The organism is Agrobacterium sp. 10MFCol1.1 (genome assembly GCF_000381165.1).
Classification (GTDB): Bacteria; Pseudomonadota; Alphaproteobacteria; order Rhizobiales; family Rhizobiaceae; genus Agrobacterium; species Agrobacterium tumefaciens.
Window position 1 is genome coordinate 346,029 of sequence record NZ_KB906073.1, and the last position, 55,934, is coordinate 401,962.

The following is a 55,934-nucleotide window of genomic DNA, read 5'->3' on the forward strand; positions in this document are numbered from 1 at the left end:
TCGAGGTTCCGAAATCGCCGGTGAACACATCGCCGAGATAATAGATGAATTGTTGCCAGAGCGGACGGTCGAAACCGAGCGCATGGTAAACCTGCTCATAGGTTTCGCGGGTCGCGTCCTCGCCGACGATGGCCCGCACGGGATCAGCGGGCATCAGGCGGCCGATGAAAAAGGTCAGCAGCAGCAATCCGAGCAGCGTGACCGCAATACTTCCGATCTGGCCGGACAGGCCATACAGCGAAAGGCGTCTTTTTGGCATGGTTCCTCCCTTGCCAGAAGTCGATTGCACAAAATAACAAAGGCGCAATCCTGTCTGACAACTATTCGCAAGTTGTCACAGGTGTGGAGAGCTGTCAAGCATATGCCGATAAAATTGGTCCTGCGGCAGGCTTGGAAAATGACTGAAGCAGGCAACAACGCTGCCTTTCAAGACCGAGATTTCATCCGAAATCCAGCGGTTCTTTGCTTTGCCGGAGGAAGGAATCACACATATTGCCGCGATGACAAAAGCCTGTATTCTTCGCTTCGAACTGCCTGTGGAGATGCCGGTCCGGCACCGGCACATCTCCTGCTTCAAGGGGGAGGAAGAGATGGCGGAAATGACACTTCTGGCATTTGCGATAGTTGCCTTTATCGGCATTGCCACACCTGGCCCGACGGTTTTGCTGGCGCTTGCGAATGGCTCGCGTTTCGGGGTTCGCCGCGCCTTGACAGGTATGGCTGGTGCGGTGCTGTCAGATTTCGTCCTGATCGGCGCGGTTGCACTGGGATTGGGAGCATTGCTCGCCGCCTCGGAGTTCTGGTTCGGCGTCGTCAAATGGGTCGGCGTTTGTTATCTCGCCTTCCTGGGCGTCATGCTTTTGCGCTCCAGAGGCTCGCTCGATGGCGCTCTTCAATCGGCAGACACTTCCGGGGCCACTTCCGCCCGCTCGATTTTCCTCAAAAGCTTCCTTGTGGCCGTGACCAACCCCAAGGGATATCTGTTCTTTTCGGCTTTTCTGCCGCAATTCATCGATCCGGCAGCACCGCAGATCCAGCAATATGCGGTGCTTGCGCTGGTTTTTGCCGGCATCGATTTCATCGTCATGTTCGCATATGCCCTGCTGGGCTCGCAGGCCGTCAGACTGTTGCGGAAGTCAGGGGCGTTATGGCTCGACCGCATTTGCGGCGGCGCACTTTTGACGCTTGCCGCCTCTCTGGCTTTCTACCGACGGGCGAGCGCTTAACCTGCTGAGAAAGCTGAAATTTCCTAGTTATTCAGCGGCTGTACGGGAGCGCAAAAGCACCTTGTAGCGCTCAAGACTACCGCGCAGATGCGCCGCCATATATTGGCGGGCAGCATCGGCATCGCCTTCGATGATGGCGTCAACGATCTTCGCATGCTCCTCCTGGAGATGAAGATTGTAGTCCTTCGGACGGGAACCGGGCGCCGCCCCCTGTAATTCGCCACGCGGGATGATGCCGGAGCGGATGAGTTGAAGAAACTCGGGGAATCGCCTGTTCTGCGTCGCCTGTGCAATGGCCAGATGGAACTCGAAATCGGCATCCCGCGTCGGCAACCCGGCGGCGAGACAGTCGCCAACGCGCCGATGCGCATCGACAATCGACTCCACCTGCACGGCGGAACGGCGCGATGCCGCAAGCCCGGCGGACTCAACTTCGAAGACGGTGCGCAATTCCAGCAGTTCGATAACCGAGGAGATCCGCCCCACGGCGAGATCATTGAAAGGCACTTCCTTGGCCGGCTTCACCTCAATGGCAAAAACGCCCGCTCCCTTGCGGGCCTCAACGAGACCATCCGCGCGCAGAATGGCGATGGCCTCCCGCACCACGGTGCGGCTGACGGAATATTCGCGTGTCAGCGCGCTCTCACTCGGGAGACGGTCGCCGGGACGGAACACGCCTTCAGACAAATCCCGCCGCAATGCGGAGCTGATTTTCGCCGCGAGCGATATTCCCGGCTTCGTGCTGCTCTCAACGTCCATTCCGGCCCACCTGTTTTAAACTTGTCTGGCATGTTAGCAAACACCCGCCACATTGCAAGGGCCGCGCTTCTCGCACCAACCTCGTTGCGAAGCGGCAATGTCGCAACAGCGGGATTTGCCCTCAGGCGGCCACCATGGCCGAACCGCTGGAAAAGCGGTTTCTGTACTCGCCCGGCGAGAGGCCGAGAATACGGTGAAATACACGACGGAAGGCAGCGGCATCCTCGTATCCCACCGACCAGGCGATCTGGTCTACCGAACGACGGGTGAATTCCAGCAGTTCCCGCGCCTTGCCGACACGAAGATGCTGGACATATTCGATAGGCTTCATACCGGTGGCGGCCTTGAAGCGGCGAAGGAAGGTTCGCTCCTCCAGCCCGGCATGTGCGGCCATATCGGAGACACTGGTCGCCCGCCCGGCGCGCGCCTGCAGCCAGTGCTGCACCTTCAGGATCGGCTCGTCGCCATGCGTCAGCCGCGGCGCAAAACTGCTGTAATGTCGCTGCTCCCGACCGGAGGGGTCGATCAGCAGGAATTTACCGGTCTCGATCATCACCGAAGGCCCAAGCAGCCGGTCAACAATGCGCAGACCAAGATCGGTCCATGCCATCAGCCCACCCGCCGTGATGATATCGCCGTCTTCGATGACGATCTTGTCTATCTCCAGGCGGATATCGGGAAAGCGCTCGCGAAACCGTTCCGCAAACAGCCAGTGGGTAGTGGCCGGCCGGCCGGCGAGAAGACCTGTCGCAGCGATGATGAAGGAACCGCCGCAACTGGCGGCCAGCGTCGCGCCCTGCGCATGCCGGTCCAGCAGCCAGCGGGCATAGGGCGCAGCCTCATCGATTTCGGCTGGCCCGGTCAGCCGGCCGGGTACGACGAAGATATCGGGATGCCCCGGCCTGCCCGGCTCGGTGTCATGACAACGGGAAAACTCACCGCCCTCACCCATGCTCCAGTGGCTGACGCGCAGTTTCGGCCCACCACGATCCTCTGAGAAGACCGACGCGATGGCAAAAAGATCGGTGATGCCGTGCACCATGGCGACCTGACAGTCCCGGTAGAGAACCAGACCGACTTCCAGCGCACTTCCCGCAACACCCGCCATGCCCCACATCCCCGTTTTGTCAGTTTCGGCTCGTTTTCTGTCAGAAGCGCCAATCCAGCCCCGGCTGTCTCCAGAGTATCTCTATTCCCACGGGACGCAAGCAAACCACCCGCAACAGGAGAGAGAGCCATGACAACGATAGTCACCAGAGACGGAACGCACATCTTCTACAAGGACTGGGGTTCGAAAGACGGCCAGCCCATCATCTTTTCCCACGGCTGGCCGCTCAGTGCCGATGCATGGGACGCGCAGATGGTATTCTTTGCCAATAACGGTTTCCGCACCATCGCCCATGATCGCCGCAGCCACGGCCGCTCCGACCAAGTCTGGCACAACAACACCATGGATCAATATGCTGACGATCTGGCCGAGCTGATCGAACAGCTCGATCTTCACGACATCATTCTCGTCGGCCATTCCACCGGCGGCGGCGAGGTAACGCGCTATATTGGCCGCCATGGTACGGCCCGCGTCGCCAGGATCGCCCTCATCGGCGCAGTACCGCCACTGATGCTGAAGACGGAAAGCAATGCCATCGGCCTGCCGATCGATGTTTTCGACGGCATCCGCAAGGGTACCTACGACAATCGCAGCCAGTTCTTCAGGGATCTGACCATGCCTTTCTACGGCTACAACCGTGAAGGTGCTGTGATTTCTGAAGGTATTCGCGACGAGTTCTGGCGGCAGGGCATGATGGGCGGCCTCAAGGGCCAGCTAGACAGCATCCGCGCCTTTTCGGAAAGCGATTTCCATCAGGACCTGAAGGCTTTCGACAAGCCAACGCTCGTACTGCACGGCGACGACGACCAGATCGTGCCGATCGGCGCTTCGGCGCTCTCCACGGTCAAGATCGTCAAACATGCGACCCTCAAGGTGTATGAGGGCGCCGACCATGGACTGACACAGACCCATCAGGACCGGTTCAACGCCGACCTTCTTGCTTTCATCAACGCCTGAAACCACCAGACAAAGGAAACACGGGACATGACACAGAATACGTTTCTCATCACCGGCGCGTCCGATGGCATTGGCGCTGTTTATGCCGAGCGCCTCGCAAAACGCGGCCACGATCTTATCCTCGTGGCGCGACGCGCCGAAAAGCTGAAGGCGCTGGCCGAGCGGCTGGAAAAGGATCACCAGATCGCTGTCGAGGTTCTGGCAGCAGACCTTTCACGGGCGGAAGACCTCGAAAGGGTAGAGGCACGGCTGCGCGAGGACCGACGGATCACCGGTCTCGTCAACAATGCCGGTATTGCCGGAGACGGCGCTATCACGGAACTGGACCCGGCCCATGTCACGACGATGATCAATCTCAATATCCTTGCCGTCACCCGGCTTGCAGCGGCGATCGCACCGCGTCTTGCAGCAGATGGAAAGGGCACGATCATCAATATCACCTCGGTCACTGCCTTGATGCCGGCGGCATTTACCGCCGTTTATCCGGCGACCAAAGCCTTTGTGCTTGCCTTCACCGAGGCGCTGCACGCGCAGCTTTCCCCTTCCGGCGTTCGGGTTCAAGGTGTCCTGCCGGGCATCACCCGCACGGCCATCTGGGAAGAGGAACGTCTCGACGCCATTCCCGCCGCCATGGTCATGGATGCTCACGAGATGGTGGATGCAGCCCTGGCCGGTCTTGATCTGGGCGAGACGCTGACCATTCCTTCCCTGCCGGATACGGCAGACCTTGAAAATTTCCTTGCGGCCCGCGCTGCATTGAGGCCCAATCTATCGCATGCACATGCCGCCAGTCGGTATGGTGCAACCCAAACTGAATAGAGGGAGACGCATCATGATCCTCGGACTGACCATTCCCCAATTCACGACATTGCACGTTGCCTTGAGCCTCATAGGCATCGTAACCGGATTGATCGCCCTGCCCGCTTATGCGGCAGGGCGATGGATGCCGCGCATGATGGCGCTGTTTCTCGTCACCACGCTCGCCACAACGCTCACCGGCTTCCTGTTTCCAATCGGCAACTTCACACCGGCACTCGGCGTCGGCATCATCTCGACCATCATTCTGGCGGTCGCGCTGGTCGCGCTTTACGGATACGGTCTCAATGGCAGGGCGCGAACTGTTTATTCGATCACCGCTACGATGGGCCTTTATCTGAATATGTTCGTGCTGATCGTTCAGTCCTTTCTCAAGGTCGAGGCACTGAACGCACTGGCTCCAAACGGCAACGAACCACCATTCCTTGTCGCTCAACTCGCCCTGCTTGTTGCGGCAATCTGTCTTGGCTGGAAAGCGACGCGCCGCAAGCTTTTAGCCTGAAGCCAGCCCCCGCCCACACTCACCTGCGGGCTTCCCGGAAAAGCACACTTGCTCGATCCCCTTCGGGCAAGCTTGTGATTTCGTCGCGAACACAGGAAATCGCCACCTCTGAAATTTTCTCTTCCGTCTGTTGCCGCCGAACAATATACATTATATGATAACGTATATTAATTTAGAGCTACAGGAGAAGCCGATGAGTGCCGTGAGGATCAACGAACGTCTGACGGTCGCAGGCCAGCCGGATATCTCCGACTTTTCATCGCTTTCCGATCAGGGCTACAAAAGCATCATCAATGCCCGGCCGGATGGCGAAGAGCCCGGCCAGCCGGGCAATGAACATGAAAAAAGCGCCGCCAATGCTGCGGGTCTTGCCTACAGTTTTATTCCGGTCAATGGCCCGACTATTACCGAAGCCGATATTCGTGCCTTTCAGCAGACGATGACCGAGGCAAAAGGCCCCGTATTCGCCCATTGCAAGGGTGGAGCTCGGGCGCTGACGCTTTATGTGCTTGGCGAAGCGCTGGACGGGCGCATGAAACAAAGCGAGATCGCGACTTTCGGCCAACAGCATGGTTTCGATCTTTCCGGTGCCGTCCGCTGGCTGGAGCGGCAGGCTGCGGCAAAGCCGCACGTCAAGGCTTTCTTCGATCCGAGCACATCGAGCGTGCAATATGTCGTTTCCGACCCCGCAACCCGGCGCTGCGCCATCATCGATCCGGTCTACGATTTCGACGAGAAATCGGGGGCGACCGGCACGGTGAATGCCGATGCCATTCTGGCCTATGTCAAGGAGCAAGGCCTGTCGGTGGAATGGGTTCTGGACACGCATCCGCATGCCGACCATTTTTCCGCCGCGCACTATCTCAGCCAAAGAACCGGCGCGAAAACGGCAATCGGCGCCAAGGTCACCGGTGTGCAGCGGCTGTGGCAGGAGAAATATAACTGGCCCTATCTTGAAACAGACGGCTCGCAATGGGACCGGCTGTTTGAAGCGGGAGACCGGTTCAACATCGGCTCGCTGGAAGCTCGCGTGCTGTTTTCACCCGGACATACGCTCGCCTCCGTAACCTACGTGGTGGGCGACGCCGCATTCGTGCATGACACTCTTTTCATGCCTGATTCCGGCACGGCGCGCGCCGATTTTCCAGGCGGCAGCGCCAGAGAACTCTGGGCATCCATTCAGGAGATTCTCGCCCTTCCCGACGAAACGCGGCTTTTCACCGGACACGACTATCAACCCGGTGGCCGCGCGCCCAAATGGGAAAGCACTGTTGGAGAACAGAAACGCGGCAATCCGCATCTGGCTGGCATGACAGAGGAAGGCTTCATCCAGCTGCGCGAGGCGCGGGATCGCACCTTGCCGATGCCGAAGCTTATTCTGCACGCCTTGCAGGTCAATATCCGTGGCGGGCGCCTGCCGGAGCCGGAGGCCAATGGCAAACGTTATCTGAAATTCCCGCTTGACGTGCTGGGGGGCAGCACATGGTAAAGGAAAACATGCGGAAACAGATACCTGATATCACCGAAATCCCGCTTGCCGAGATGGAGGAACGCGCAGTCGAGGTCGCCATACTCTTGAAGACACTTGCCCATCCCGCGCGGCTGATGCTCGCCTGCACGCTGGCGCAGGGGGAGTTTTCCGTTGGCGAGCTGGAAGCCAAGCTGGATATCCGCCAGCCCACACTTTCCCAGCAACTTGGGGTTTTGCGTGAGGCGGGCGTTGTTGAAACGCGGCGCGAGGCCAAACAGATCTTCTACCGGTTAACCGAGGAAAAAGCGGCGCAGCTGATCGAGGCTCTCTATACCATCTTCTGTGCGCCGGAGGAAAACCCGTGACAGCCTATTGGCCCTCTCTCTTCGGCGGTATGCTGCTCGGCCTCGCGAGTATTCTTCTGTTTCTCTTTAACGGCCGCATCGCCGGCATCAGCGGCATCCTGAGCAATGTACTCGGCAAGGAACGGCGCTTGACGGATGTGGCTTTCGTCGCAGGTTTGCTCACAGGCCCCTATCTTTACGCCGCCGCATTCGGCCGCTTTCCCGCGCTCACCATATCTGCACCCTGGCCGCTGATCGTCATTGCTGGGCTGCTGGTGGGGTTCGGTACGCGCATGGGATCCGGCTGCACATCCGGCCATGGCATCATGGGTCTTGCGCGATTTTCCCGGCGCTCCATCACCGCCACTGCCATCTTCCTGATCACCGGTATCCTTGCCGCGACGATAAACGGAGCGCTGTCATGAAAAATCAGGTCATGGCGCGTTTCGTGGTGGCACTTGCGGCCGGGGCACTGTTCGGATTTGGCCTCTCCCTGTCCGGCATGATCGATCCTGCCCGCGTTTCAGGCTTTCTCGACGTGGCAAGCGGCCATTGGGATCCGAGCCTGATGTTCGTTCTCGGCGGTGCGGTTTTGGTCGCCGTGCCGGGCGTTCTGTTGTGCCGTTTCCTTGCCAAACCAGTTCTCAGTGCGGAATTTCACCTTGCCGCCAAAACTCGGGTCGACGCGCCGTTGGTTGTGGGCTCGGCTATTTTCGGCGCAGGCTGGGGGTTTGCCGGTTTCTGCCCCGGCCCGGCGATATCGGCGCTTGCTCTCGGCCTAATGCCGGTCATTCTCTTCGTTTGCGCCATGATCGCCGGCATGCTCGTTCACGACCGAATCTACGCCAAACGGTAGGCATTTCCGCCTTGCCTGGACATGCGCGAGAGCAGCAGGCTCTCGCGCATCATCGCTGGATTACAGGTCGATCAGGCTTTTGCCCGTCATTTCCGCAGGCAGCGGCACATTCATCAATTGCAGCAGCGTGGGAGCGACATCGGCAAGGATACCGTCATGCAGCTTCGCGCCTTCAGGTCCGCCGAACAGGATCACCGGCACCGGATTGGTGGTGTGCGCGGTGTGCGGGCCACCAGTTACCGGGTCAACCATGGTTTCACAATTACCGTGGTCGGCAATCACCAGCATGGCGCCGCCAACCTTTTCCAGAGCGGCAACGACTGCGGCGAGCCCCCGGTCCACGGCTTCGCAAGCCTTGATCGCGGCTTGCAGATCGCCGGTATGGCCCACCATGTCGGGATTGGCGTAATTGGTGACGATGAGATCGTAACCCTTGCCGATCGCCTCGACGAATTTCTCCGTCACCTCAGGCGCGCTCATTTCCGGCTGCAGATCGTAGGTCGCAACCTTGGGAGACTTCGGCATGAAGCGGTCTTCGCCCACTTCAGGTTCTTCCTTGCCACCGTTCAGGAAGAAAGTGACATGCGGATATTTTTCCGTCTCGGCCAGTCGGAACTGCCGCAGACCCTGCTTGGCAACCCAGGCGCCCAACGTATTTTCGATATCGCGCTTAGGGTAAGCCGTCGTCATGAAGGTCGCATGTTTGGTCGAATATTCCACCATGCCAAGCAGCGCCGAAAGCACTGGCTTTTCACGCACGAACCCGTCGAAATCGTCCGCACCGATGGCAAGCAGGATTTCACGAGCGCGGTCGGCACGGAAATTCAGGCAGAAGAGACCGTCGCCGGATTTGAAGCCTTCGTAACCATCGATGACCGTTGGCAGGATGAATTCGTCCGTAACATCATTTTTGTAGCTTGCGGCAACGGCGCTCACCGCGTCCGGCGCATGTTCGCCCCGGCCGAGAACCATGGCGTCATAGGCCTTTTCAACGCGCTCCCAGCGATTATCGCGGTCCATCGCATAATAACGGCCGATCACCGTGCCAATGCTGGCGCCTTGCGGCAGACTTGCCGCAAATGCGGCGACGAAGCCTTCCGCGGACTGCGGCGCGACATCGCGACCATCGGTGATGGCGTGCACGACGACCTTCAAACCCAGATCGGTCAGCAGCTTCACCGCCGCCCGACCGTGGACGATGTGGCCGTGAACGCCGCCATCGGAGACGACGCACATCACATGCGCCACGCCGCCCGCAGCCTTCACCTTGGCGGCGAAATCGAGCATCGCAGCGTTCCTGAAAAAGCTGCCGTCTTCGATAGCCAGATCGATCTGGCCAAGATCCATGGCGACGATGCGACCGGCGCCGATATTGGTGTGTCCAACTTCCGAATTGCCCATTTGCCCGGTGGGTAGGCCGACATTCGGGCCGAAGGTGGTCAGCCGCGCATTCGGGCAGGTGGCGAAAAGCCGATCCATGGTGGGCGTGTTTGCCAGTACCGGTGCATTGCTGGACGTGTCCTCGCTCAGTCCCCAGCCATCGAGAATAGTCAGGACAACGGGTTTGGGAGTGCTCATGAAAGGACCTTCTTCTTCATTCGGTTGCCGATGAACAGCGAAGCGCTGGGCACCGGAGCGCCCCCGTCCGCCACTATGATCATGATGAGAAAACACGCTTCTCGTTCTTTCTCTTCTATACTCGAAGATCGCGAACGCAAGCCTATACCGACACCGAAACAGTTCCGTGAAGCTGAAGTGCTTCACGGAAGAAAATCCTTTTCGAACGAAGCTCAGCCGTCGATGAAGATCAGCGCCGGCTTTTCCAGCAGCGCCTTGATAGCCTGAATGAAGACGGCGGCATCCCAGCCGTCGACGACCCGGTGATCGAAACTGGAGGAGAGGTTCATCATCTTGCGCGGCACGAAACCGCTGCCATCCCAGACCGGTCGCGTCACGATCTTGTTCACGCCGATGATCGCCACCTCCGGGTGATTGATGATGGGCGTCGAAACGATACCGCCAAGGGGGCCAAGCGAGCTGATGGTGATGGTGGACCCCGTCAACTCGTCCCGTTGCGCGGCGCCGGTGCGCGCCGCCTCGGCCACGCGCACAACTTCAGCAGCACACTCCCAAAGGCCGAGCGCTTCCGTGTGGCGAACGACCGGGACCATCAGCCCCGTAGGTGTCTGCGTGGCTATGCCGATATGCACCGCTTCGTAGTGACTGACGACCCCTTTTTCGTCATCGAAGGTGGCATTCATGCCGGGATGATCGGCGACCGTTTTCACAAGTGCGCGCATCAGGAACGGCAGGATCGTCAGTTTCGGCTGTCCTGACCGGCGGTTGCCATTCATGGTCGTGCGCAAATCCTCCAGATCGGTCACGTCGATTTCCTCGACATAGGTGATGTGGGGAATGCGGGAGACGGACAGCGTCATCTTCTCGGCGATCTTGCGCCTCAGCCCTGTCACCTTCACCTCTTCGACAGCGCTATCGCGGGAAGCTATCGGCGCAGCGGGCCGCTCAGATTGCGACCGTGCGGTCAGAAATGTATCGAGATCGGCGTGGGTGATATGCCCGTCCGGCCCTGTTCCCCTCACTTGTCCGAGATCGATATCGAGATCGTCGGCGCGCTGGCGAACGGCTGGCGACGCCAGAGGTTTATGGTGTTCCACCTCAGGGGAAGGCGGCGCATCCTGTATTTCGCGGGCGGGCTGGATTTCAGCCGCTGGCGGCTCTTCCGTCATGTCGGATGGCGCTTCCGGCTCGGTCACATCCGCGGGGGCAGCAGCAACAGCGGAGGCATTGGTTTCGATGCGCACCAGCGGCGCCTTAACCGCCACCGTATCACCCACCTCCGCTGCCAACCATGTGACGACGCCCGCAACCGGCGATGGGATTTCAACCGTCGCCTTGTCGGTCATCACAGCGGCCAGCACCATATCCTCGTGCACGGGATCGCCGGGTTTGACATTCCATTCCACCAGTTCGGCTTCCGCAACACCTTCGCCGACATCAGGCATAGTGATAACAAATTCCGCCATCTTCAGGCCTCCATGACTTCGACGAGAGCGCGCCCGACGCGGGCCGGCCCCGGAAAATAATCCCACTCCTGCGCGTGGGGATAAGGCGTATCCCAACCAGCCACACGGACGACCGGTGCTTCCAGATGATAGAAGCAGTGCTCCTGTACCAGCGACACGACCTCCGCACCGAAGCCTGACGTGAGCGTTGCCTCATGCACCATGACGCAGCGACCGGTCTTGGCAACGGACTTCACAATGGTGTCCAGATCGAGTGGCAAAAGGCTGCGCAGATCGATGATCTCGGCATCCACGCCCGTTTCTTCCGCTGCGGCGAGCGCAACATGCACCATGGTGCCGTAAGCGATGACAGTGACATCCTGCCCGGCGCGGCGGATTTCGGCCTTGCCGATCGGAATGGTGTAATGTCCTTCCGGCACCTCGCCCATCTCGTGCTTCGACCATGGCGTTACCGGCCGGTCGTGATGGCCGTCGAAGGGGCCGTTATAAAGCCGCTTCGGCTCCAGAAACATCACCGGATCCGGGTCTTCGATCGAGGCGATCAGCAACCCCTTGGCGTCGTAAGGATTGGAGGGAACCACCACCTTTAGCCCGCAGACATGGGTAAAAAGCGCCTCCGGGCTCTGACTATGCGTCTGCCCGCCAAAAATGCCGCCGCCGGTCGGCATGCGCAGGACTATGGGGCAGGTGAAATCGCCATTGGAGCGATAACGAATGCGCGCCGCTTCCTGGGTGATCTGGTCATAGGCCGGGTACATGTAATCCGCGAACTGGATTTCGACGCAGGGGCGCAGGCCATAAGCGGCCATGCCGATGGCCGTGCCGACAATGCCGGATTCGCTGATCGGCGCGTCGAAACAGCGTGTCTTGCCATATTTGCCCTGCAAGCCCTGCGTCGCACGAAACACGCCGCCGAAATAGCCAACATCCTCGCCGAATACCACCACATCGTCGCTGCGCTCCATGGACACATCCATGGCGCTGCGGACGGCTTCGATCATCGTCATTCTTGTCATGTCTCACCACCCTGCCTTCTGGCGCTGGCGGGCGAGATGCGGCGGCATCTCGGCGTAAACGCCCTCGAAAATATCCTTCTTTGGCGGCTTGCGGCCCTCATGCAGCGTACCGTGGCTTTCCGCCTCACGCTGCGCCTCAAGCACCTCGTCGGCAATTTCCGCTTCCGCCTGCCGGTGCCGCTCCTCCGACCAGACGCCGCGCAGGATGAGATGTTTCTTCAACCGCAGAACCGGGTCACCCAGTGGCCATGCCTCGGACTCGGTCTTGGGGCGATAAGCGCTCGGATCGTCGGAAGTGGAATGCGCACCGACACGGTAGGTCACATATTCGATCAGCGTCGGTCCGAGATTGCGCCGCGCCCGCTCCACCGCCCAGCGTGCCACGGCATAAACGGCGAGATAGTCGTTGCCGTCGACCCGGAGCGCCGGAATGCCGAAGCCCAGGCCTCTGGCCGCAAAGGTGCCGGAACCGCCGCGCGCGATACCCTGAAAGGTGGAAATGGCCCATTGGTTGTTGACGATGTTGAGGATGACCGGCGCCTTGTAGGTGGAGGCGAAGACCAGCGCAGAGTGGAAATCCGATTCCGCCGTTGAGCCGTCACCGATCCATGCTGCGGCGATCTTCGTATCGCCCTTGATGGCAGATGCCATCGCCCAGCCGACCGCCTGCACATATTGCGTGGCAAGATTGCCCGACACGGTGAAGAAGCCATGCTCCTTCGAGGAGTAAAGAACCGGCAATTGCCGCCCATGCAGCGGGTCCAGTTCGTTGGAATAGATCTGGTTCATCATGGTGACGAGCGGGTAATCGTCGGCGATCAGCAGACCCGCCTGCCGGTAGGTCGGGAAATTCATGTCGCCTTTGGAGAGCGCCTTGCGGAAGGCGCAACTGACCGCTTCCTCACCCAGATGCTGCATGTAAAAGGAGGTCTTGCCCTGCCGCTGTGCCATCAGCATGCGGGCATCAAAAGCCCGCAGCCGCATCATGTTCTTCAGGCCGACGAGCAAATCCTCATCCGAAAGCAGCCCGGCCCACGGGCCGACAGCCTCACCTTGATGATTGAGGACGCGGATGATGGAATAGGCCAGATCGCGCATGTCTTCAGGTGCTGCGTCCACCTCCGGGCGCGGCACGGAGCCGGCCTTGGGTATCTTCACATTGGAGAAATCCGGCTGGTCGCCTGGCCGCACCGCTGGTTCGGGAACATGCAGGCTGAGATGCGTGGTTTCGGTAATATCCATTCTACTCCTCCCATCGCCATCTCCTCCAGACGACGAAACAATTTTCAGAGGTTTCGCGCGATGACCATGCGCTGGACATCGCTGGTTCCCTCGTAAATCTGGCAGATGCGTACATCGCGATAGATCCGCTCCACCGGATAATCTGCCATGTAGCCGTAACCGCCGTGAATCTGGATGGCGTCCGAGCAGACACGCTCCGCCATTTCCGAGGCAAAGAGCTTGGCCATCGAGGCCTCCGAAAGGCAGGGCTCGCCCGCTTCCTTCAGCGCCGCTGCATGCAGCACCAGTTGCCGCGCCGCCGTTATGCGCGTTGCCATATCCGCAAGCCTGAACGCAACGGCCTGATGCTCGATGATGGCTTGCCCGAAGGCCTTGCGCTCGCGGGCATAATCCCGCGCCGCCTCGAAAGCCGCCTGCGCCATGCCAACCGCCTGTGCGGCAATGCCGATACGACCGCCTTCCAGATTGGCGAGCGCGATGCGATACCCCTGCCCCTCTTCACCGAGCCGCAATTCGGCTGGGACCGCCATGTCGGTAAAGGCAATCTGGCAGGTATCCGAAGAATGCAGACCGAGTTTTTCCTCGATCCTGATTACCTCGTAACCGGGCGTATCTGTCGGCACGATGAAGGCCGTGATACCTTTTTTGCCGGCAGCCGGATCGGTGATGGCAAAAACGATGATGACATCGCCGTTCTTGCCCGACGTGATGAACTGTTTTGCGCCGTCGATGATATAGCGGTCGCCATCGCGCCGCGCTTTTGTCTTCAGATTGGAGGCGTCGGAACCGGCCTGCGGTTCGGTCAACGCAAAACCGCCGATCCATTCGCCGGAGGCGAGCTTGGGGAGGAAACGCTGCTTCTGCTCTGCCGTGCCGAATTTCAGGATCGGCACGCAGCCAACCGAATTGTGGACGCTCATGATGGTGGAACAGGCGCCGTCACCGGCAGCGATTTCCTCCAGCGCCAGGGCGTAGGCGACAGCACCGGTTTCCGACCCGCCATAGTCCTCCGAGACCAGCATGCCGAGAAAGCCGAGTTCACCCATTTGTTTCAGCTCGTCTTTCGGGAACCGGCTTTCCCGGTCGCGCGCGGAAGCGCCGGGGGCAAGCCGCTCGCGGGCGAAATCGCGGGCCATTTCCCTGATCTGTTGCTGGGCTTCGTTCAGGATCATCTCCGCCTCCCTTCAGTGCCGCTCGACCGCAAGCGCAGTCGCCTCGCCGCCGCCGATGCAGACGGCGGCAACGCCGCGTTTCAGTCCGTGACGCTGCAAAGCGGCCAACAACGTGACGACGATGCGTGCACCGGAAGCCCCGATGGGATGGCCGAGCGCGCAGGCGCCGCCATGCACATTCACCTTCTCATGTGGCAGATCGAGATCACGCATGGCCGCCATCACCACAACCGCGAAAGCCTCGTTGATTTCGAACAGATCGACATCCTTCGCCGACCAGCCGGTTTTTTCGAACAGCTTTGTCATCGCGCCGATGGGAGCCGTCGGATATCTGGCGGGTGCATCCGCATGGGATGCCTGACCGATAATGGTCGCCAGCGGTGAAAGGCCTCGCCTTTCCGCTTCGGAACGGCGCGTGAGAACGAGAGCGGCTGCACCATCCGAGATAGAACTGGAATTCGCCGCCGTCACCGTTCCGCCGTCGCGAAAAGCAGGCTTCAGCTGCGGTATCTTTTCCGGCTTTGCCTTCCCCGGCAACTCGTCCACGCCATCATCGCCAACAGGCGCGATTTCCGCTTCGAACGCACCTTCCTCTATGGCGCGTCGCGCCCGTTCCAGTGAGGCGAGCGCAAAATCATCCTGCATCGCGCGAGTGAATTGATACTCTTGCGCGCAATCTTCAGCGAAAGTCCCCATCAGCCTGCCCTTGTCATAGGCGTCTTCGAGACCGTCGAGAAACATGTGGTCGGTGAGCTTGCCGTGGCCAAGACGATAGCCGTTGCGGGCGCGGTCCAGCAGATAGGGGGCGTTGCTCATGCTTTCCATGCCACCTGCAAGCACGATGGAAGAGCTTCCCGCCGCAAGCTGGTCATGTGCCAGCATGATCGCTTTCATGCCCGAGCCACACATCTTGTTGATTGTTGTTGCGCCAACCGAGTTGGGAATGGCGGCGGCAATCGCTGCCTGTCTGGCAGGAGCCTGTCCCTGCCCGGCTGAGAGCACGCAGCCCATCAGCACATCGTCAATGTCAGCGGAAGAAATTGCAGCCCGTTCGACGGCCGCGCGGATCGCCGCCGCCCCAAGATCGGACGCCGCCACCGATTTGAATTCGCCCTGGAACCCACCCATAGCAGTACGGGCGGCCCCGACGATAACGACAGGGTCATGCACAGCCAAATTCACCTCCCTTGGTCATCCTCCCACCGAGAGAACGACCGTCATCGCTATCTCCTCCAGACCGCGACTGACGTGAACGCTATCACTATCTCGAATTCATTTCAAAGCTATTTTGATTGACAGTTTTTTGATTGGCGATATCTTTGATCCAACAATTAGTCATATCATAGAGCAAATGATCCATGATTGAGCTCGACAGTTTCGACCAGAAGATTCTCCATGTGCTTGGCGATGACGGGCGTGTGAGCTGGCGCGATCTGGCGGCCCGGATCGGGCTTTCCTTCACCCCGACACTGCGCCGCGTGCGCAAGCTGGAAGAAGAGGGCATCATTCGCGGTTATACCGCCGTGTTCGATGAGAACCGGCTGCTCGGCAATATGGGCGTCTTCATTTCCGTCACGCTGGAACGGCAGATCAAGGAAGCGCTGACGACGTTCGAGCACCATGTCGCCTCCATTCCAGAAGTGGTGGGCGGCTATCAGACGAGCGGCAGTTCCGACTATCTCATTCATGCCATGGTGCGGGATCTACCGCATTATCAGCAGCTTCTGGATTTCCTGACCACAGTTCCCGGTGTGTCGCGCATCCAGTCCAATTTCGCCATCAAGACATTCGTGCGCCGTTCCGCCGCCTTCACCGGAGGTGACGCGCCATAAATGAGAGTTGCCAGCACGGAGGAGGTGCTGGCCGCTGACGAGAGGGACGGAGATAAATGGCCGTCCGGAGGAGGAGACGCGATGAGTTTGAACCTCGCCGCCATTTTCGATGCCGATCTCGGCCCGGAAATCGCAGCATTGCGCGACAGCGCAAGAGCATTCGCCGACGATGAAATAGCGCCGCTCGCCGCAGAAATCGATCGCAACGATCAGTTTCCGCGCCAGCTCTGGCCGCGGATGGGTGAACTCGGTCTGCACGGTATTACCGTTTCGGAGGAATTCGGCGGTGCTGACATGGGCTATCTCGCTCATTGCGTGGCGATGGAGGAGATAAGCCGCGCTTCCGCGTCCATCGGCCTGTCCTATGGCGCCCATTCCAACCTCTGCATCAACCAGATTCATCGCTGGGGAACGGAAGAGCAGAAGCGGCGATATCTGCCCAAGCTGGTGTCGGGCGAGCATGTCGGTTCGCTTGCCATGAGCGAGACGGAGGCCGGCTCGGATGTCGTCTCGATGCGGCTGAAGGCGGAACGTAAGGGCGACGTCTATGTGCTGAACGGCACAAAGATGTGGATCACCAACGGTCACGAGGCAGACACGCTGGTTGTCTACGCCAAGACGGACATGTCCGCCGGTGCGCGTGGCATCACGGCCTTTCTGATCGAGAAAAGCTTCAAGGGTTTTCGCCCCGCACAAAAACTCGACAAGCTTGGCATGCGCGGCTCACCCACCTCCGAACTGGTGTTTACGGATTGCGAGGTACCGGAGGAAAACATCCTCGGGCGTTTGAACGACGGCGTGACGGTATTGATGAGCGGGCTTGATTACGAGCGCGCGGTGCTGGCTGCCGGCCCTGTTGGCATCATGCAGGCGGCTATCGATCTGGTGCTACCCTATGCGCGTGAGCGCAAGCAATTCGGCAAGCCGATCGGCGAATTCCAGCTGGTGCAGGGAAAGCTTGCCGATATCTATTCGGCCATGAACGCCTCCCGCGCCTATGTCTATGCCGTGGCGCGCGCCTGCGACAATGGCCGCATCACAAGGCAGGATGCGGCAGGTGCGATCCTGTTTGCCGCCGAGCGGGCGACGCGAGTTGCATTGGATGCGATCCAGCTTCTCGGCGGTTCCGGCTATGTCAATGAAAGTCCGGCCGGGCGGCTGCTTCGGGACGCCAAGCTTTATGAAATCGGCGCGGGCACCAGCGAAATCCGCCGGATGCTGATCGGCCGCGAACTGGTCAAAGGCAATGGGTGAGGAATGCGATGAAGCTTACATCCAGTCTGAACCGCGATCCTACCTTTTCCGCCAACGTCACCTTCATGTCGGGCCTGGTGGATGACCTGCGGCAGCATGTCGAAAAAATCTCCAAGGGCGGCGGCGACAAGGCGCGCGAACGGCATCTGTCACGCGGCAAATTGCTTGCGCGCGACCGGATAGAGGCACTGCTCGATCCCGGCAGTCCGTTTCTCGAATTCTCGCAATTCGCAGCATACGAGGTCTACGACGAACCCGTTCCGGCCGCCGGCATCGTCACCGGCATCGGTCGCGTCGCAGGCCGTGAATGCGTCATCGTGGCCAATGACGCGACGGTGAAAGGCGGCACCTATTATCCGCTGACGGTCAAGAAACATCTGCGCGCGCAAGAGATCGCTGACGACAGCCACCTGCCCTGCATTTATCTGGTCGATTCCGGCGGTGCGAACCTTCCCAATCAGGACGAGGTTTTTCCCGACCGCGATCATTTCGGCCGCATCTTTTACAATCAGGCCAATATGTCGGCGGCAGGCATCGCCCAGATCGCCGTGGTGATGGGAAGCTGTACGGCTGGCGGGGCCTATGTGCCTGCTATGAGCGACCAGTCCGTGATCGTCAAAAATCAGGGCACGATCTTCCTCGGCGGCCCGCCGCTGGTGAAGGCCGCAACGGGCGAAGTGGTGAGTGCGGAAGAACTGGGCGGCGCGGATGTGCATTCGCGGCAATCCGGCGTGACTGATCACTATGCCCACGATGACCGCCACGCGCTTTCGCTGACCCGAAGGATCGTCTCCACCCTCAATCGCCGCAAACGCGTGGAGCTGGATATTCGCGAACCCGCAGAACCGCTTTATCCATCGGAGGAGCTTTACGGCATCGTGCCCACCGATACGCGCAAGCCTTTCGAGGTGCGCGAGATCATCGCGCGTCTGGTGGATGGTTCCGAATTCGACGAGTTCAAGGCGCTTTACGGCACGACGCTGGTCTGTGGTTTCGCCCATATCCACGGTTATCCCGTCGGCATCGTCGCCAATAACGGCATTCTGTTTTCGGAATCGGCGCTCAAGGGCGCGCATTTCATCGAACTCTGCTGCCAGCGCGGCATTCCGCTGGTTTTCCTGCAGAACATCACCGGCTTCATGGTCGGCAAGGCCTATGAGGCTGATGGTATCGCGAAGGATGGCGCCAAGCTCGTTACGGCCGTTGCATCGGCCAAAGTGCCGAAATTCACCGTCATTATCGGCGGCTCCTTCGGTGCGGGCAATTACGGCATGTGCGGGCGCGCCTATTCGCCGCGCTTTTTATGGATGTGGCCGAATGCGCGCATTTCCGTCATGGGCGGCGAGCAGGCGGCATCTGTTCTGGCGCAAATCCGGCGCGACGGCATCGAGGCGGATGGCCGCCACTGGTCCAAGGAGGGCGAGGAGGCGTTCAAACAGCCGATCCGGGAAAAATACGAGCGGGAAGGTCACCCCTATTATGCCAGTGCAAGACTGTGGGACGATGGCATCATCGACCCGAAGGACACCCGCCTCGTGCTCGGCCTTGGCCTGTCGGCCGCGCTGAACGCGCCGATTGAACCCACCCGTTTTGGCATATTCAGGATGTGAGGCGACAATGTTCTCAAAAATACTGATCGCCAACCGCGGCGAAATCGCCTGCCGGATCATCCGCACCGCCCGCAAGATGGGCATCCGCACCGTCGCGGTCTATTCGGATGCCGACCGCGACGCCATGCATGTGGCGCTGGCCGACGAGGCCATTGCGATCGGTCCTGCACCTGCCCGCTCGTCGTATCTCGATGCTGAAAAGATCATCGCCGCCGCACAGGCAAGCGGCGCGCAAGCCATTCATCCCGGTTACGGTTTTCTCTCGGAGAATGCCGGTTTCGCCGAAGCCTGCGCCTCTGCCGGCATCATTTTCATCGGCCCGACACCCGATGCCATCCGCGCCATGGGCGGAAAAAGCGAGGCGAAGGCGCTTATGGCGCAGGCGGGCGTTCCCGTGGTGCCCGGCTATCACGGCGAGGATCAGGCCGACGAAAAGCTTGCCGGCGAGGCAGAAGCCATCGGCTATCCGGTTTTACTCAAGGCTTCAGCTGGCGGCGGTGGCAAGGGCATGCGCGTTGTCCGTGAAAAGCGTGAATTTGCGGCAGAGCTTGCCGGCGCAAAACGCGAAGCGCTCGCCGCCTTCGGCAATGACCGTATGCTGATCGAGAAATATCTGGAACGGCCGCGACATGTGGAGGTGCAGGTCTTTGCCGATGGCCATGGCAATTGTCTTTCGCTTTTCGAGCGCGATTGCTCGATCCAGCGCCGGCACCAGAAAGTCATAGAGGAGGCCCCTGCCCCCGGCCTGCCCGATACGCTCAGGCAACGCATGTACAACGCGGCGGTCGCCGCCGCCCGCGCCATCGACTATCGCGGGGCTGGAACGGTGGAGTTCCTGCTCGACCCGTCCGGCGCGTTCTATTTCATGGAAATGAACACCAGGCTTCAGGTCGAGCATCCGGTCACGGAATATATTACCGGGCTCGATCTGGTCGAATGGCAGATCCGTGTTGCGAATGGAGAGGCGCTGCCGGACGACTGGGGCAATCTGCGCATCAACGGCCATGCCATCGAGGCACGGATTTACGCCGAAGACCCGGCGCATGATTTTCTGCCGTCAATCGGCACGGTCAGCCACCTCGCCTTTCCGGAAGAAGGACCTCACCTTAGGATAGATAGCGGCATACGCACCGGCGACGCCATCAGCGTGCACTATGATCCGATGATCGCTAAGCTGATCGTCTGGGACTACGACCGTCCGTCTGCCGTGCGGCGTCTGCGTCTCACACTCGAAAAACTGGCGATTTGCGGCGTCACCAGCAATGCCGCCTTTCTGACACGGCTTGCGGGGCTGGACGCTTTCGCCGCCGCCGAACTCGATACCGGCTTCATAGCCCGCAACGAAGCGGCGCTTTTTGCCCCCGGAGCCACGAGCGAGAACGAAATAGCTTTGTCCACGCTCGGCCTGCTTCTCTCACGCCGGAACGGGGCCAAGCCGCAGGCCGATCCTTATAGCCCTTGGAACAATACGAACTCTTTCCGCCTCAATGCGCCAGCGAGGGAAACCCTGCGTTTCGTCCTGGATCAACAGCCGGTCGATGTCGCCGTTACACATGAGCCAGATGGTTTTTCACTGGAGATCGGCACGCGGGCTATCCGCGCTCATGGCAGCATCTCACAAGACGGCACACTGCGGGCGACCGTCGATGGCAGGCAAAGGAAGTGCCGTTTCTTTGCCAGCGATAACGGCCACGCGCTTTTTCTGGATGGCGAGCACTATCGCATCAGCCAGCCCGACCCGGTCGATGTAGCGGATACCTCCACCCATACCGGCGGTCTGGAAGCCCCGATGCCCGGCGTCATCCGCGCCATTCTAAGCAAGCAGGGCGCAGCGGTTGAGGCCGGTGACGCGCTTGTGGTTATGGAGGCGATGAAAATGGAGCACACTATCCGTGCGCCAGCAAAAGGCACCGTCACCGCCATTAACTGCGCCGAAGGTAATATGGTCGAAGCCGGCGCCATGCTGGTGGATTTCGAACCGGAGGGCGCATGAGATGGCCTTACCCAAAACCGTCAAGATCGTCGAGGTCGGCGCACGTGATGGCCTGCAAAACGAAACTGCAGAGGTTCCCACCGCCATCAAGATCAGGTTGATCGAGCGGCTGGCTGCGGCCGGATTGGCGGCGGTGGAGGCAGGAGCCTTCGTTTCGCCAAAAAAAGTTCCGCAAATGGCAGGGTCGAAGGAGGTGCTTCTAGGCCTCAAACGACATCCCAATACCGCCTATCCGGCGCTCGTTCCCAATATCAAGGGTTTCGAGGCCGCCGTTGAAGCCGGTGTGACGGAGATAGCCGTTTTCGTGTCCGCATCCGAAGGCTTCAGCCAGCACAATATCGCCTGTTCGCGCGCCGAAAGCCTCGAGCGCCTGCGCGATGTTTCGGAGGCAGCGGCCAGCCGTAACATCCGCATGCGCGGCTATGTCTCCTGCATCGCGGGTTGCCCCTATGACGGCGCGGTCGCACCCGAAGATGTGGCGGCGATGGCCGAAGCGCTTGTCGCCATGGGATGCTACGAAATCTCGCTCGGCGATACGATTGGTGTCGGCACGGCCGGGCAAATCCGCAAGCTCATCCAACATGTATCGACCCGCATCCCGCGCGAAAAACTCGCCATGCATTTCCACGACACCTACGGGCAGGGCGTCGCCAATGTGCTGGCTTCGCTTGAGGAAGGTATTTGTGTGTTCGACAGTTCCGTGGCCGGGCTCGGCGGTTGCCCCTTTGCGCCGGGCGCAAGCGGCAATGTCGCCACCGAAGACGTTGTTTATCTGCTGCACGGGCTTGGCATCAAAACCGGCATCGACCTGATGACGGTGGCGAGAACGGGAGACTGGATAAGTCGCCATCTAGGCAGGGCAAATGCGTCACGCGCCGGTAAGGCACTTCTTGCCGTAAAGATGGAGGATAATGCACATGGTGGGTGAGCTGTTGAGCGAGAAGCGCAAGGACGTTCTGTGGCTGACGCTTAACCGGCCGGACGTCCACAACGCCATGAACGCCGCGATGACGGACGCCTTGACGCATGCGATCCGGACGGCCTCCAGCGACGGCGACCTGCGTGCGGTTGTGATAACGGCAGCGGGCGACCGCAGCTTCTGCTCAGGGGCCGATCTGAAGGAAAGCGCTGGTGGCATGTTCCTCTCGCGAGACGGAACGAACCCCATCGCCAATGTGATGCGCGCTATCGAGACCTGCAACAAAATCGTCATCGCCCGCGTCAATGGCCGGGTGCTGGCGGGTGGGCTAGGCCTTATCGCGGCCTGCGATCTCGCTTATGCCGCCGATCATACGGAGTTCGGCTTGCCGGAAGTTCGCGTCGGGCTTTTCCCGGCCATGGTGGCGGCGAAACTTCTGGCCAAAATACCGCTGAGCCGCCTCCACGAGATGGCCTATCTGGGGCAACCGGTCACCGCCGCAGAGGCCGAAGGCATCGGCCTCATCAACCGCACGGCGCCACGTGCCGAACTCGATGGCGTGATCGAGGGGGTACTCGCCCGCTTGCGGCAGAACGCGCCAGGCGCAGTCGCCGCCGGAAAGGCAGCGCTGCTGACGATGCGCGACTTGCCGGCCAGTGAACGGCTCGCCTTTGCCGAAAGCGTCATAGCGAAGATCAGCAGCAGCGAGGAGGCGCGCGAAGGCAGAGACGCCTTCGCTGGAAAACGCCCGCCGATTTGGGCTGGCGGGTCCTGAACCACCGCTCAAGGTCTTAATCGATATAATGCCCACAGCCGCGTTGACCCCGTTCGGCAAATCGAGTTCTATCCACCACCTTTCGCCGGAGGGCGATCGGGGAGCTGGAGGAGAACCTATGCGCCTTGTAAAAACCGTCGCCGAGTTGCGCGGTCTGACCGCCACGTTTCGTCGCGATGGCAAGACCGTCGGCTTCGTGCCAACCATGGGTTTTTTGCATATCGGCCATCTGACGCTGGTTGCCAGGGCGAAAGCGGAGAACGACGTGACGGTGGTCTCGATCTTCGTCAATCCGCTGCAATTTGGAGCCAATGAGGATCTTGCCCGTTACCCCCGCGATCTCGCCCGCGATAGCGCGCTGCTGGAAGAGGCAGGTGTCGACATTCTTTTCGCACCCGAGGTTACGGAGATGTATCCGCGCCCGATGCAGACCGTGGTGGATGTGCCGGAACTGGGAAGCCAGTTGGAAGGTGCGGTACGGCCGGGGCATTTTGCCGGGGTTACGACTGTTGTCACCAAGCTTTTTAATCTCGTGCAGCCGGATGCCGCCTATTTCGGAGAAAAGGACTACCAGCAGGTAACGCTGATCCGGCGCATGGTGGACGATCTCGCCCAGCCAGTCCGCGTCGTTCCCGTCGCCACCGTACGTGAGGCGGATGGGCTCGCCTGCTCCTCGCGCAATGTCTACCTGAGCCTTGAAGAGCGAGCCGCCGCCGTAATTGTGCCGCGCGCGCTTGATGAGGCCGAGCGGCTGTACGATGAGGGCTGCGACGACCCGGCCACTTTAGAAGCGGCGATAGAAAAATTCATTGCCAAGGAGAAGCTGGCGTTGCCCGAAGTCGTGGCAGTGCGCGATCCCGACACGCTGGCCCCCGTGGCTTCGCTGCAGGCGCGGCCTGTGCTAGTGGCACTGTTCGTGCGGGTCGGCAGCACCCGCCTTCTCGACAACCGCGTCATCGGACGTGATAAAATAGGCAAACAGGAGGCTGCACGATGAGCACGCACGCGAAACAGAAGCGGCTGACGACAGCCTCCATCAAGCAAATGAAAGGCGGTGCGCGCATCGTCTGCCTCACCGCCTATACGACGCCGATTGCCCGCCTGCTCGATCCGCATTGCGACCTGCTGCTGGTTGGCGATTCAGTCGGCATGGTACTTTATGGCATGGACACGACGGTCGGCGTCACCCTGGATATGATGATCGCCCATGGCCGCGCCGTGATGCGTGGTGTGGAACACGCCTGCGTCATCGTCGATCTCCCCTTCGGGACCTATCAGGAATCAAAGGAACAGGCGTTCCGCAACGCCGTGCGGCTGATGCAGGAAACCGGCTGTGATGGCGTGAAGCTGGAAGGTGGTGAGGAAATGGCCGAAACCATCGCCTTTCTTGTGGCGCGCGGCATTCCGGTGTTCGGCCATGTCGGGCTGATGCCGCAGTTGGTCCACACCGCCGGAGGTTTCCGCTCTCTTGGACATTCAGATGCGGAAACGCAGAAAATCTGGCGCGATGCGATTGCGGTCGATCAGGCCGGTGCTTTCGCCATTGTCGTGGAAGGTACCGTCGAGCCGCTTGCGCGCGAATTGACCGAAAAACTCTCCGTCCCGACTGTCGGCATCGGCGCATCACCGGCCTGCGATGGGCAGGTACTGGTTTCCGACGACATGCTCGGTCTCTTCACCGATTTCAAACCGAAATTCGTCAAACGTTTCGCCGATCTGGGTGCGACCGTTTCACATGCAGCGGCAGGTTATGCCGAAGAGGTGCGCTCCGGTGCGTTTCCGGGGCCGGGGCACACGTTTCAGGTCCGCAGGCAATCGCCTTCCGGGGAGTGAGGGAACGGCGCAGAGGAGGTAGTGAGGTGGTGACGGACACCTTCACCTTCGTCATGCTCGGGCTTGTCCCGAGCATCTGCTACCTATCTATTTTGTGAAATGTCGGCAGATCCTCGGCACAAGGCCGAGGATGACGTCGCGTTTGAGGCAAGGTTTGTAAGTAGGCTCGGCTTCTCCGCCTGTCCCCTCAAACCCCAACCCCTAAACAATCCCGCCGCTGCCACCGATCGAAGCCGGGCGTTCCGCCGCAACCCGTTTGCGATAACCACTCGCCCGGTAGGTGGCAACAGGATCGATCGCGCCGCCCGCCAACTGCCTTGCTTTAGCGAGAACCGGCTCGACATCGGTGCGATAGGCCCGTTTCAGCGTATCGGAGGCCATCAACGCATCATTGTCTTGCTGGTAGCCATCCAAAGCCGCGCGATCCACCAGCAGCGCCTGCGCATAGGCGCGGCGGATTTCGTTGGCACTGGAAATCAGGCTTTCGATTGGGTCGGTCACATTGTGCGACTGGTCGATCATATGGGCGGGATGGAAGCCCTTCACGCCACGATGTTCGGCATCTACCAGCTCGTTGAAGACGAGGAACAGGCGGTAAGGCTCGATGGAGCCGGCATCCAGATCGTCATCGCCATATTTCGAATCGTTGAAGTGGAAACCACCGAGCTTGCCGAACTGGATGAGCCGGGAGACGATCATCTCGATATTGGTATTAGGCGCATGGTGACCGAGATCAACGAGGCAGAACGCCTTTTCACCGAGCGTATTGGCGATAAGGTAATTGGTGCCCCAATCCTGCACGACGGTGGAATAGAAGGCCGGCTCGAACATCTTGTGTTCGGAAAAGATGCGCCAGTCATCCGGCAGCGCCTTGTAGATATCGGCCATGGCCGCGAGATAGCGCTCGAAACTTCTGGTGAAATTGCTCTGGCCGGGGAAGTTGGAACCATCGCCCACCCACACCGTCAGCGCCTTGGAACCAATGGCTTTACCGATCTCGATACATTCGATGTTGTGCTCCACGGCTTGGCCCCGCGTTGCGGCATCGGTGTGGCTGAGCGAACCGTATTTGTAGGAATGGCTCTGATCCGGTGCATCCGAGAAGGTATTGGAATTCATGGCGTCGAAGCCGAGACCCAGCGTGTCGGCATGGTCCTTCAAACGCTTCGGGTCCTGCTTGTCCCACGGAATATGCAGGGAGACATTCGGGGTCGCCCGTGTCAGCTGGTTGATGACGGCGCAATCATCCAGCTTGTCAAAAATGCCGCGGGGCTCACCTTCGCCCGGAAAGCGGGCGAAACGGGTGCCGCCGGTGCCGACGCCCCAGGATGGAACAGCGACGAAGAATTCCGCGACCTTGGCGGTGACAGCATCGATATCGATGTTGCGGCGCGCAAGCTGGTTGCCCAGCGCATCGTAGTCGTCCTTCAGCGCGGCGGCGCGCTTGTCGTTTTCGGCCGCGATCACATCGGCGGCGATTTTGGTGTCGGTCATCTCTTCCTCCCCGGAATCCGTCCAGTGCATGCTCGATCATCGCCCCCTCCGTCATTCCGGCATTAAGCCGGGATGACGGAGGTGAGACGTGCCGAAATTCCTACCGCGTAAAGCTCTGCGCATTGCCGGCATCGACATTGATGATATTGCCGGTTGATTTGGCCGACGCGTCGGACGCCAGGAAGTAGATCGCTTCGGCGATGTCTTCCGGGAACACATTGAGCTTCAGCATCGAGCGCTTGCGGTAATGTTCCTCCAGATCGGTCACCTCAATCTTGGACGAGGCCGCGCGCTGCTCGCGCCACTCGCCGTTCCAGATCTTCGAACCGCGCAGAACGGCATCGGGATTGACGGTGTTGACGCGAATGCCGGCTTCCGCCCCTTCCAGAGCAAGGCAACGGGCAAGATGGATTTCCGCCGCCTTGGCCGTGCAATAGGCAGAAGCATTGGGCGAAGAGGCAAGACCGTTTTTAGAGGCTACGAACACCACGTTGCCGCCGAGATTTTGACGCCTGAGTAGCCGGAATGCTTCTCGCGACACGAGGAAATAACCCGTCGCGAGAATATCGATATTCTTGTTCCACATGGCAAGCGTCGTGTCTTCCACCGGTGCAGAAGAGGCGATGCCGGCATTGGAGACGAGAATATCCACGCCGCCAAATTCCACGCTCGCTTCCGCAAAGGCGGAAATGACCGCGTCTTCCTGCGTCACATCCAGCTTGACGCTGCGCACCGCATCAGCACTGTAGCGCTTCGCGAAATCGCCCTTGGCCGCTTCCAGCGCCGCCTCGTCAATATCGGCGAGAACAACGCAGGCGCCCTCCGCTGCCAGCCTTTCCGCCGTCGCCCGGCCGATGCCGCCGGCGCCACCGGTGACAAAGGCCACGCGTCCGGCAAGGCTTTTCGGCTTCGGCATGCGCTGCAGCTTTGCCTCTTCCAGCAGCCAATATTCGATATCGAAGGCTTCCTGTTCGGGTAGGCCCTGATATTCGGACACGGTGGAAGCGCCGCGCATGACGTTGATGGCGTTGACGTAAAATTCACCGGCGATACGGGCGGTCGCCTTGTCCTTGGCGAAGGACAGCATGCCGACACCGGGGATCAGGAAAATCACGGGGTTCGGGTCGCGCATATCAGGCGAATTATCATGGCGGCACGCCTCATAATATCTGACGTAGTCGGCGCGGTAGGCCTCTAGCGCCTTGTCGAGACCGGCTGTCAGCGCATCCACATCGGGATTTGCCGTATCGAGATCGAGGATCAGCGGGCGGATTTTCGTGCGCAGGAAATGATCGGGGCAGGAGGTGCCGAGATTTCCGAGCGGCTTCAGATCCTTCGAATTGACGAATTCCAGAACCGCGTCCTGATCATCGAAATGGCCGAGCTTGCGCTCCTCGCGGCCGATCCGACCACGGATTTCCGGCATCAACCGTGCTGCAATCGCGCGGCGTTCGGCAAGTGGCAGGCTCCTGGCAACGGCACCGCCGAAAATCGTCTTGCCTTCGGTCTTGGCCGCAAACCATTCGATCGCCTTGTTGATGATGGCGAGCGTAAGTTCGTAACATGTCTTGGCGTCGTTATCCCAGGTGAACAGACCGTGGCTTTCCAGCACAACGCCCTTGGCCTCGGGGTTGGCTTTTACGAAAGCCTCGAGATCGAGACCCAGTTGGAAACCGGGACGGCGCCAGGGAAGCCAGCCGATGTCATCGCCAAAGATCTGCTGCGTCAGTTCTTTCGAATTTTTGGAGGCGGCAATCGCGATGATCGCATCCGGATGCATGTGATCGACATGATCAAAAGGCACGAAGCCGTGCAGCGGCGTATCGATGGAGGCGGCGCGTGGGTTGAGGTTGAAGGTGCAATGCGGCAGGAAGCCGACCATGCGGTCCTCATCCTCGACACCCTTGTAAATGCCCTTTAGCGCTTCCAGCTTGTCGAGATAAAGCGTCGCAAAACCATCGAGCTTGATGGTACCGACATCGCCGCCGGACCCTTTAACCCACATGACGCGGACTTTCTCGCCCGTCAGCGGATCGGTTTCGAGCACCTTCGCGGATGTGTTTCCGCCACCATAATTGGTGATGCGCTTGTCGGCGCCAAGCAGATTGGAGCGATAAAGCAGCTTGCCAGGCTCATCGAGCGTTTTGGCATAGGCATCGTCCCAACGGCTTTCGAGAAGGCGGGATTTTCCCGTCATGTCTTCCTCCCAAGTCAAGTCTGCATTCGCGGGTGCCGAGATCGGTCCGCCTCCGTTGACGGCAGATATCGCGCATACAAAAGCGTAATGTCAATCAAAAACGATCATAAATTTTCATGTTGCAGCGCGATATTGATTAATTTGATCGTTCTTGATTGACAACGTAAAGAGATTGCGAATAATCACAATCAGGAGGACCACATGCACGAACGCGAACGCCATCGCATCATCTTAAGCGCCACACAGGAAAAAGCTGTCGTGACGGTGCAGGATATTGCCGAACTGACGGATGCGTCGGAAGCAACGATCCGCCGGGATATCGCGTCCCTGCATGTTCAGGGAAAGTTGCGACGCGTGCGTGGCGGTGCCGAAGCGGTGCATCCACCGCAGTTGGGTAATCTGGCCGCGCGACCGTTCCGCGTGTCCGAATCGGTCAACATCGACAAGAAACGCGCAATTGCGCGCAAGGCGGTTGATCTCTGTAATGACGGTGATGCGATCATCCTGAATGGTGGCACGACCACATTCCAGATGGTGCACTACATGGCGGCGCGACGGCTGCAGGTGATGACCAATTCCTTCGCGATTGCGGAGCATCTGGTCAAACATTCCAAATGCAATGTCAGCGTGCCTGGTGGCGCGATCTATCGCGATCAAAGCCTCATCCTGTCGCCCTTCGAAAACGATGCCATCCGCAATTTTTACGCAAGGCGAATTTTTCTCGGCGCGCAGGGCATCGGCGCACTCGGCATCATGGAATCGGACGCGCTGGTGATCCAGAGCGAGCAGAAGCTGATGCGGCAGGCGGAAGAGCTGATCGTGATGGTCGATTCCTCGAAATTCAAAAAACGATCCAGCCTGATTTTATGCCCACTCGAAAACGTCTCGACCATCATCACCGATGACGGGATTTCGGATGAGGCGGCGCGGATGGTTGAAAATGCCGGCGTCGAATTGCTGATCGCCGGCGCAGCGGGGGATGGCAAGATAGCCAACCCGCCTGATGAGGAGGATTCCTCTTCGGTCGCTTGAGGAAGCACCGAAGAGAGGAACAGGTTCAAAAACGGGAGGAAAAGGAACATGAAACTTACACGCAGAACATTGACGAGCGTCCTGGCACTTAGCGCGGCGCTCTCCGTCGCGGGTCTTGGCGGCGTTGCCCAGGCAGCCGATGTGAAGATCGCGCTGGTGGTCAAATCACTTGGCAACGGCTTTTTCGAAGCCGCCAACAAGGGCGCGCAGGAGGCTGCAAAAGACCTCGGTGGCGTCGAGATCATCTATACGGGCCCGACCAGCACCACCGCGGAAGGCCAGATCGAGGTCATCAATTCGCTGATCGCGCAGGGTGTAGATGCCATCGCCATTTCCGCCAATGACCCGGACGCCGTAGTTCCGGCGCTGAAAAAGGCGGCGCAGCGCGGCATCAAGGTCATCTCCTGGGATTCCGGCGTGGCACCTGAAGGCCGCATTCTGCAGCTCAACCCCTCGTCCAACGCGCTGATCGGCAAGATGTGCCTGCAGCTTGCCGCATCGCACCTGGAAGGCGGCAAGGGCGATTTCGCCATCCTTTCTGCCACCACCACCTCCACGAACCAGAATATCTGGATCGATGAGATGAAGAAGCAGCTGAAGGACTTCCCCGGCCTCAACCTCGTTACCACCGTTTATGGTGACGACCTTGCCGACAAGAGCTACCGCGAAGCACAGGGCCTGCTTTCCTCCCATCCTGATGTAAAGGTCATCGTCGCACCGACGACGGTTGGCGTTCTTGCGGCCTCTCAGGCCGTGAAGGATGCGGGCAAGATCGGCAAGGTCTTTGTGACGGGCCTTGGCCTGCCCTCGGAGATGGCTGGCGCCATCAAATCAGGCGCAACCAAGGAATTCGCCATCTGGAACCCGATCGACCTCGGTTATTCCGCCACCCAGATTGCCTACCGCCTTGTGAAGGGTGAAGCAGACGGCAAACCGGGCTCGGAAATCGAAGCCGGCCGCATGGGCAAGATCAAGGTTGGCGAAAATAGCGAAGCGGCCATGGCCGATCCCTTCATTTATGACGCCAAGAACATCGATCAGTTCTCGAAGATTTTCTGATCTGAATAATTTCCGGCAGTGCGAAGGCTAACCCCCTTTGTCCTGCCGGACATCTCCCCCTGAAGGGGGGAGATCGATATGCCGCACCCGCTCGTTCCATAGGCAGGGTGTATCCGCTTGCCGATCTCCCCCCTCTTGGGGGGAGATGCCCGGCAGGGCAGAGGGGGGGGTGCCTCTCGCCGCTACACTCAAAACCAACCGGTAAGACGGAATGATGCGTGCTGAAACCAAAATCTTAGACGTTACCGAGACTTCCAGCGCGACGCCCATTCTGGAAATGCGCGGCATCAGCCAGATATTCCCCGGCGTGAAGGCGCTGGATGGCGTCGATATCGCGCTTTATCCCGGCAAGGTCACGGCGCTGATCGGCGAGAACGGTGCTGGAAAATCCACGCTCGTCAAAATTCTCACCGGAATCTACCGCCCGAATGAAGGGGAAATCCTTCTCGATGGCCGGCCCGTCACCTTTCACGGCGCACAGGATGCCATCGATGCCGGCGTGACCGCCATTCATCAGGAAACCGTGCTGTTCGACGAGCTTTCCGTGGGCGAAAACATCTTCCTCGGTCATGCGCCCAAAGGCCGTTTCGGCCTCATTGACTGGAAGACCATCAATGCGCGCGCCGGGGTCCTGCTTGAACAGCTCGAAAGCACCATCGATCCGTCCATTCGGCTGAAGGACCTTTCCATCGCGCAGCGCCACCTCGTGGCAATCGCCAGAGCGCTTTCCGTCGAGGCACGTATCGTCATCATGGACGAACCGACAGCCGCCCTTTCCCGTAAGGAAATCGATGATCTGTTTCGCATCGTTGAAAACCTGAAGCGGCAGGGCAAGGCCATCCTGTTCATCAGCCACAAGTTCGATGAAGTATATGAAATCGCTGAAAATTATGCCGTATTCCGGGACGGAAAGATGGTCGGCGCGGGTAATCTCGCCGCCACCCCGCAGGATGAGATCGTGCGCCTGATGGTTGGCCGCGACGTCACGAACGCCTTTCCGAAACAGGCGGTCACACTCGGCCCGACGGTTCTTTCGGTCCAAAATTATTCACACCAGACGGAATTTCGCGATATTTCTCTCGATCTGCGCAAAGGCGAAATTCTTGGCCTTTATGGGCTGATCGGCGCCGGGCGGTCGGAACTGTGCCAGTCGCTTTTCGGAATCACGCGCCCAGCCTCAGGACAGATTACCCTCAACGGCGAACCGCTCGTCATCCGTTCGCCGGAGGATGCGATCCGCGCCGGCATCGTTTATGTGCCGGAAGAGCGTGGACGGCATGGGCTGGCGCTGGACATGCCGATCTACCAGAACATGTCGTTGCCCTCTCTTGCCCGCACCTCTCGCAAGGGCTTTCTCGCCGCCGCAAACGAATTTGCTCTGGCGCGCAAATATGCTTCCCGCCTCGACCTGCGCGCCGCCGCCCTGTCCGTGCCCGTCGGCACGCTTTCCGGCGGCAACCAGCAGAAGGTGGTGATTGGCAAATGGCTCGCCACGCAGCCGAAAGTCATTATTCTCGATGAACCCACCAAGGGCATCGATATCGGCTCCAAGGCCGCCGTGCACGGCTTCATCAGCGAGCTTGCAGCCGAAGGTCTCTCCATCATCATGATTTCATCTGAACTTCCCGAAATTCTCGGCATGTCCGACCGCGCCATCGTCATGCGCGAAGGCCTGATGGCAGGTCTGTTCGAACGCGCCGATTTTTCTCCGGAAAAGCTGGTGCGCGCCGCCACCGGCAACGCCTGAGAGGGGCAAAACCATGCAACGTTTTCTCAAAAATCGCGAATGGCTGCTGGCGGGCATCATCGTCATCATGATCGCAGGCTTTGCGCTGCGCGCGCCCGGTTTCGGTAAGCCGGCCAATCTCGTCAATATCTTCAACGATACCTCCATCCTCATCATCCTGGCGCTTGGCCAGATGGCGGTCATTCTCACCAAATCCATCGATCTTTCGGTTGCCGCCAACCTCGCCTTCACCGGCATGGCAGTGGCGATGACCAATGCCGCCTTCCCGGGAATTCCACTGCCGCTTCTCATCGCCATGGCGGTCGGCATCGGCGCGTTTCTAGGATCGATCAACGGCATTCTCGTCTGGTGGCTCGGCATTCCTCCCATCGTCGTCACGCTCGGCACGCTCACCATCTATCGCGGCATGGCCTTCGTGCTGTCGGGCGGTGGCTGGGTGAATGCGCACCAGCTTTCGCCGACCTTCCTCAACGTGCCGCGCACCATGATCCTCGGCATGCCGGTTCTGTCCTGGGTCGCCATCCTCATCATCGCCGGTGCCTGGCTGGTGCTCAGCCGGACCTCTTTCGGCCGCTCCGCCTACGCTTCCGGCGGCAATCCGGGCGCTGCGGTCTATGCCGGCATCGATGTCGGCCGCACACGCTTTCTGGCTTTCGTTCTGTCGGGTGCACTGGCAGGACTTGCCAGCTATCTCTGGGTGTCGCGTTATGCCGTTGCCTATGTGGATATCGCCGCCGGTTTCGAACTCGATAGCGTGGCGGCAAATGTGATTGGCGGCATCTCCATTGCCGGCGGCATTGGCTCGGTGGCAGGCGCTGTGCTCGGCGCACTGTTTCTCGGCGTCATCAAGAACGCCCTGCCCGTCATCGGCATTTCTCCCTTCGCGCAAATGGCAATTTCCGGCGTGGTTATCGTGCTCGCCGTCGTCTTCAACGCCCGCGCCGAAGCTCGAAAAGGGCGCATCATCCTGCGCGACCGGGCGGCAAGCGATCAGGCCAAGGAGGCCGCAGCATGAGTACGAATTCTCAACCGGCGCAGAAGCCACGCATCATTCCAGACAAGCTCGGCACGCCGTTGCGCCGTCTCCTGGCAAGCTGGGAAGTGCTGCTGCTCGGCGTCGCGATCCTCATCTTCATCGCCAATTCGTTTGCCTCGCCCTATTTTCTCAATGCCTGGAACCTGTCCGACGCGACCTTTAACTTCACCGAAAAGGCGATCATCGCCTTTGCGATGGCGCTTCTGATCATCGCTGGCGAGATTGATCTCTCAGTCGCCGCCATCATCGCTCTCGCCTCCACCGCAATGGGTGCGGCGGTGCAGATGGGTGTCGGCACGCCGGGGCTCGTCGCCATCGGCATCGGAACCGGGCTACTCTGCGGGGCGTTCAACGGCTTTCTCGTCGCTGGCCTCAAACTGCCATCCATCGTCGTCACCATCGGTACGATGAGCCTGTTCCGCGGTATTTCCTATATGGTGCTGGGTGATCAGGCCTATGGCAAATATCCGGCGGATTTCGCCTATTTCGGTCAGGGTTACGTGTACTCGGTCATCTCCTTCGAATTCGTACTGTTCCTCGCCATGGCCGTCATCTTCGCCATTCTGCTGCACGCCACAAATTTCGGCCGGCAGGTCTATGTCATCGGCAACAATCCGTTTGCCGCCCGTTTTTCCGGTATTCCCGTCGAACGGGTCAAATTCATCCTCTTCCTTTTGACCGGCCTGATGAGCGGCATCGCCGCCGTCTGCCTCACCTCGCGGCTCGGTTCCACCCGCCCCTCGATTGCTCAAGGCTGGGAGCTTGAAGTCGTGACCATGGTGGTGCTCGGCGGCGTGTCCATTCTCGGCGGCTCCGGCACCATTGCAGGTGTCGTCATCGCTGCCTTCGTCATGGGCCTCGTCACCTTCGGCCTCGGTCTTCTGAACGTGCCTGGCATCGTCATGTCGATCTTCGTCGGCCTGCTTTTGATCATCACCATCGCCATACCCATCGTTGTGCGCCGCCTTCGCGCCATCAGAGGCTAAGCCATGCCGGAATTAGAAAAACACGCTTTCAAGATGAAACTCTTCGCCGGCAAGCAAGCCGAATATAGACGGCGCCATGACGAGATATGGCCGGAACTGGTTGCTCTTCTGCACGAAGCGGGTGTGAGCGACTATTCAATCCACCTCGACCCGGAAACCGACATCCTGTTCGGCGTGCTGACCCGCCCGAAGAACCACGGCATGGCAGCATTGCCCGAGCATCCCGTGATGAAGAAATGGTGGGCGCATATGGCTGACATCATGGAAAGCAATCCCGATAACTCGCCTGTCGCGACTGACCTTATGACAGTGTTCCACCTGCCATGAATGACATGACAAAGCCACGCCGCGTCGCGGTCATCGATATAGGCAAGACCAATGCCAAGGTCGTTGTCATCGACACCCGAAACGGCGAAGAGATAACCGGTGACAGGCGTTCCAACCCTGTCCTTCGTGACGGCATCTATCCGCATTACGATGTGGAGATGCTCTGGAGCTTCATTCTCACCTCTCTTCGGCGGTTCGCGGAAGAGCCGGGTTTCGACGCGATTTCCATCACGACCCATGGCGCGTCTGCCGCACTTCTTGACGAAAACGGCGATCTTGCCATGCCTGTGCTGGATTACGAGCACAGCTACCCCGCAAGCGTTGCGGAAGCCTATCTCCGCATCAAGCCGGATTTTGCTGAAACCGGCTCACCCTCGCTTCCAGCCGGGTTGAACCTTGGCGCACAAATCCATTTCCAGAAAACCGCCTTTCCGCAGGAATTCGCTGGGGTGCGCAGTATCGTCACCTACGCGCAATATTGGGCGGGGCGGCTGACCGGCGTTCAGGCCACCGAGACGACCTCGCTCGGTTGCCATACGGATTTGTGGAATCCGCGGCTGAAGGCGTTTTCATCGCTGGTCGAGCGCTTGGGTATTGCGCACTTGATGGCGCCGGTGCGCTCCGCCTTCGATGTACTCGGGCCAGTCCGCGAATCGGTGGCGCTGGAAACCGGGCTTTCGGCGGATATATCGGTCTATTGCGGCATCCATGATTCCAACGCCTCGCTGCTGCCGCATCTGCTGCGGAGGCAGGGTGATTTTTCTGTCGTCTCCACCGGCACCTGGGTGGTGAATTTCGCCATCGGCGGTACGGCGGAGACGCTGGATCCCGCCCGTGATACGCTTTTGAATGTCGATGCCCTCGGGCGTCCCGTTCCCTCCTCCCGCTTCATGGGCGGCAGGGAATATGAAATGCTGACGCACCAATTCGGGCCTGCTCCGGACGAAGAAACCGAAGCCGCTCTCGGCGGCGTGCTCACCAGAGGCATGATGCTGTTGCCCAGCGTCGTCAGCGGTTCCGGCCCCTTCCCCGGCAAAACAGCGCGCTGGATTGCCGACGACAATGCCACTGTTGCTGAACGGCACGCGGCAGCGGCGCTTTATCTCGCCCTGATGACGGAGTTCAGCCTATCGCTCATCGGGCGGAAAGGCCCGATACTGGTCGAAGGGCCATTCGCCAGCAATGCGCTTTATCTCAAGGCGCTGGCAGGTTTAGCCGAAACTGAGGTCATCGCCGTCAGCGGTTCCACGGGCACCAGTGCCGGGGCAGCACTCCTCACCGGTATTAAACCACTTGCCGGCCGCGAGCGTCATTTCGCTCCCGATGCCATTGCAGGGCTTCCCGCCTATCGCAGCGAATGGCAGGCCCGTCTGGCTTGACGCAAGACGACAAAATGCGGCCGGGTATCCAGCCGCATTCCGTTTTGCAAAAGGATCAAGCCTTGATGAAGGCCAAGAGATCGGCGTTGAGCACGTCTGCATTGATGGTCAGCATGCCGTGCGAGAAGCCGGGATAGGTCTTCAGCGTACCGTTTTTCAGGAGCTTCACCGATTTCAGCGCAGAGTCCGCAATCGGCACGATCTGGTCATCTTCACCGTGCAGCACGAGTGTGGGCACGCTGATGGCCTTCAGGTCTTCGGTCTGGTCGGTTTCCGAGAATGCCTTGATGCCATCGTAATGCGCCTTGGCACTGCCCATCATACCCTGCCGCCACCAGTTCTGGATCACGCCTTCCTGAACGGTCGCTCCATCGCGGTTGAAGCCGTAGAACGGGCCGGAGGGCACATCGCGGAAGAACTGCGCGCGGTTTGCGGCAAGTGCTGAACGGAAGCCGTCAAAAACCTCCATCGGCAGGCCCTCGGGGTTGGCCTCGGTCTTGAGCATCAGCGGCGGCACGGCGGAAACCAGAACGGCCTTCGCGACGCGGCCTGCGGCTTCACCGTGTCTGGCAACATAACGCGCCACTTCGCCACCGCCGGTGGAATGGCCGATATGCACGGCATTTTTCAGGTCCAGCGCTTCTGCAACCGCAAAGGCGTCTGCGGCATAATGGTCCATATCGTGACCTTCGTAAACCTGCGCGGAGCGGCCGTGACCACGGCGATCATGGGCGACGACACGATACCCTTTCGAGAGGAAAAACAGCATCTGTCCATCCCAGTCGTCGGAGCTGAGTGGCCAGCCGTGGTGAAACACGATGGGCTGAGCATCCTTCGGGCCCCAGTCCTTGTAGAAGATGTCTGTTCCATCTGTCGTCTTAACAAAGCCCATGATCGTTTCTCCTTCGGTTGCGTTGGCATCTTCCGGTGCGATCTATGTTGTGCGCCGGTTTGATGGAGGGATGATGACGCAGGAAAACATCCGCAACAATTGCAACAATAATTCTGAATGAATTGCTGATCTGGCAATAATGGCCGTGCCGCCCGCTGTCTTACGCCCCGGTACCGGCGCTAAACGGCACCGCGACCGAAAAGTTGCGACAGAAGACGCAAACGGATTGAAATAACAAACCGGATAAGTTGCGTTTTAAATTGTAATCAACGGCGCACGGGCGCGGTCGCGACTGCACAAAGCCGGAAACGAAACTCGCTAAGTTGTTCGAACTCTCAATCCACGTCGGGATCGTATTCCCTCGGGCTGTCGTCCTTGGAAAACAACACGCAAGGGCCGCGTGAACCGCGCGGATCATAGGCGTATCCCTTGGCGGTCAGTGCCTGCATGATGTCGCGAACACCTTCGAGGCCATAAAGGTGATCGTGCAGCTCGACGAATATCCGCTCCACGCCTGCAAGCTCGGCATTGCCGAGCAGATCGCGTTCCGCGCCCTCGATATCCATCACGAGCGCCGTGATGCCCCGGCTGGCGACAAACGCATCGATATTCTCGGACGAGATTTCGATGCGCCTTTCATAAGGACCCTGATTTTCGTCCATGGACGACATCCAGAGATCCTTGCGGACATAGAAGGGATAGGTACGCGGCTCGTCGGCCGTGAGAAGTCCTTGGGAAAACACGACATTGCCACGGCAATTTGCCTTGATCACCCGTTCCGCCAGTGCCGCTGTGGACGGATTGGCCTCGAATGCCCAAACGGAAACATCCTGAATACCGGCAATGATCGAGGTTATGATGCCGATGCCGGACCCCAGTTCCAATACGCGGTCGCCGGGCTTGATGGCTTTCAGGACGCTGCGGGCCTCTTTCGCCTCATAGCTGCCGTCGGTCAGCGCCTGCCATATGACGGGCGATACCTCATCGGAAGAAAGAGGCAGGGCTACTCCATGCACATCCAGAATTTCCATATTTCCCAAGCCCTTTCTCAAAACCCGGTCTCGTCAACAGAACGATCCCGCATAGACCGCGAATGCTCTACAGTATCGGTGCGACAACCGGTATTGGTTTTCGCCGTCAACGATGTATCCCACTGAAATTTAACATGGCTTGCCCTGTTCGAAAGCAAACCCGTTCAAACGGAACTCCAGGCCACAAGCTCCTTGGCCGGCAACGGCCTGCTGATCAGATAGCCCTGTACCAGATCGCATCCCAGACGTTTGACCAGCTCATATTGCTCCTCCGTCTCGATGCCTTCGGCTATGGTGGTCATTCGGAGGCTGCGCCCGACGCCGACCACGAATTCGACGATCGCCAGCGCGTCGCGGTCGCTGGTGATATCGCGCAGGAATGACCGGTCGATCTTGATCTTGTCGAACGGCACGCCGCGCAAATTCGCAAGCGAGGAGTAACCGGTGCCGAAATCGTCCATGGCGATCTGGATGCCGACGGCCTTTAGCCGCGTTAGCGTGTTGATCGTCTGGTCGCTCTTGTTCAGCAGGATCGATTCGGTGATCTCAAGCTCGAGCCGGCTCGGCTCCAGCCCGCTTTTATCAAGGGCACCCATCACGTTCTGAATGAGGTTGGTACTGTGGAACTGAACCGGCGAGAGATTGACCGCCACCTTCATGTCCTCATCCCATCGCATCGCCTCGCGGCAGGCAGTCTCCATCACCCATTTTCCGAGCGAATGGATAAGGCCAGTTCGTTCTGCAACGGGAATGAACACGCTGGGCGGAACATCGCCGCGCACTGGATGTTTCCAGCGCAAAAGTGCCTCGAAGCCACAAAGCTTGCGGGTCTGCGTCGCCACCTGCGGCTGGTAATAGACCTCCATCTCGTCGTTCTGCAGCGCAGTCTGCAGATCAGCCTCGAAGGATTTCTTTTCGGTCAGCTGCTTTTGCATGCGGACTTTGAAAACACTCGCCCGGCCAGGGCCGATGGCCTTGGCTTCATAAAGCGCCAGATCCGCGCGCTTGAACAATTCATCCGCATCGACGGTACCATGCGATATGGCGATGCCGATGCAGGTGCCGATTTTCACCTCCTGCTCGCCGAGCTGGTAGGTCCGGCTGATCTGCTCGATAAGCTTGGAGGCGAGACGGCGCGCCGTTTCCTCATTGAGATCATCGGACACGACAGCGAATTCATCGCCGCCAAGGCGGCAAACCATGTCGTAATCACCGCCGATCCCCGAAAGGCGCTGTGCCACGGCCTGAAGCAAGGCGTCGCCCGAATCGTGGCCAAGCGTGTCGTTGACGTCCTTGAACCCATCGAGATCAAGCAGAAGAATGGCCGTCGTTCCATTGCCGCCGAAAGAGCGGCGCAACCGCTCGATAAGTTCCTGCCGGAACAGCGAGCGGTTTGGAAGGCCCGTCAGCGCATCATGATAGGCATCATGCTCCAGCCGGACATTCTTGGCCTGCAATTCAAGCGTGGCGGCGCGCAGATCATCGGTCAGCCCGCGCATGCTTTTCTGCGCGCGGTTCAACAGATCGTTCTGGCGAAGCAGCAATATCACCAGCGCGATGCCGCACAGGATCAATCCGCCCGCAAGCGCGGTGTAGACGATATGCAGCTTGCGCACGTCCTCATGGGCCGTATCGATCAGATTGACGTCATAGGCGACCGACGACGAAGCCAGCGTCGTCATCGGCGCATCGAGCGAGCTCATCTCGGAGAGCAGATCCGGAACATCCCTTGGCTCCAGGGTGTTCATCTGCTGTTCCAGGCGGGCCAGAACCGCGTCAAGGCGGGTTACGAGATCCCGCCATTGCTGTTTTTCATTGATGAAAGCACCGAGGTTACCCTGCTTCAAGAGCTCCAGGCGGCTTAGCATGATGTCCATGCGCAGCTGCAATTCGTCCCGGTCTATGACACCGGGACTGAGCGCAAAAACGGCCAATTTGTTCTGAAGGCGGAGATACTCCGCCACGGTCTGACTGACCGCCCACGAATCGTTATAGCGGGCAAATTTCTGCAGAGCGGTCTGACGCTCGGCAATGACGAAAGCGATATAGCCCGTTGCCAGGACGAAGCAACAGATGATCACCGCCACAAGTTTTCGCAAACGGCACCTTTATTCCACTATCAATTTGGCAACTTGCCATGCGGACCGCGAATAATAGGTCTGCTTCTGCAATTCCGGGTCGCTATCATAGGGATAGATGACAAACAGCGGACCCTTTTCGCGAACTGTCATGTAGTTGCCATCCAGCTTGATCGCGAGGATAACGTTAAATTTCTTAAAATCCTCAACCGGTATGGTGCTCACATAATCGTTGAGTGCAACTGCCGTTACGCTGGTGCCTTTTGCGCCGACGAGATCCATCAACTTTGCCAGTGACACGCCGTCAAAACGAACGCGGCCATCGTGCCAGGGCGTCGTGGTCTCCACCGTCACCATGCCCAATCCCTCCAGCATGTCGCGATCGAATACCGCAGCGCCATCGGCATTGGTGTTGGTGATGTTTCCGGAGATGGTCAATATCGGCTTGCCTTGCGGCTTGGCGATCGTCCCGGCCTCGGCACAGGAAAGCCACATGAGCGACAGAAACGCACTGAGAAGTACCCGGGCGAAACTCATACTCTTTCTCCATCTAGCGTTCAGGTCGAGGGGTTTTCGCCAACCTCTGAGGGTCAAGGGAACCGACGCTCGCAATATATATCAGGAATGAATGTTATATCCTTAGTGAGATTTTATCCGTATTTTCTCTAGGTTTTGAGTAAACCGTTTGGATAATTTTTCCGTCTTATTGTACTTTTTTACACTTCACGCCCTGTTATGACGCAAGCAACACTACAAGTTACGTCTTCGTATCAATCCGTCTGGTGCGACAAAGGCCAAATTGCGGCATATGCGTGATTGCTTAACAACAGCAACACATGATTCGCGCGTATCGGACAAGACCAATGCGCGTTCGGCATCCGCCTGCCTGTCAGGCAGGAAAGCCGAGAGACAAGTTTCGCATCACAGAAAAATCATGGCGATTGCCAGAGCGAACGGTTGAAACATACCGTACGCAACTTAATATAAGAGCTGTCATTTCCGTTTCCGGCAATTTCAGCTTCCTCTTGCCGGAAATGCCCAGACGCCCGTTCCGCGCAGCGCAAGCGGCGATACCGGATATAGTCCGGTCAGGAAAATTCTGTTCACGTCTCCGGGCTGGACGGCACCCTGCCGTATCGGCCGCATCATGAAGGTAGTCCCTATGCACACCTATCCCGACATCAAACTTCTCATTGATGGCGAATGGCGAGACGCCGTTTCCGGCAAGACGATCGCCGTATCCGACCCTGCGACCGACGAAATCATCGGCGCGATCGCCCATGCCGAAAAGGCGGACCTCGATCTGGCGCTTGCCGCCGCCGAGCGTGGCTTCAAGGTCTGGCGCGACACCTCGCCCTTCGAGCGTTCCAAGATCATGCGCAGGGCAGCCGACATCCTGCGTGAGCGCAAGGACAAGATCGCCTATATAATGACCCGCGAGCAGGGCAAGCCGCTGTCGCAATCGGCAACCGAAATCATGGGCGCCGCCGATACCATCGACTGGTTCGCCGAAGAAGCACGTCGCACCTACGGCCAGGTCATCCCGGCGCGCGCAACCGGCGTTTCCCAGCTTGCCATCAAGCTGCCGGTTGGTCCCGTCGCGGCGTTTACGCCATGGAACTTCCCGATCAACCAGATCGTCCGCAAGCTTTCGGCTGCCCTTGCCACGGGCTGCTCCATCATCGTCAAGGCCCCGGAAGAAACACCGGCATCGCCGGCGGAACTGATCCGAGCGTTTGTGGATGCGGGCGTGCCGGCGGGTGTCATCGGTCTCGTTTACGGCGTGCCATCCGAGATTTCGGAATATCTGATCCCGCATCCGGTCATCCGCAAGATTTCCTTCACCGGCTCCACGCCGATCGGCAAACATCTGGCAGCGCTTGCCGGCAAGCACATGAAGCGCGCCACGATGGAACTCGGCGGTCATGCGCCAGTGATGATCTTTGACGATGCCGATATCGAAAAAGCGATCGAGGTGACCTCGCTTGCCAAGTTCCGCAATGCCGGTCAGGTCTGCGTCGCTCCCACCCGCTTCCTCGTGCAGGACGGTGTGGCGGATCGCTTCCTTGAAGGTTTCGTGGAAGCCACGAAGGCGATCAAGGTCGGCAACGGCCTGGAAGAAGGTGTCGTCATGGGGCCGCTCGCCAATGAGCGCCGCATCCCAGCGCTGGAAGGCCTGATCAACGACGCCGTTTCCCATGGCGCGGAACTGAAGACCGGTGGCCGCCGCATCGGCAACAAGGGCAACTTCTTCGAGCCCACGGTGCTCGCCAACGTGCCCGTGACAGCCAAGATCATGAACGACGAGCCCTTCGGTCCCGTCGCCATCATCAACCGCTTCTCGACATTCGATGATGCCATCAACGAAGCGAACCGCCTGCCTTTCGGCCTTGCCTCCTACGCCTTTACCAGCTCGGTCAAGACTGCGCATGCGCTGGGCCACCAGGTCGAGGCGGGCATGCTGACCATCAACCACAACGGCCTTGCGCTTCCCGAAGTCCCCTTCGGCGGCGTCAAGGATTCCGGTTATGGCACGGAGGGCGGTTCGGAGGCGGTTCAGGCCTATCTGGAGACGAAATTCGTCAGCCAGATGAGCTGAAGCTTTGGATGCAAGCTCAGGGCGGATGACAATATCCGCCCTGAACCTGAATTTGGCGAACCCGGAATCTCCACGCATCGTCACCCCGGACTAAATCCGGGGTCCAGCGCGATCAAGTCATTGACCGCAAAAGACTACTCACCGCGCAGGCGCCCAGTGGCCGGATGCCGGATCAAGCCCGGAATGACGGAGTGAAAGACCTTCGTCAATCTGTGAAGAAGCAAGATTTGCTATGTCTTTTCTTCGGTAGTACCACCTTCCCTTGCCTCCGTCCTCATCATGCCCTAAAAGAACAAAAAGTGAACCTTGAGAGGCCCTATGAGCGAGACAGCGGCACCCGCGTTGAAGGAAATCTTCAACCACGAAAAACTGCGACACATCGCCGATCAGACCAAAGCCGTTCATGCGCCTTTCGATGCTCCCGCCTTCATGGCGCTTGCCACGACAAATCTCGAAGCGCTGGGCATCATGCAGCGCATGCGGCAGGTGGCGACCAGCCTGCACGCCACGCTTCCCGGCGACTATGCCCGCAACATCGAAATTCTGACAGCCGCAGCACCCGGGATAGGCAACGGTTTCGCATCCATTTCGCTGCCGGAATATGTGGCGCTTTACGGTCTCGACGATTTTGATCTTTCCATGCAGGCGCTGCAATATTTCACCCGTTTCGGCTCCTCGGAATTTGCCATCCGCCATTTCCTGCAAAGGGATCTGGCCCGAACACTTGCCGTGATGGAAAAATGGTCGCAACATGACAACGAGCATGTGCGAAGGCTGGCGAGCGAAGGCTGCCGGCCGCGCCTGCCTTGGTCGTTCCAGCTCAAAGCCCTGATCGATGATCCCTCACCGGTCACCGCGATCCTTGATGCCATGAAAGCTGACGAGGCGCTTTACGTGCGCAAATCCGTCGCCAATCATCTGAACGACATCACCAAGGACAATCCCGCTTTCGTGCTGGCACTCATCGACACATGGCCGAAGGAAAACCCGCATACACGCTGGATCGTGCGGCAGGCCTTGCGCACTCTGGTCAAGAAAGGCGACGCTGCCGCACTCGCCCATTTCGGCGCCCATAAGGAGGCTCAGATTGCGCTTTCGGCGTTTCAGGTTTCTCCTGAAAAGGTCGCTCTTGGTAATCCGGTGCGGATTTCAGCTTCTTTCACCTCGACGGCAGAAAGCCCGCAGAAGCTGGTGATCGATTATGCCGTGCATTACGTGAAAAAGAGCGGTGACGCCTCCGCGAAAGTCTTCAAGTGGAAAGAAATCGAGTTGCAGCCGGGCGAAACATGCACGCTCTCGATAAGCCGCGCCATGCGTGATTTCACCACCCGCAAGCACTATGCGGGTGTTCACAAGGTTGACCTGATGGTCAATGGCAGGCTGGCGGCCGAGGCCTCTTTCGAACTGCTGATATGAGGCTGGCGAGAGCGTCCCTCAAGCCGCCGGGAAAATCTTCGCACGGCGGATGATGACGGAACCGCGATCGCCTGCCGCGACATCATTTTCCGGCGGCACGTCGAATTCCAAGAGATCGCCGCCATCTGTGCTGGCAATCACCCGCCGCTCGCCTGCCCGGTCGAGAACCCGCGAAACCGAGGCTGGAATGCCCTCGTACAGATCTTCCCATTCCAGGTCGGAGGGACGGGCATAGATCTCGACGGCGCCATCCGCCTGACCATAGGAGAAAGGCAGTTCGTTGTCACCGACATAGACCTTGCCGCCGCGCGCCACGCCGGACACACGGTTGGCATCGCCGAGAAAGCGCATGACGAAGGCACTGTTCGGCTGGCGGCAGACTTCCTTCGGCGTGCCCTGTTGCACGATCTCGCCCTGATTGAGGATGACGACGCGGTCAGCGAGATCCAGTGCCTCTTCCTGATCATGTGTCACGAAAATCGTGGTGATGCCCAGCGCGCCGTGAATTTCACGCAGCCAGCGGCGCAGGTCGCGGCGCACATTGGCATCCAGCGCGCCGAAGGGTTCATCCAGTAGAAGCACTTTGGGATCGACCGAAAGCGCACGGGCCAGCGCCACCCGCTGCCGTTGCCCACCGGAAATCTGCGCCGGGAACCGGTCGCCCAGACCGTCAAGCTTGACCAGGTTCAACAGTTCCCTGACCCGCGCGTCGATCGCGGCCTTGTCGCGCTTCACCTTCGACACCTTCATGCCGAACGCGATGTTTTCATGCAGCGTCATATGCGGAAAAAGTGCGTAGTGCTGGAACACGAAACCGACGCCGCGATCGCGCACCGGAATATTGGTGGCGTCCTCGTCTCCGAAAAAGATGCGGCCGCCATCGCTATATTCGAGACCCGCGACCATGCGCAAAATCGTGGTTTTGCCTGAACCCGAGGGGCCGAGCAGCGCCAGAAGCTCGCCACTTTCAATATCGAGCGAAACATCGCGCACCGCGCGGAATGTATCGAAGGTCTTCACCACATTTTCGAGGCGGATTTTCATGGGAATCAGGTCTCCGTGGCGATGGCGGCACCGCCGCTGGTCTTCTTGGCCCCGCGCCCGGCGCCGCGCCCTTCCAGCGCCACCTTGGCGATGATGGTGATGACAGCGAGCAAAGCGAGGATGGAGGCCGACGCAAAGGCGCCCGCCGTCTGGTAATCGTGATAAAGCAGCTCGATATGCAGCGGCAGCGTGTTGGTCTGGCCGCGAATATTGCCTGACACGACCGACACCGCGCCAAATTCACCCATGACGCGGGCGTTGCACAGAACGACGCCGTAGAGCAGCGCCCATTTGATATTCGGTAGCGTCACCGAAAAGAAGGTGCGCCAGCCGGATGCGCCAAGCGAGGTGGCCGCCTCCTCCAGATCGCGGCCCTGCGCCTGCATCAATGGGATCAGCTCGCGCGCCACAAAGGGTGCCGTGACGAACATCGACGCGATGACGATGCCGGGTAGTGCAAAGAGTATCTTGATATTGTGCGCATCGAGGAACGGCCCAAACAGCCCCTGCAGCCCGTAAACGAAGAGATAGGCGACACCGGCAACGATCGGCGAGATGGAGAAGGGTATCTCGATAAGCACCAGCAGGAAGCGCCGGCCGGGAAAATCGAATTTGGTGATCGCCCATGCGGCCGCGACGCCGAAGGCCGTGTTGATCGGCACCGCAATCAGCGCCGTCAGCACCGTCAGCATGATGGCGTGGCGGGTATCGGGGTGGGTGATGGTGGCTGAATAGACCTTCCACCCCTGCGAAAAAGCCTCGACCCCGATGATGGTCAGAGGAGCGACAACCAGGAACGCGCCGATGACGAGCACAAAAGCGATCAGGCTACGGCGAACCCAGGGCGCGTCACCGACGCGCGGTGGCTTGCGATGCGAGGAAATGGCGCTCATGTCTCAGCTCCTCACCGTATAACGAAGCGCACGCGCCTGCAGGTAATTGGTCACCGCCAGCATCACGAAGGCCGCGATGAGCAGCACGGAGGCGATGGCGGCGGCGGCCTGATAATCATATTCCTCCAGCCGGATGAAGATCAGCAGTGCCGTAATTTCCGTTGAAAACGGCTGGTTGCCGGCAATGAAGATGATGGCGCCGAACTCACCGAGGCTGCGCGCGAAAGAGAGCGAGAGACCGGCCAGCAGAGCTGGCGTCAGAAGCGGCAGGATGACCTTGCGGAAGATTTCGAGATCGGAACCGCCGAGTGATTGCGCCGCCTCCTCCAATGCCGGATCGAGGTCTTCGAGCACCGGCTGCACGGTGCGCACGATGAAGGGTAGACTGGTAAAGGCCATGGCCACCATGATGCCGAGCGGCGTATAGGCAACCTTGATGCCGAATTGCGCAAGCACCGAGCCGAACCAGCCGTTACCCGCAAACAGCGTCGTCAGCGCAATGCCGGCAACGGCGGTGGGAAGCGCAAAAGGCAGATCGACAATTGCATCGACAAGGCGCCAGCCGGGAAAGCGGTAACGCGTCAACACCCAGGCGAGCGCCAGTCCGAAAACGACGTTGAACAAGGTCGCGGCCAGCGCGCAGAGCACGGTGACCCGATAACTTGCGACGGCGCGCGGCGAAGAGATAATGGCCCAATATTCGGCTGGCCCGAGGCTCGCCGCCTTGAACACCAGCGCCGAGAGCGGCAGAAGCACGATGATGGCGACGTAAGTGAGGGTAACGCCGAGGGACAATTTAAGCCCCGGCAGAACATTCCGCTTCAAACCCCGCCCCCATTTCATCATAAAGCGACCCGGCAGTTTCCCGCCGGGTCTTTTACCTGTTGCATATCGTCGTGATTAACGGCTGCCGTAGAGCGTATCAAGCGTCGCGCCGGACGCAAAATGCTCTTTCTGGATTTTATTCCAGCCGCCGAAGACGTCATTGACGTTGACGAGGCGAATGGCCGGGAACTTGTCCTTGAACTCGCCGACAACCTTTTCGTTGTGAACGCGATGGCCGAATTCGGCAGCAATGCGCTGGCCCTCTTCGGTGTAGAGGAAATCGAGGTAGCTCTTCGCCAGCTGGCGCGAGCCGCGCTTGTCGACCACCTTGTCGACCACGGCGACCGGGAATTCGGCGAGCAGGCTGACGGAAGGCACCACGCCCTCAACCTTGTCGGCGCCATATTGCTTGGCAATGCCGCGGGTCTCAGCTTCGAAGGTGATCAGCACGTCGCCGATTTCACGTTCCACAAAGGTGGTGGTGGCGGCGCGGCCTCCGGTGTCGAAAACAGGGGTGTTGTCGAAGATTTTCTTGACGAATTCCTGAACCTTCTTCTCGTCGCCGTTGAACTTCTCCTTGGCATAGGCCGTGGCGGCGAGATAGGTGTAACGGGCGTTACCCGAAGTCTTCGGATTGGGGAAAACCACCTTCACGTCGTCACGGGCAAGATCGTCCCAGTCCTTGATGTGCTTAGGATTACCGGCACGCACGAGGAAGGACGGGAAGGAATAGAACGGCGAGGCGTCGTTTGCGAAATCCTTCTGCCAGTCGGCGGAAACGAAACCCTGCTTCACCAGAAAATCGACATCCGTCACCTGGTTGAAGGTGACGACATCAGCTTCCAGACCCTCAACGATGGCACGCGCCTGCTTGGAGGTGCCGGCGTGCGACTGATCAACCGTGATACCCGGATGCAGTTTGATGAAAGCTTCGTTCTCGGCTGCGAAAACCTCACGGGCAACATCGTAGGAGGCGTTGAGAATGGTGGTCGGAGACTGCGCCTGCGCCGCACCTGCAAAAAGAGCGGCAATGGCAGTGCCGATGATGAGAAGACGTTTCATGAATACCCCCGGAAAATCGAATGGTCGTCAACATAACGGGGGGCGACAACGCCTGCGAGCAACAGCCGTGCGTTAAGCAGAAGCGTATTAGAAATTTCACCCAAGCAACATCAATTCGAAAGGTGATGATTTCATATATGTCCGCAAGCCGGATTTCTTTTGCGTTGCGCAATCTAAAGGCGGTGCTCGGGAAAGAGATTACCGGAGTGTTTGGTAAAATATGGCAGAAGGTCTTCTTCACGCACCTCTTCCAGCTGTGCCGGTCGCCAGCGCGGATTGCGGTCCTTGTCGACCAGGGCCGCACGCACGCCCTCATAAAAATCATGACCCCGCAATATCTCCGTGCCGGCGGCAAATTCCCGTTCGAGGCATTCGATGAGGCTGGCGCTTTCCCGCCCCAGGCGCAGCAGCTTCAGGGTTAGTTTGAGACTGGTAGGGGAGCGTTTTTTGAGAATTTCCAGACTGTCGCGCGAAAACGTATCGTCACGCTCCGAAAGTGCTGCGAAAATCTCCTCGACCGTGTCGAAACGGAATGCCGCGTCGATGATCTCACGGTGTGCCGACAGGACCCCCTCACCAGCTTCGACGGCATAAGTTCCGATTACCGCCTCGACACCATCAGGATCGAGCGCTTGTGATAGATTCTCCACCAAATCTGTAAGGCGCGCAGAAGGGACGAAACAATCGGCAAAACCGGCGTAGATCGCATCGGCAGCAGTGACCGCATTGCCTGTCAGCCCCAGCCAGGTGCCGCATTCGCCCGGCGCTCTGGGCAAAAGCCAGGAACCGCCGACGTCAGGGAAATAGCCGATACCGGTTTCCGGCATGGCAAGCTTCGTCCGCTCGGTGACTATGCGGTGGCTGGCATGGGCGGAAATGCCGACGCCGCCACCCATGACGATGCCGTCCATCAACGCGACATAAGGTTTACCAAAGCGGGCAATACGATAATTCAGCGGAAACTCTTCGCGCCAGAAATCCGGCACCTGCGGATCGCCCGCTTTGCCGAGATCGTGAATGATGCGAACGTCACCCCCCGCACAGAGCCCCCTGTCGCCTTCCCCTGTCAGCACCACGCAGGAAACGTCAGGGTCATCCTCGAAACGGTGAAGCGCCTGGAGCATGGCACGAACCATCGGCAGCGTCAGGCTGTTGATGGCTTTCGGACGGTTCAGGTGGATGATGCCGGCCCCTCCCCGTCTTCCGATGACGACCTGCGTCTCCGCTTCCGTTGCAACTTCCAAGGTCGCCTCCTCCGCTACCGTTCACCAGCCCATCTTGGAGGTCCGGGCGCGATCACGCAACGTTGATCTTGTCCTTCAGGAACGTCTTTCGCTCAAACCGCTTTCACCCGCGTAAAATGCCTGAAATCCGCTTTCGCAATGCAGCATGTTTGCTTGACGCCCGGAAAATCATGGCATGTAATGGAGTTTGAAATGCCGGCATTGATTCCTGTCGAGCGTGTGCCGGACCAAGCGGAATGTCGCCTTGTCAAAGGCGTTGTCAACAGCAACGGGAGACGAGCATGCAGGTTTCGGAACAAGAGTGGATCAGCAAACGGGCCTATACACTTTGGGAAAAGGAAGGCCATCCACATGGCCGTGACGCGGACCATTGGGAACAGGCAAAGCATGAATTTTCGCTGCTGAAGACATCGGAGGCGACAAAGCCTGCCCAGCGCAAGAAAGCAGCGCCGAAGACCGCTGCTGCGGAGCCGGAGGCAGAAGCCCCCGCAAAACCCAAGGCCCGCGCACGCAAGGCCGCAACCGCGAAATAAAAGTACTCTCGTGATAATCTGAACCGGCAAATGAAAAGCCCGACGAAATCTCGCCGGGCTTTGTCTGTTTATCGCGGATCGCAACCGGGATCACCGACCCGGCAACCGCCCTGAAAGTTTTCCGAGGCGGGCGCGCGGCGTGGATCATCCCACTGGCGGCGCTCCGGACGACGATGGCCTTCGTCCTGATTCGGCTGGCGATCGCGATTGCGGTCGCGGTTTTCTTCCTCGAACCGAGGACGGTCACCATCTCGACGCGGCCTGTCCTGGTTTCCGTCGCCCCGGTTTCTGTCACCCTGGTTCCAGTCGCCGTAACGGCGCTCCCAGCGGCCATCATTCGGTCCACCGCCCTGACGCGGATCGCGCCATTCATCCCGGCGGCCATCACGCCATTCGTCGCGCGGACGCGGGCGTTCCCAGTCACCGCGCGGCGGCGGAGGCGCAGCATTCCAGTAACCGCCTGATGGCGGCGGACGACGCCAGCGGTCACGCTCGCGGTAGAAGTCACGGTCACGATAATAACGATCCCAATAACGACCGGCTTCGAAGGTGATCACGGGAACGCCGAGATCGCGATAATAACGCGGTTCAACGTAAACCCGGTTCTGCCTGAACGTCGTCTGGATGTAACGACCGGCGACCCAACCACGACCGCTGACGAAAGAGACGTCGCACCACGGCGTATCAGACAGGCAGCCATGTACCGTCAATGGTGCGCCGACCGGGATCACGACCACGGCCGGATAGGCTGTGCTCGGACCGGAGCGCATATTCACATTCGCGGTGGCAAAGCCGCGAGTCGCAGCTTCGGCAAGGGCCGGCGCGGCGAGCATGGCCACCAGCGCAATTGCGCCAAACAGTTTTTTCTTCACTTACTTCTCCTCAAGCAAAAGCCCGCTTTGCCCTTGTCGGCGTCCACCAATTTCGATGGACGAGCATGCGTTCCACATACTGCCATGACTGGAAAATACGCCGCGTTCCATGAACGCAGCATGAAACAAATCGCAGCCCGTTTCAGTTCCACCTGCGGCAATGAAGCACCCGGGAATTTGCCGACGGAATGTGCCGCCGGTCTTGACTTCGGGGATCAATCATCCGACTTCAATGCAACAGCAATATGGAGCAGAACCATGAGCGAAACCGCACAGACGACCGTCGACCAGAGCGAAGTGGATCGCTTCTCCGCGATGGCTGCGGAATGGTGGAGCCCGACGGGCAAGTTCCGGCCGCTGCACAAATTCAACCCGGTGCGGCTTGAATATATCCGCAACCGCATCTGCGATAATTTCGGCCGCGACCCGAAGGCGCACCGCCCGCTTGAAGGGCTGCGTGTGCTGGATATCGGCTGCGGCGGCGGCCTGCTTTCCGAACCCGTGGCGCGCATGGGCGCGGACGTGGTGGGCGCCGACCCTTCAGAAAAGAATATCGGCATCGCCTCCACCCACGCCCGTGAAAGCGGTGTCAGCGTCGACTACCGCGCCGTGACCGCCGAACAGTTGCTGGAGGCGGGCGAAACCTTCGACGTCGTCCTCAACATGGAAGTGGTCGAGCATGTGGCCAATGTCGATCTCTTCGTCACCACCTGCGCGAAAATGGTGCGTCCCGGCGGGCTGATGTTCGCCGCCACCATCAACCGCACGCTGAAAGCCCGCGCGCTCGCGATCTTCGCCGCCGAAAACGTATTGCGCTGGCTGCCGCGCGGCACCCACCAATATGAGAAGCTGGTTCGCCCGGATGAGCTTGAACGGCCGCTGGTGGCCAGCGGCATGGATATCGTCCACCGTACCGGCGTCTTCTACAACGTATTGCAGGACCGCTGGAACCTCTCGCCGGACATGGAAGTCAACTACATGATGCTGGCGAAAAGACCCGCGTAAAGCTAGCGCACCCAATTCTCCGGTCATGAACGACGGATGACGTCGCCCCAAGTGGTGGACGTCATCAAAATCGTAGGCAAACTCAATTCACATCATCGGGCAGCACTGGCAACGGTGCAATCTCGATGCCCTCGTCAATCAGGGCCTTCGCGTCCTGGGCAGACGCGTGGCCGATGATGCCGCGTTCGTCGGCCTCGCCATAGTGGATCTTGCGGGCTTCTTCGGGAAATTTATCGCCGACATCTTCCGCATTCGCGCGGATATTGGCGACCGCCTCGCGGATTTTTGCGATAGCCTCTTTTTTGGCCATGTCCATGGCGAGCGACTGGCGCTCGTCTTTTTTGCGGGCGGTGGAGACCGAGGGCGCCATCAGAAGTTTGGAAACCTGCGGGGAATTGCACATCGGGCAGGACAGGAAGCCGCGCTGCAACTGATTGTCGAAATCGTCGCTCCCGGAAAACCAGCCTTCGAACTCATGGCCCTTTTCACAGGCCAACGCATAACGGATCACGCCGCCTCACCTCCAGCAGGAATAACCGTGTCCAGTCCGAACTCGCGGGCATTGCGCAGATTGGGGATTTTTCCGCGCGCGGCAGCCACGAGAGACGTGTCGATCTCTGCGAAAATGATCTCTTCCCCGGCGCCGCCGGCCATTGCCAGCACCTTGCCCCAAGGGTCGATGATGATGGAATGGCCGAACGTGACCCGTCCGTCCTCATGCAGGCCGGCCTGTGCGGCGGCAATGACGAAAGCGCCGTTTTCAATGGCGCGGGCACGCAGCAGGATTTCCCAGTGGGCTTCACCCGTCTGGCGGGTAAAGGCGGCCGGAACCGTCAGAACCTCGGCGCCGGCGAGTGCCTCCGCCCGGAAAAGCTGCGGGAAGCGCACATCGTAGCAGATCGCAAAGCCGAATTTCCCCAGCGGCAGTTCGGCAACGCGAGCGACAGCGCCGGGTTCGTAAGCCGCACTTTCGCGCCAGCTTTCGCCATTGTCGAGATCGACATCGAACATGTGGATCTTGTCATAGCTGCAGATACGCGAACCGTCAGGCGCAAACAGAAAACCGCGATTGGCAATCTTGCCATCCGGGCGGGCAATCGCTGTCGAGCCGACATGGACATGGATGCCGAGTTCGCGTGCCAGCCGCGCGGCGGTCGCAACGATGATATCGCCATCGTCGTCACGCAGCTGGGCGCGAAGCGCCTGCCTGTCCTTCTGGAGAGCGCCGGTCATTTCCGGCGTCTGAACGTAGACAGCGCCCGCAGCCGCAGCAACACGTAGCAGGCGCTCCATATCGGCGGCGTTTTTCACCGTATCGACACCCGAGCGCATCTGAATGGCGGCAGCCTTGAAAATCATCACGTCCTCCGTATCGAAAATCGAGCCGATTAAGCGGCAAGCATAACGTCGAGTTTGCCAGCACGCTCCAGTGCATGCAGATCGTCGCAACCGCCGATATGCTGGCCGTTGATGAAGATTTGCGGGAAGGTCGTTCCGCCGGATTTCTCGATCATTTCCTGCCGGTATTCCGGCGTCGTCGTCGCGTTATATTCGGCATAATCGACGCCCTTGCTGTCCAGCAACGCCTTGGCGCGCGCGCAATAACCACAAAAATCCCGTGTATAGATCGTTACCGGTGCCATGTATTTCGAAGCCTCGCAAACGTGTGCTGAAACGCACGATATCCTCGTTTCATTCAGGCTTCATATAGGGCCGGAAATGGCCATTGCAAAGGTCAAAACGGTCACATCCGTGGCACCCGCCTTCCGCAAGACGCGACTTGCCGCGCCCACCGTCGCACCAGTGGTATAAACATCATCCACCAGCACCACTCGCTTGCCATAAACATCGGTTTTTCGGCTGGGCGCTATTGCAAAAGCACCCCGCACATTGTCCTGCCGGGCAAGCGCGGAAAGCCCTACCTGCCGCTCGGTCGGCTTCACGCGCAACAGCGTGCCGGCAAGCAGCGGTTTGCCGGTGGCCTTGGCCAGATGCCGTGCGAGCTCAGCGGACTGGTTGAAACGGCGACGCCAGAAGCGGTGGCGATGCAGCGGAACCGGCACGATGCAGTCGCAGCTATCAACCGTTCCGTCGCTTGCCCGCAGCATCCAAAGCGCCATGAAACGCGCAAGATCGGTCCGGTCCTGATATTTCAGCCGGTGCACGAGTTTACGCGCGGTTCCCTCATGGCTGGCAACAGCACGCAAACGGTCGAAAGGCGGTGGGTCGGCGATGGCTTGTGCGCTTACAACACCCGCGCCGTGATCCCGGGAGAAGGGGATACCCAGAACCTCACAAAAAGGCCGATCGATAAAGGCCACATCCCGCCAGCAATCCGCACACAGGGCACCCTCGCCGCCGGTCATGCGGGAACACCCTGCGCAAGTGGGCGGATAGACCATGCGGAAGGCCGAGTGCAACACGCTGCGTGCCGCCACCGACACCGTCGCGGACTTCGACAGCAATCCCGAAAACAAATCTTCACCAGCGCCCATGAGGTTGACTTTAGCGCCGAACGGGTGCCTTTGCGAGAGAGATATGTTTCGGCCTCTGACCGGAAAAACAATGCCCGAAGCGGCATGACAGCAACGATGCGGCCCGCCGATCCCAAAGGCGCTACAGGCCGAGCAGGCACGACGATGGATATTCTCTTTGACCAGTCCCTGATCGAACAAAATCGCCGCCGGGCGTGGAACCGGCGTGACGACAAGGCCCTGTTTCTTCTCGACATGGCCGCCGACGAGTTTGCCGACAGGCTCGCCATCGTCGAGCGCCGTTTCGAGACCGCAATCGAACTGCACGGCGGGACGGGCATCACCGCCCGGCGCTTGACCGAGACGGGCAAGGTGGATGCTATCCGCCGTATCGAGACGGATACCTCCTTTGCGACGGATGGGAATCTGCCGCAGGTGGCCTCCATGGAGCATCTGCCGCTCGAAGAAGCCTCTGCCAATCTCATTGTTTCCCCGCTTGCCCTCCACCTCACCAACGACACCCCCGGTGCGTTGATCCAGATAAGGCGGGCGTTAAAGCCGGACGGACTGTTTCTCGGAGCCATTCCCGGCAGCGGCACATTGCAGGAACTGCGCGACGTGCTGTTGACGGCAGAAGCCGAGTTGACCGGCGGCGCCAGCCCGCGCGTCATTCCCTTTGCCGATGTGCGCGATGTTGGCGCACTGTTGCAGCGTGCCGGTTTTACGCTTCCCGTCACCGACGCGGAAACTTATACGGTGCGTTACGACTCGATTTTTCCGCTGATGCGCGATCTGCGCGCCATGGGCATGGCCAATCCGCTGGCAAGCCGCAGCAGAAAACCGCTCAATCGCGCTTTTTTCCTGCGGGCAGCGGAGCTTTACGCCGAACGTTATTCCGATCCGGACGGGCGGATCAGAGCCACGTTTTCCATCATCTATGTCTCAGGCTGGGCACCGCACGAGAGCCAGCAGAAACCGCTGAAACCTGGTTCCGCCAAAATGCGCCTTGCCGATGCCTTGAAGACGACCGAAGTCAAGCTTTCCTGATAGGCGTAGCGCAGGCCTCAGATGTTGGCAAAAGTATCGGCGAGGAACTGGAATACAGCATTGATGGTGCTGCCGATGGTGGTTCCGCCACCGATGATGGCGGCGGAAATAACGCCGACGATCAGGCCGTATTCGACTGCGGTCGCGCCGTTTTCGTCTTTAAAGAAACGAATAAAACAATGCAGCACGGGATATTCTCCATCCGCCATCCGGTGCTTACGCTAACCGGCATTATATATTGCTAAAATCGAATTTATACTATGCCACGGGCATGAGGAATCCGTTACCTATGATGGTAAACGATCAGCAACCGCTCTCGCTGCTATAGCCCGTCACGACACAGGGCATCTCGGGCATCGGCTGGGTTATGCTGCGGCGGATGGAATAGGTCTTGCCAGCATCGGTTTTCTTGATGGAGCCGGTGCTTATCATGTCGTAATTGTCGGAGAACTGCGCGACGCGCGTTGATGATTTTCCGGCAAGCATGGGGGTGACGATCAAGGAAAGAGCAATCACAGCCGTCCCGAAAAGCAGCGCGACATTAAGAACGCCGGTGCGACGGGATTTGTTGGAGTAAGACTGACGACCTTCCACCGTCTTCCAGAAATCCTCGTTCATAGCCAACCTCATACGCGCAGTTTACCGCTTCTTTAGCTTAACAATCTGCCAGAGGGTGCTGAACGATCTGTTAACACAGCCTCGTTTTGGCACGGTAAAGCGGAGTTACGGGATGTTTTCAACAGGCTGCGCGAGGGGATGGAACCCGCCAGGAAGTTCGCTTTAAAGCAAATCCTGAAGGAAGGGGATGAGCGGCTCGTCGGCCGGCGGCATCGGATAATCACGAAGAGCCTGCGGCTTTACCCATTTAATTGCCTGTCCTTCGCGCCCATGGGCCATGCCTTCATAACGACGGCACACGTAAAGCGGCATCAG

At 59.4% G+C, this 55,934-nt stretch carries 57 protein-coding genes (2 of these 57 cut by a window edge); 28 read left to right on the plus strand and 29 right to left on the minus strand.

Going from position 1 to position 55,934, the window contains the following annotated elements:
- A protein-coding gene (locus tag F617_RS0106280) for an ABC transporter permease (RefSeq protein ID WP_003500347.1) crosses the window boundary here: on the minus strand, window positions 1–259 show its beginning. 764 nt of this gene lie to the left of the window's left edge; only the first 259 of its 1,023 coding nucleotides appear in the window; it begins with the start codon at window positions 257–259; its stop codon lies beyond the left edge, outside the window.
- A 331-nt stretch (window positions 260–590) separates the two neighbouring features.
- On the opposite strand from F617_RS0106280, the gene F617_RS0106290 reads away from it, so the two are divergent.
- A complete protein-coding gene (locus tag F617_RS0106290) occupies window positions 591–1,226 on the plus strand; it encodes a LysE family translocator (RefSeq protein WP_026330701.1) in 636 nt (211 codons plus the stop codon).
- 27 nt (window positions 1,227–1,253) lie between these two features.
- Here the strand turns inward: F617_RS0106290 and F617_RS0106295 are convergent, their stop codons facing one another.
- Window positions 1,254–1,985: a FadR/GntR family transcriptional regulator gene (locus F617_RS0106295; RefSeq protein WP_003511162.1), complete on the minus strand. Its 732-nt coding sequence runs from the start codon at window positions 1,983–1,985 to the stop codon at window positions 1,254–1,256.
- A gap of 121 nt (window positions 1,986–2,106) precedes the next feature.
- On the minus strand, window positions 2,107–3,093 hold the full coding sequence (locus tag F617_RS0106300; RefSeq protein ID WP_003511164.1) for a GlxA family transcriptional regulator: 987 nt from the start codon (window positions 3,091–3,093) through the stop codon (window positions 2,107–2,109).
- Window positions 3,094–3,222: 129 nt separating this feature from the next.
- Between F617_RS0106300 and F617_RS0106305 the strand changes: the two genes are divergently transcribed.
- The 7 genes from F617_RS0106305 to F617_RS0106335 all read left to right on the plus strand — a co-directional run bounded on the left by F617_RS0106305 (window position 3,223) and on the right by F617_RS0106335 (window position 8,039).
- Window positions 3,223–4,050: an alpha/beta fold hydrolase gene (locus F617_RS0106305; RefSeq protein WP_003511165.1), complete on the plus strand. Its 828-nt coding sequence runs from the start codon at window positions 3,223–3,225 to the stop codon at window positions 4,048–4,050.
- 27 nt (window positions 4,051–4,077) lie between these two features.
- Window positions 4,078–4,869, plus strand: coding sequence for an SDR family oxidoreductase (locus F617_RS0106310; protein WP_003511167.1), 792 nt, complete (start codon window positions 4,078–4,080; stop codon window positions 4,867–4,869).
- Window positions 4,870–4,882: 13 nt separating this feature from the next.
- Complete coding sequence (locus tag F617_RS0106315) at window positions 4,883–5,368, plus strand: hypothetical protein (RefSeq protein WP_003511169.1); 486 nt, start codon at window positions 4,883–4,885, stop codon at window positions 5,366–5,368.
- 193 nt (window positions 5,369–5,561) lie between these two features.
- Complete coding sequence (gene blh, locus F617_RS0106320) at window positions 5,562–6,857, plus strand: bifunctional sulfur transferase/dioxygenase Blh (RefSeq protein ID WP_019564780.1); 1,296 nt, start codon at window positions 5,562–5,564, stop codon at window positions 6,855–6,857.
- Window positions 6,851–7,204 carry a sulfite-sensing transcriptional repressor BigR gene (gene bigR / locus F617_RS0106325; RefSeq protein WP_003511171.1) on the plus strand — a complete coding sequence of 118 codons (354 nt, stop codon included), beginning with the start codon at window positions 6,851–6,853 and terminating at the stop codon, window positions 7,202–7,204. The genes blh and bigR overlap by 7 nt, the downstream gene beginning before the upstream one ends.
- Window positions 7,201–7,608 carry a YeeE/YedE family protein gene (locus F617_RS0106330; protein ID WP_019564781.1) on the plus strand — a complete coding sequence of 136 codons (408 nt, stop codon included), beginning with the start codon at window positions 7,201–7,203 and terminating at the stop codon, window positions 7,606–7,608. Before bigR ends, F617_RS0106330 begins: the two co-directional genes overlap by 4 nt.
- Window positions 7,605–8,039 carry a YeeE/YedE family protein gene (locus tag F617_RS0106335; protein WP_013761694.1) on the plus strand — a complete coding sequence of 145 codons (435 nt, stop codon included), beginning with the start codon at window positions 7,605–7,607 and terminating at the stop codon, window positions 8,037–8,039. Before F617_RS0106330 ends, F617_RS0106335 begins: the two co-directional genes overlap by 4 nt.
- Window positions 8,040–8,099: 60 nt before the next feature.
- Here the strand turns inward: F617_RS0106335 and gpmI are convergent, their stop codons facing one another.
- From gpmI to F617_RS0106370, 6 genes are all read right to left on the minus strand, one after another.
- Complete coding sequence (gpmI, locus tag F617_RS0106340) at window positions 8,100–9,617, minus strand: 2,3-bisphosphoglycerate-independent phosphoglycerate mutase (protein ID WP_019564782.1); 1,518 nt, start codon at window positions 9,615–9,617, stop codon at window positions 8,100–8,102.
- A 212-nt stretch (window positions 9,618–9,829) separates the two neighbouring features.
- On the minus strand, window positions 9,830–11,083 hold the full coding sequence (locus F617_RS0106350) for a dihydrolipoamide acetyltransferase family protein (RefSeq protein WP_019564783.1): 1,254 nt from the start codon (window positions 11,081–11,083) through the stop codon (window positions 9,830–9,832).
- A gap of 2 nt (window positions 11,084–11,085) precedes the next feature.
- Window positions 11,086–12,099: an alpha-ketoacid dehydrogenase subunit beta gene (locus tag F617_RS0106355; RefSeq protein ID WP_013761697.1), complete on the minus strand. Its 1,014-nt coding sequence runs from the start codon at window positions 12,097–12,099 to the stop codon at window positions 11,086–11,088.
- A gap of 3 nt (window positions 12,100–12,102) precedes the next feature.
- On the minus strand, window positions 12,103–13,341 hold the full coding sequence (locus tag F617_RS0106360) for a 3-methyl-2-oxobutanoate dehydrogenase (2-methylpropanoyl-transferring) subunit alpha (RefSeq protein WP_003511177.1): 1,239 nt from the start codon (window positions 13,339–13,341) through the stop codon (window positions 12,103–12,105).
- A 44-nt stretch (window positions 13,342–13,385) separates the two neighbouring features.
- On the minus strand, window positions 13,386–14,513 hold the full coding sequence (locus tag F617_RS0106365; RefSeq protein ID WP_019564785.1) for an acyl-CoA dehydrogenase family protein: 1,128 nt from the start codon (window positions 14,511–14,513) through the stop codon (window positions 13,386–13,388).
- Window positions 14,514–14,525: 12 nt separating this feature from the next.
- Window positions 14,526–15,689 carry an acetyl-CoA C-acyltransferase gene (locus F617_RS0106370; protein WP_026330702.1) on the minus strand — a complete coding sequence of 388 codons (1,164 nt, stop codon included), beginning with the start codon at window positions 15,687–15,689 and terminating at the stop codon, window positions 14,526–14,528.
- A gap of 182 nt (window positions 15,690–15,871) precedes the next feature.
- Here F617_RS0106370 and F617_RS0106375 point away from each other — a divergent pair, with 182 nt between their 5' ends.
- From F617_RS0106375 to panB, 8 genes are all read left to right on the plus strand, one after another.
- On the plus strand, window positions 15,872–16,345 hold the full coding sequence (locus F617_RS0106375; RefSeq protein WP_003500312.1) for an Lrp/AsnC family transcriptional regulator: 474 nt from the start codon (window positions 15,872–15,874) through the stop codon (window positions 16,343–16,345).
- 81 nt (window positions 16,346–16,426) lie between these two features.
- Window positions 16,427–17,599, plus strand: a complete 1,173-nt coding sequence (locus tag F617_RS0106380) for an isovaleryl-CoA dehydrogenase (protein WP_019564787.1) — start codon at window positions 16,427–16,429, stop codon at window positions 17,597–17,599.
- An 8-nt stretch (window positions 17,600–17,607) separates the two neighbouring features.
- A complete protein-coding gene (locus F617_RS0106385; protein WP_019564788.1) occupies window positions 17,608–19,209 on the plus strand; it encodes a carboxyl transferase domain-containing protein in 1,602 nt (533 codons plus the stop codon).
- Between the two features lie 7 nt (window positions 19,210–19,216).
- Window positions 19,217–21,202: an acetyl/propionyl/methylcrotonyl-CoA carboxylase subunit alpha gene (locus tag F617_RS0106390; RefSeq protein WP_019564789.1), complete on the plus strand. Its 1,986-nt coding sequence runs from the start codon at window positions 19,217–19,219 to the stop codon at window positions 21,200–21,202.
- A 1-nt stretch (window position 21,203) separates the two neighbouring features.
- The gene (locus F617_RS0106395; RefSeq protein ID WP_019564790.1) at window positions 21,204–22,130 is read left to right on the plus strand and encodes a hydroxymethylglutaryl-CoA lyase; all 927 of its coding nucleotides are present in this window, start codon (window positions 21,204–21,206) and stop codon (window positions 22,128–22,130) included.
- Window positions 22,120–22,896 (plus strand): enoyl-CoA hydratase-related protein, encoded by a 777-nt coding sequence (locus F617_RS0106400; RefSeq protein WP_019564791.1) that lies wholly within the window; start codon window positions 22,120–22,122, stop codon window positions 22,894–22,896. Before F617_RS0106395 ends, F617_RS0106400 begins: the two co-directional genes overlap by 11 nt.
- Before the next feature lie 118 nt (window positions 22,897–23,014).
- A complete protein-coding gene (gene panC / locus F617_RS0106405) occupies window positions 23,015–23,893 on the plus strand; it encodes a pantoate--beta-alanine ligase (protein ID WP_019564792.1) in 879 nt (292 codons plus the stop codon).
- Window positions 23,890–24,729 carry a 3-methyl-2-oxobutanoate hydroxymethyltransferase gene (gene panB / locus F617_RS0106410; RefSeq protein WP_019564793.1) on the plus strand — a complete coding sequence of 280 codons (840 nt, stop codon included), beginning with the start codon at window positions 23,890–23,892 and terminating at the stop codon, window positions 24,727–24,729. The genes panC and panB overlap by 4 nt, the downstream gene beginning before the upstream one ends.
- Before the next feature lie 201 nt (window positions 24,730–24,930).
- Here the strand turns inward: panB and rhaI are convergent, their stop codons facing one another.
- Together rhaI and F617_RS0106420 are read right to left on the minus strand one after the other, a co-directional pair.
- On the minus strand, window positions 24,931–26,223 hold the full coding sequence (gene rhaI, locus F617_RS0106415; RefSeq protein ID WP_019564794.1) for an L-rhamnose catabolism isomerase: 1,293 nt from the start codon (window positions 26,221–26,223) through the stop codon (window positions 24,931–24,933).
- Between the two features lie 100 nt (window positions 26,224–26,323).
- A complete protein-coding gene (locus F617_RS0106420; protein ID WP_019564795.1) occupies window positions 26,324–28,420 on the minus strand; it encodes a bifunctional rhamnulose-1-phosphate aldolase/short-chain dehydrogenase in 2,097 nt (698 codons plus the stop codon).
- A gap of 201 nt (window positions 28,421–28,621) precedes the next feature.
- Between F617_RS0106420 and F617_RS0106425 the strand changes: the two genes are divergently transcribed.
- The 7 genes from F617_RS0106425 to F617_RS0106455 all read left to right on the plus strand — a co-directional run bounded on the left by F617_RS0106425 (window position 28,622) and on the right by F617_RS0106455 (window position 35,986).
- The gene (locus F617_RS0106425; protein WP_003511198.1) at window positions 28,622–29,452 is read left to right on the plus strand and encodes a DeoR/GlpR family DNA-binding transcription regulator; all 831 of its coding nucleotides are present in this window, start codon (window positions 28,622–28,624) and stop codon (window positions 29,450–29,452) included.
- 48 nt (window positions 29,453–29,500) lie between these two features.
- On the plus strand, window positions 29,501–30,511 hold the full coding sequence (rhaS, locus tag F617_RS0106430; protein ID WP_003511200.1) for a rhamnose ABC transporter substrate-binding protein: 1,011 nt from the start codon (window positions 29,501–29,503) through the stop codon (window positions 30,509–30,511).
- Window positions 30,512–30,722: 211 nt separating this feature from the next.
- Entirely contained in the window at window positions 30,723–32,258 is a 1,536-nt protein-coding gene (locus F617_RS0106435; protein ID WP_019564796.1) for a sugar ABC transporter ATP-binding protein, read from the plus strand.
- A 13-nt stretch (window positions 32,259–32,271) separates the two neighbouring features.
- Complete coding sequence (locus F617_RS0106440) at window positions 32,272–33,273, plus strand: ABC transporter permease (RefSeq protein WP_019564797.1); 1,002 nt, start codon at window positions 32,272–32,274, stop codon at window positions 33,271–33,273.
- Window positions 33,270–34,280, plus strand: a complete 1,011-nt coding sequence (locus F617_RS0106445) for an ABC transporter permease (RefSeq protein ID WP_003511205.1) — start codon at window positions 33,270–33,272, stop codon at window positions 34,278–34,280. Before F617_RS0106440 ends, F617_RS0106445 begins: the two co-directional genes overlap by 4 nt.
- Before the next feature lie 3 nt (window positions 34,281–34,283).
- The gene (rhaM, locus tag F617_RS0106450; protein WP_019564798.1) at window positions 34,284–34,607 is read left to right on the plus strand and encodes an L-rhamnose mutarotase; all 324 of its coding nucleotides are present in this window, start codon (window positions 34,284–34,286) and stop codon (window positions 34,605–34,607) included.
- Entirely contained in the window at window positions 34,604–35,986 is a 1,383-nt protein-coding gene (locus F617_RS0106455; protein ID WP_019564799.1) for an FGGY-family carbohydrate kinase, read from the plus strand. Before rhaM ends, F617_RS0106455 begins: the two co-directional genes overlap by 4 nt.
- 55 nt (window positions 35,987–36,041) lie before the next feature.
- Here the strand turns inward: F617_RS0106455 and F617_RS0106460 are convergent, their stop codons facing one another.
- The 4 genes from F617_RS0106460 to F617_RS0106480 form a co-directional block, all read right to left on the minus strand.
- Window positions 36,042–36,878, minus strand: coding sequence for an alpha/beta fold hydrolase (locus F617_RS0106460; RefSeq protein WP_019564800.1), 837 nt, complete (start codon window positions 36,876–36,878; stop codon window positions 36,042–36,044).
- Between the two features lie 335 nt (window positions 36,879–37,213).
- Window positions 37,214–37,909: an FkbM family methyltransferase gene (locus F617_RS0106470; protein ID WP_003511210.1), complete on the minus strand. Its 696-nt coding sequence runs from the start codon at window positions 37,907–37,909 to the stop codon at window positions 37,214–37,216.
- Window positions 37,910–38,073: 164 nt separating this feature from the next.
- Window positions 38,074–40,008 carry a bifunctional diguanylate cyclase/phosphodiesterase gene (locus F617_RS0106475; RefSeq protein ID WP_026330703.1) on the minus strand — a complete coding sequence of 645 codons (1,935 nt, stop codon included), beginning with the start codon at window positions 40,006–40,008 and terminating at the stop codon, window positions 38,074–38,076.
- A gap of 9 nt (window positions 40,009–40,017) precedes the next feature.
- A complete protein-coding gene (locus tag F617_RS0106480; RefSeq protein WP_003511212.1) occupies window positions 40,018–40,524 on the minus strand; it encodes a molybdopterin-dependent oxidoreductase in 507 nt (168 codons plus the stop codon).
- 625 nt (window positions 40,525–41,149) lie between these two features.
- On the opposite strand from F617_RS0106480, the gene F617_RS0106485 reads away from it, so the two are divergent.
- Window positions 41,150–42,586 (plus strand): NAD-dependent succinate-semialdehyde dehydrogenase, encoded by a 1,437-nt coding sequence (locus F617_RS0106485; protein WP_003511213.1) that lies wholly within the window; start codon window positions 41,150–41,152, stop codon window positions 42,584–42,586.
- Between the two features lie 318 nt (window positions 42,587–42,904).
- The gene (locus tag F617_RS0106490) at window positions 42,905–44,002 is read left to right on the plus strand and encodes a DNA alkylation repair protein (protein WP_019564802.1); all 1,098 of its coding nucleotides are present in this window, start codon (window positions 42,905–42,907) and stop codon (window positions 44,000–44,002) included.
- A gap of 18 nt (window positions 44,003–44,020) precedes the next feature.
- Here the strand turns inward: F617_RS0106490 and F617_RS0106495 are convergent, their stop codons facing one another.
- The 5 genes from F617_RS0106495 to F617_RS0106515 form a co-directional block, all read right to left on the minus strand.
- Window positions 44,021–45,046, minus strand: a complete 1,026-nt coding sequence (locus F617_RS0106495; RefSeq protein ID WP_019564803.1) for a sulfate/molybdate ABC transporter ATP-binding protein — start codon at window positions 45,044–45,046, stop codon at window positions 44,021–44,023.
- A 5-nt stretch (window positions 45,047–45,051) separates the two neighbouring features.
- Window positions 45,052–45,939, minus strand: a complete 888-nt coding sequence (cysW, locus tag F617_RS0106500; RefSeq protein WP_019564804.1) for a sulfate ABC transporter permease subunit CysW — start codon at window positions 45,937–45,939, stop codon at window positions 45,052–45,054.
- Window positions 45,940–45,942: 3 nt separating this feature from the next.
- Window positions 45,943–46,785, minus strand: a complete 843-nt coding sequence (cysT, locus tag F617_RS0106505; protein WP_013761717.1) for a sulfate ABC transporter permease subunit CysT — start codon at window positions 46,783–46,785, stop codon at window positions 45,943–45,945.
- Between the two features lie 54 nt (window positions 46,786–46,839).
- On the minus strand, window positions 46,840–47,826 hold the full coding sequence (gene cysP / locus F617_RS0106510; RefSeq protein ID WP_019564805.1) for a thiosulfate ABC transporter substrate-binding protein CysP: 987 nt from the start codon (window positions 47,824–47,826) through the stop codon (window positions 46,840–46,842).
- 173 nt (window positions 47,827–47,999) lie between these two features.
- Window positions 48,000–49,070 carry an enoyl-CoA hydratase/isomerase family protein gene (locus F617_RS0106515; protein ID WP_019564806.1) on the minus strand — a complete coding sequence of 357 codons (1,071 nt, stop codon included), beginning with the start codon at window positions 49,068–49,070 and terminating at the stop codon, window positions 48,000–48,002.
- A 281-nt stretch (window positions 49,071–49,351) separates the two neighbouring features.
- Here F617_RS0106515 and F617_RS0106520 point away from each other — a divergent pair, with 281 nt between their 5' ends.
- Window positions 49,352–49,603 (plus strand): DUF2934 domain-containing protein, encoded by a 252-nt coding sequence (locus tag F617_RS0106520; protein WP_003511224.1) that lies wholly within the window; start codon window positions 49,352–49,354, stop codon window positions 49,601–49,603.
- A 68-nt stretch (window positions 49,604–49,671) separates the two neighbouring features.
- Here the strand turns inward: F617_RS0106520 and F617_RS0106525 are convergent, their stop codons facing one another.
- Both F617_RS0106525 and F617_RS28280 read right to left on the minus strand, forming a co-directional pair.
- Window positions 49,672–50,475, minus strand: a complete 804-nt coding sequence (locus tag F617_RS0106525) for an SH3 domain-containing protein (RefSeq protein ID WP_019564807.1) — start codon at window positions 50,473–50,475, stop codon at window positions 49,672–49,674.
- Window positions 50,476–50,694: a hypothetical protein gene (locus F617_RS28280; RefSeq protein WP_127966124.1), complete on the minus strand. Its 219-nt coding sequence runs from the start codon at window positions 50,692–50,694 to the stop codon at window positions 50,476–50,478.
- A gap of 39 nt (window positions 50,695–50,733) precedes the next feature.
- Here F617_RS28280 and ubiG point away from each other — a divergent pair, with 39 nt between their 5' ends.
- A complete protein-coding gene (gene ubiG, locus F617_RS0106530) occupies window positions 50,734–51,480 on the plus strand; it encodes a bifunctional 2-polyprenyl-6-hydroxyphenol methylase/3-demethylubiquinol 3-O-methyltransferase UbiG (RefSeq protein ID WP_026330704.1) in 747 nt (248 codons plus the stop codon).
- A gap of 82 nt (window positions 51,481–51,562) precedes the next feature.
- Here ubiG and F617_RS0106535 read toward each other — a convergent pair whose 3' ends face one another.
- The 4 genes from F617_RS0106535 to F617_RS0106550 are packed head-to-tail and all read right to left on the minus strand — an operon-like array spanning window position 51,563 to window position 53,975.
- Window positions 51,563–51,991 (minus strand): DUF1178 family protein, encoded by a 429-nt coding sequence (locus tag F617_RS0106535; protein ID WP_019564809.1) that lies wholly within the window; start codon window positions 51,989–51,991, stop codon window positions 51,563–51,565.
- Entirely contained in the window at window positions 51,988–52,839 is an 852-nt protein-coding gene (locus tag F617_RS0106540; protein ID WP_019564810.1) for a carbon-nitrogen hydrolase family protein, read from the minus strand. Before F617_RS0106540 ends, F617_RS0106535 begins: the two co-directional genes overlap by 4 nt.
- A gap of 29 nt (window positions 52,840–52,868) precedes the next feature.
- Window positions 52,869–53,123 carry a glutaredoxin 3 gene (gene grxC / locus F617_RS0106545; RefSeq protein ID WP_003511229.1) on the minus strand — a complete coding sequence of 85 codons (255 nt, stop codon included), beginning with the start codon at window positions 53,121–53,123 and terminating at the stop codon, window positions 52,869–52,871.
- Between the two features lie 60 nt (window positions 53,124–53,183).
- On the minus strand, window positions 53,184–53,975 hold the full coding sequence (locus F617_RS0106550) for a ComF family protein (RefSeq protein WP_019564811.1): 792 nt from the start codon (window positions 53,973–53,975) through the stop codon (window positions 53,184–53,186).
- A 144-nt stretch (window positions 53,976–54,119) separates the two neighbouring features.
- Between F617_RS0106550 and F617_RS0106555 the strand changes: the two genes are divergently transcribed.
- Window positions 54,120–55,001: a methyltransferase domain-containing protein gene (locus tag F617_RS0106555; RefSeq protein WP_026330705.1), complete on the plus strand. Its 882-nt coding sequence runs from the start codon at window positions 54,120–54,122 to the stop codon at window positions 54,999–55,001.
- Window positions 55,002–55,018: 17 nt separating this feature from the next.
- Here F617_RS0106555 and F617_RS0106560 read toward each other — a convergent pair whose 3' ends face one another.
- The 3 genes from F617_RS0106560 to mutT form a co-directional block, all read right to left on the minus strand.
- A complete protein-coding gene (locus F617_RS0106560; RefSeq protein WP_026330706.1) occupies window positions 55,019–55,210 on the minus strand; it encodes a Flp family type IVb pilin in 192 nt (63 codons plus the stop codon).
- 94 nt (window positions 55,211–55,304) lie between these two features.
- The gene (locus F617_RS0106565) at window positions 55,305–55,619 is read right to left on the minus strand and encodes a hypothetical protein (protein WP_003511234.1); all 315 of its coding nucleotides are present in this window, start codon (window positions 55,617–55,619) and stop codon (window positions 55,305–55,307) included.
- A gap of 162 nt (window positions 55,620–55,781) precedes the next feature.
- Window positions 55,782–55,934: the 3' end of an 8-oxo-dGTP diphosphatase MutT gene (mutT, locus tag F617_RS0106570; RefSeq protein ID WP_003511235.1), read on the minus strand. 261 nt of this gene lie beyond the right edge of the window; only the last 153 of its 414 coding nucleotides appear in the window; its start codon lies beyond the right edge, outside the window; the stop codon is at window positions 55,782–55,784.

Coding starts and splice junctions, on each gene's coding strand:
- F617_RS0106290 (WP_026330701.1), top strand. CDS start 591: ATGGCGGAAATGACACTTCTGGCATTTGCGATAGTTGCCTTTATCGGC.
- F617_RS0106295 (WP_003511162.1), bottom strand. CDS start 1,985: ATGGACGTTGAGAGCAGCACGAAGCCGGGAATATCGCTCGCGGCGAAA.
- F617_RS0106300 (WP_003511164.1), bottom strand. CDS start 3,093: ATGGCGGGTGTTGCGGGAAGTGCGCTGGAAGTCGGTCTGGTTCTCTAC.
- F617_RS0106305 (WP_003511165.1), top strand. CDS start 3,223: ATGACAACGATAGTCACCAGAGACGGAACGCACATCTTCTACAAGGAC.
- F617_RS0106310 (WP_003511167.1), top strand. CDS start 4,078: ATGACACAGAATACGTTTCTCATCACCGGCGCGTCCGATGGCATTGGC.
- F617_RS0106315 (WP_003511169.1), top strand. CDS start 4,883: ATGATCCTCGGACTGACCATTCCCCAATTCACGACATTGCACGTTGCC.
- blh (WP_019564780.1), top strand. CDS start 5,562: ATGAGTGCCGTGAGGATCAACGAACGTCTGACGGTCGCAGGCCAGCCG.
- bigR (WP_003511171.1), top strand. CDS start 6,851: ATGGTAAAGGAAAACATGCGGAAACAGATACCTGATATCACCGAAATC.
- F617_RS0106335 (WP_013761694.1), top strand. CDS start 7,605: ATGAAAAATCAGGTCATGGCGCGTTTCGTGGTGGCACTTGCGGCCGGG.
- gpmI (WP_019564782.1), bottom strand. CDS start 9,617: ATGAGCACTCCCAAACCCGTTGTCCTGACTATTCTCGATGGCTGGGGA.
- F617_RS0106350 (WP_019564783.1), bottom strand. CDS start 11,083: ATGGCGGAATTTGTTATCACTATGCCTGATGTCGGCGAAGGTGTTGCG.
- F617_RS0106355 (WP_013761697.1), bottom strand. CDS start 12,099: ATGACAAGAATGACGATGATCGAAGCCGTCCGCAGCGCCATGGATGTG.
- F617_RS0106360 (WP_003511177.1), bottom strand. CDS start 13,341: ATGGATATTACCGAAACCACGCATCTCAGCCTGCATGTTCCCGAACCA.
- F617_RS0106365 (WP_019564785.1), bottom strand. CDS start 14,513: ATGATCCTGAACGAAGCCCAGCAACAGATCAGGGAAATGGCCCGCGAT.
- F617_RS0106375 (WP_003500312.1), top strand. CDS start 15,872: ATGATTGAGCTCGACAGTTTCGACCAGAAGATTCTCCATGTGCTTGGC.
- F617_RS0106380 (WP_019564787.1), top strand. CDS start 16,427: ATGAGTTTGAACCTCGCCGCCATTTTCGATGCCGATCTCGGCCCGGAA.
- F617_RS0106385 (WP_019564788.1), top strand. CDS start 17,608: ATGAAGCTTACATCCAGTCTGAACCGCGATCCTACCTTTTCCGCCAAC.
- F617_RS0106390 (WP_019564789.1), top strand. CDS start 19,217: ATGTTCTCAAAAATACTGATCGCCAACCGCGGCGAAATCGCCTGCCGG.
- F617_RS0106395 (WP_019564790.1), top strand. CDS start 21,204: ATGGCCTTACCCAAAACCGTCAAGATCGTCGAGGTCGGCGCACGTGAT.
- F617_RS0106400 (WP_019564791.1), top strand. CDS start 22,120: ATGGTGGGTGAGCTGTTGAGCGAGAAGCGCAAGGACGTTCTGTGGCTG.
- panC (WP_019564792.1), top strand. CDS start 23,015: ATGCGCCTTGTAAAAACCGTCGCCGAGTTGCGCGGTCTGACCGCCACG.
- panB (WP_019564793.1), top strand. CDS start 23,890: ATGAGCACGCACGCGAAACAGAAGCGGCTGACGACAGCCTCCATCAAG.
- rhaI (WP_019564794.1), bottom strand. CDS start 26,223: ATGACCGACACCAAAATCGCCGCCGATGTGATCGCGGCCGAAAACGAC.
- F617_RS0106420 (WP_019564795.1), bottom strand. CDS start 28,420: ATGACGGGAAAATCCCGCCTTCTCGAAAGCCGTTGGGACGATGCCTAT.
- F617_RS0106425 (WP_003511198.1), top strand. CDS start 28,622: ATGCACGAACGCGAACGCCATCGCATCATCTTAAGCGCCACACAGGAA.
- rhaS (WP_003511200.1), top strand. CDS start 29,501: ATGAAACTTACACGCAGAACATTGACGAGCGTCCTGGCACTTAGCGCG.
- F617_RS0106435 (WP_019564796.1), top strand. CDS start 30,723: ATGATGCGTGCTGAAACCAAAATCTTAGACGTTACCGAGACTTCCAGC.
- F617_RS0106440 (WP_019564797.1), top strand. CDS start 32,272: ATGCAACGTTTTCTCAAAAATCGCGAATGGCTGCTGGCGGGCATCATC.
- F617_RS0106445 (WP_003511205.1), top strand. CDS start 33,270: ATGAGTACGAATTCTCAACCGGCGCAGAAGCCACGCATCATTCCAGAC.
- rhaM (WP_019564798.1), top strand. CDS start 34,284: ATGCCGGAATTAGAAAAACACGCTTTCAAGATGAAACTCTTCGCCGGC.
- F617_RS0106455 (WP_019564799.1), top strand. CDS start 34,604: ATGAATGACATGACAAAGCCACGCCGCGTCGCGGTCATCGATATAGGC.
- F617_RS0106460 (WP_019564800.1), bottom strand. CDS start 36,878: ATGGGCTTTGTTAAGACGACAGATGGAACAGACATCTTCTACAAGGAC.
- F617_RS0106470 (WP_003511210.1), bottom strand. CDS start 37,909: ATGGAAATTCTGGATGTGCATGGAGTAGCCCTGCCTCTTTCTTCCGAT.
- F617_RS0106480 (WP_003511212.1), bottom strand. CDS start 40,524: ATGAGTTTCGCCCGGGTACTTCTCAGTGCGTTTCTGTCGCTCATGTGG.
- F617_RS0106485 (WP_003511213.1), top strand. CDS start 41,150: ATGCACACCTATCCCGACATCAAACTTCTCATTGATGGCGAATGGCGA.
- F617_RS0106490 (WP_019564802.1), top strand. CDS start 42,905: ATGAGCGAGACAGCGGCACCCGCGTTGAAGGAAATCTTCAACCACGAA.
- F617_RS0106495 (WP_019564803.1), bottom strand. CDS start 45,046: ATGAAAATCCGCCTCGAAAATGTGGTGAAGACCTTCGATACATTCCGC.
- cysW (WP_019564804.1), bottom strand. CDS start 45,939: ATGAGCGCCATTTCCTCGCATCGCAAGCCACCGCGCGTCGGTGACGCG.
- cysT (WP_013761717.1), bottom strand. CDS start 46,785: ATGATGAAATGGGGGCGGGGTTTGAAGCGGAATGTTCTGCCGGGGCTT.
- cysP (WP_019564805.1), bottom strand. CDS start 47,826: ATGAAACGTCTTCTCATCATCGGCACTGCCATTGCCGCTCTTTTTGCA.
- F617_RS0106520 (WP_003511224.1), top strand. CDS start 49,352: ATGCAGGTTTCGGAACAAGAGTGGATCAGCAAACGGGCCTATACACTT.
- ubiG (WP_026330704.1), top strand. CDS start 50,734: ATGAGCGAAACCGCACAGACGACCGTCGACCAGAGCGAAGTGGATCGC.
- F617_RS0106540 (WP_019564810.1), bottom strand. CDS start 52,839: ATGATTTTCAAGGCTGCCGCCATTCAGATGCGCTCGGGTGTCGATACG.
- grxC (WP_003511229.1), bottom strand. CDS start 53,123: ATGGCACCGGTAACGATCTATACACGGGATTTTTGTGGTTATTGCGCG.
- F617_RS0106550 (WP_019564811.1), bottom strand. CDS start 53,975: ATGGGCGCTGGTGAAGATTTGTTTTCGGGATTGCTGTCGAAGTCCGCG.
- F617_RS0106555 (WP_026330705.1), top strand. CDS start 54,120: ATGGATATTCTCTTTGACCAGTCCCTGATCGAACAAAATCGCCGCCGG.
- F617_RS0106560 (WP_026330706.1), bottom strand. CDS start 55,210: ATGGCGGATGGAGAATATCCCGTGCTGCATTGTTTTATTCGTTTCTTT.
- F617_RS0106565 (WP_003511234.1), bottom strand. CDS start 55,619: ATGAACGAGGATTTCTGGAAGACGGTGGAAGGTCGTCAGTCTTACTCC.